We start from the raw sequence: 46,331 nt of genomic DNA, 5'->3' as shown, positions 1-46,331 counted from the left end.
CGATCACCAGCACCTGAAGCTGGCGTGTCTACCAATTTCACCACCTGGGCATTATCTGACAACGTTGCCGTCGTCGATGGCGCGCACTATACGCAGCGCTATTTTGGCTGTAAAGCCCTGCTATCAAAAAAACCTGGAAAATTTCGCCAGTGGTCGTGCAAGGTGCGTTCCGAGGGCTGCAAAGGCCTTTAAAACGCTTGTTGATGCCTGAAATTTCCCGTTTCAATACGCGTATGCCAAACTAACCCGCATATAGACAAGGTGAAAACTCTCTAATGGCCGATTGGCAGTCCCTCGATCCCGAGGCCGCTCGTGAAGCGGAAAAATATGAAAACCCTATTCCTAGCCGCGAACTGATCCTGGCGCATCTCGCCGATCGGGGTTCGCCTGCTAGCCGCGAGCAGTTGGTCGAAGAATTCGGTCTGACCACCGAAGACCAACTCGAAGCCCTGCGCCGCCGCCTGCGCGCCATGGAGCGCGACGCTCAACTGATCTACACCCGCCGTGGCACCTATGCGCCTGTGGACAAGCTCGACCTGATCCTTGGCCGCATTGCCGGTCACCGTGACGGCTTCGGCTTCCTGATCCCGGATGATGGCAGTGACGACCTGTTCATGAGCCCGGCGCAGATGCGCCTGGTGTTCGATGGCGACCGTGCGCTGGCACGCGTTTCCGGCCTCGACCGTCGCGGTCGCCGTGAGGGCGTGATCGTCGAAGTGGTGTCCCGTGGTCACGAGACCATCGTCGGCCGTTACTTCGAAGAAGGCGGCATCGGCTTTGTGGTGCCGGATAACCCCAAGGTGCAGCAGGAAGTGCTGATCACCCCGGGCCGCAACGCCAACGCCAAGATCGGCCAGTTCGTCGAGGTGAAGATCACCCACTGGCCAACCCCGCGCTTCCAGCCGCAGGGCGACGTGATCGAAGTGGTCGGCAACTACATGGCGCCGGGCATGGAAATCGATGTCGCGCTGCGCACCTACGACATCCCTCACGTATGGCCTGAAGCCGTCGTGAAAGAAGCCCGCAAGCTCAAGCCCGAAGTGGAAGAGAAGGACAAAGAGAAGCGTATCGACTTGCGCCATCTGCCGTTCGTCACCATCGACGGCGAAGACGCCCGCGACTTCGACGACGCGGTCTACTGCGAAGCCAAGCCTGGCAAGTTGCGCCTGTTCTCCGGCGGTTGGAAGTTGTACGTGGCGATCGCCGACGTTTCCAGCTACGTGAAAATCGGCTCGGCACTGGACAACGAAGCCCAGGTGCGCGGCAACTCGGTGTACTTCCCCGAGCGCGTGATCCCGATGCTGCCGGAAGAATTGTCCAACGGCCTGTGCTCGCTGAACCCGAAAGTCGACCGTTTGGCCATGGTGTGCGAGATGACTATCTCGAAAACCGGCGAAATGACCGATTACCAGTTCTACGAAGCGGTGATCCACTCCCAGGCGCGCCTGACCTACAACAAGGTCAGTACCATCCTGGAAACGCCGAAGACCAGCGAAGCCAAGGCCCTGCGTACTGAATACGCTGGCGTCGTGCCGCACCTCAAGCAGCTGTATGCGTTGTACAAGGTGTTGCTGGGCGCGCGTCACGTGCGTGGCGCGATCGATTTTGAAACCCAGGAAACCCGCATTGTCTTCGGTTCCGAGCGCAAGATCGCCGCGATCACCCCGACCACCCGCAACGACGCGCACAAGCTGATCGAGGAATGCATGCTGGCGGCCAACGTGGCCACTGCTGAATTCCTGAAAAAGCACGAAATCCCTGCGTTGTACCGTGTGCACGACGGCCCGCCGCCGGAGCGCCTGGAAAAACTGCGCGCGTTCCTCGGCGAACTCGGCCTGTCCCTGCACAAAGGCAAGGACGGCCCGACGCCGAAGGACTACCAGGCTCTGCTTGCGGGCATCAAGGACCGTCCGGATTACCACGTGATCCAGACCGTGATGCTGCGCTCCCTGAGCCAGGCGGTGTACAGCGCCGATAATCAGGGCCACTTCGGCCTGAATTACGAGGCGTACACCCACTTCACTTCGCCGATCCGCCGTTACCCGGACTTGCTCACGCACCGGGCGATCCGCAGCGTGATCCACTCCAAGCAGAACACCCCGCACGTCAAGCGCGCCGGTGCCATGACCATTCCGAAGGCGCGGATCTATCCGTACGACGAAGCGGCCCTGGAACAGTTGGGCGAGCAGTGCTCCATGAGCGAGCGCCGCGCCGACGAAGCCACCCGCGACGTGGTGAACTGGCTCAAGTGCGAGTTCATGAAAGACCGCGTGGGCGAGTCGTTCCCGGGTGTGATCACTGCCGTGACCGGCTTTGGCCTGTTCGTCGAGCTGACCGACATCTACGTCGAGGGCCTGGTGCACGTCACCGCGTTGCCGGGCGACTACTACCACTTCGATCCTGTGCATCACCGCCTGGCGGGCGAGCGCACCGGTCGCAGCTTCCGCTTGGGCGACACGGTGGAAGTGCAGGTCATGCGCGTCGATCTCGACGAGCGCAAGATCGACTTCGGCATGCCTGACAAACCGGCCGAACCGACTGGCCGGAAAAAACGTGGCAGCGACACCGCAGCCCCGGCCGCCAAGGGCAAGGGGGCTCCTGCGAAAGCGGCGGCGACCGAGCCTGCGCCGGCCAAGGCGGGTCGTCGTTCGTCTGCCAAGGACAAGGCCCCCGAAGCCTATCGCCCAAGTGACGCAGCGGCGAAAAACGCCGAACTGCGCAAGAGCCGTGAGTTGAAGCAGCAGTTGCTCAACGAAGCCAAAAGCGGTGGTAAAGCGGCGTCTGGGGGAAAGTCCCACGGGGCGGAAAAGCCGTCGAGCAAGCCGAGTAAACACCGTAAAGGCCCGCCAAAAGCGGGTTCGGCCCCCGCGAAAAGCGGCGGGTCGCGCAAACCTAAGGCCAAGTCATGAGTCTGGAAAAAATCTACGGCGTACACGCCGTAGAAGCATTGCTGCGTCACCACCCCAAGCGCGTCAAGCAAGTCTGGTTGGCCGAAGGTCGCAGCGAGCCGCGCGTGCAAGCACTGGTCGAGCTGGCCACTGCCAACAAAGTCGCGATCGGCCAGGCCGAGCGGCGTGAAATGGATGTGTGGGTGGAAGGTGTCCACCAGGGCGTGGTCGCGGACGTGAGCCCGAGCCAGGTCTGGGGCGAAGCCATGCTTGACGAGCTGCTCGACCGTACCGAAGGTGCGCCGCTGCTGCTGGTGCTGGACGGCGTGACCGACCCGCACAACCTCGGTGCCTGCCTGCGTTCGGCGGATGCCGCCGGCGCGCTGGCAGTGATCGTGCCCAAGGACAAGTCGGCGACCTTGACGCCGGTTGTACGTAAAGTCGCCTGTGGCGCGGCGGAAGTGATTCCGCTGGTAGCCGTGACCAACCTCGCGCGTACCCTGGAGAAACTCCAGCAGCGCGGCCTGTGGGTCGTGGGCACGGCGGGAGAGGCCGAGGTCAGCATCTATGACCAGGACCTCACCGGCCCGACCATCCTGATCATGGGCGCCGAAGGCAAAGGCATGCGTCGCCTGACCCGTGAGCATTGCGACTACTTGGTGCACCTGCCGATGGCCGGCAGCGTCAGCAGTCTCAACGTATCGGTCGCAACGGGCGTCTGCCTGTTCGAAGCTCAGCGCCAGCGCGGCGCCAAGGCTAAAGCCAAGAAATAAGCAAGTCTGGCGCAGGTCAAAATGTGGGAGGGGGCTTGCTCCCGAATACGGTGTATCAGCCAGTGCATTGGGTGACTGGCACACCGCTTTCGGGAGCAAGCCACCTCCCACATTTGTTTTGGTGGTGTATGGGCGCTGTTCAAATAATCACCAATCACCTTGCACCCTTTCTCCCCCTTCTCTACAATTGCGCCCCTTGCCTTCCTGGCAGGCACCGATGTGCCTCCCTGCGGCAAGATCCATAAGTGTCATTCACTCCTTGTCTGACCGTTTTTGAGCGGCAGGCTACAACCCGTAAGGAGCATTCATGCGTCATTACGAAATCATCTTTTTGGTCCACCCGGATCAAAGCGAGCAAGTCGGCGGCATGGTTGAGCGTTACACCAAGCTGATCGAAGAAGACGGCGGCAAAATCCACCGTCTGGAAGATTGGGGCCGTCGTCAACTGGCCTACGCAATCAACAATGTTCACAAGGCTCACTACGTGATGCTGAACGTTGAGTGCACTGGCAAGGCCCTGGCCGAGCTGGAAGACAACTTCCGCTACAACGATGCAGTGATCCGTAACCTGGTCATCCGTCGCGAAGAAGCCGTTACCGGCCAATCCGAGATGCTCAAGGCTGAAGAAAACCGCAGTGAGCGCCGTGAGCGTCGCGACCGTCCTGAGCACGAAGGCGCTGATAGCGCTGACAGTGATGACAGCGACAACAGCGATAACGCTGACGAGTAATCCACGGACCTTTTAAGGAGCCTATCAAATGGCACGTTTCTTCCGTCGTCGTAAATTCTGCCGCTTCACCGCTGAAGACGTGAAAGAGATCGATTACAAAGATCTCAACACTCTGAAAGCCTACGTATCCGAGACCGGCAAAATCGTTCCAAGCCGTATCACCGGTACCAAAGCACGTTATCAGCGTCAGCTGGCCACCGCTATCAAGCGCGCCCGCTTCCTGGCCCTGCTGGCCTACACCGACAGCCACGGCCGCTGAGACCGGGCAGTCGACAAGTAGTAAGGGATTGAATGCATGCGCGCCTTAGCTGAGTTCATCATGCGCGGTCGTGTGCAGGCCACTCTGGTAGTGGCTGGATGTGCGGCATTGCCGTTGCTTTATTGGTTGGGTGCTGCCGCAGGTTGCCTTGTGCTCCTGCGGCGCGGTTTGAAGGACGCCCTTGGCGTTCTTGCCCTGGGACTGCTGCCGGCCTTGGTCTGGTGGCTGCAATTCGACGATCCACGCGTGCTTCTGGTACTGCTGGGGTCATCGAGCCTTGCGTTGGTTTTACGCGCAAGCGAGTCCTGGGTCCGCACGCTGCTGGTCAGCGTGGCATTGGGGTTGGTGTACTCAGTAATGCTTGGCGCGGCTTTCCGCCCGCATATCGAGGCGCTGGCGCAGGAGATCGTCAAGATCCTGCCGCTGGCCCTCGGGGATCTCTACCAGCAGTTGACGGTAGATGAGCGAGCGCGCCTTGCGGCACTGATTGCACCGGTCCTGACCGGCCTGATAGCGGCACTGTTGCAGATCGTCAGCGTGCTGAGCCTGATTCTTGGGCGTTATTGGCAGGCGTTGTTGTACAACCCGGGTGGTTTTGGTCGCGAATTTCGCAGTATCAGAATCCCTGCGGGGCCGGCGATGTTGCTGCTGGCGTGCATGGTTGTCGGACCGAACTTCGGTCCACAGATGGCCTTGCTGGCGCCGATTTGCAGCGTACCGCTGGTGTTTGCCGGACTGGCCCTGATTCACGGGCTGGTTGCGCGAAAGCGCCTGGCCAAGTTCTGGCTGGTGGGGTTGTACGTCACGCTGTTGCTGTTCATGCAGCTGATCTATCCGTTACTCGTGGTCTTGGCCATTGTCGACGGCCTGATTGATTTTCGCGGTCGTCTCGCGTCGAAAGACGCCGATAACGCGAACGGTGAAGGTTAAAAGTTAGAGGATTTTCACATGCAACTGATCCTTCTGGAAAAAGTCGCCAACCTGGGCAACCTGGGCGACAAAGTGAACGTTAAGGCCGGCTACGGTCGTAACTACCTGCTGCCATACGGCAAAGCCACCGCTGCAACCGCTGCCAACCTGGCTGCGTTTGAAGAGCGTCGTGCTGAGCTGGAAAAAGCCGCAGCAGACAAAAAAGCATCGGCCGAAACTCGCGCTGCCCAACTGGCTGAGCTGGAAGTGACTATCACTGCCACCGCCGGTGACGAAGGCAAGCTGTTCGGTTCGATCGGCACCCACGACATCGCTGATGCACTGACCGCCTCCGGCGTTGAAGTGCAGAAGAGCGAAGTTCGTCTGCCGAACGGCACCATCCGCAACGTAGGCGAATTCGACGTAGCCGTGCACCTGCACGCTGAAGTTGAAGCCACCGTACGCGTTGTCGTGGTAGCAGCTTAAGCAGCACCTAACTGACTGGCACCTCGCGTGCCAGGCGGTTAACATCGGGCACGATCCTGTTTACAGGTCGTGCCTTTTGTTTTTCTACAAATCCCTAATTCCAAGTGGCCATGAACGATATTTCAGCTCCTGAGCAATACGATCTGCAAACCGCTGCCCTGAAGGTGCCGCCGCATTCCATCGAGGCCGAACAGGCCGTGCTCGGTGGCCTGATGCTGGATAACAACGCCTGGGAACGCGTGCTGGATCAAGTCTCGGACGGTGATTTCTATCGGCATGACCATCGCCTGATATTCCGTGCCATTGCCAAGCTGGCCGACCAGAACTCGCCGATCGACGTGGTGACACTGGCCGAACAGCTGGACAAGGAAGGCCAGACCTCTCAGGTCGGCGGCCTGGGTTATCTCGGCGAGCTGGCGAAAAACACACCGTCCGTCGCCAACATCAAGGCGTATGCGCAGATCGTCCGCGAGCGCGCCACGCTGCGCCAACTGATCGGCATCAGCACCGAGATCGCCGACAGTGCCTTCAACCCCGAAGGCCGTACCGCCGCCGAGATTCTCGACGAAGCCGAGCGCCAGATCTTCCAGATCGCCGAAGCGCGTCCCAAGACTGGCGGCCCGGTAGGCGTCAACGAGCTGTTGACCAAGGCCATCGACCGTATCGACACGTTGTTCAACACCGACAACGCGATCACCGGTATCTCCACCGGCTACACCGACCTCGACGAGAAAACCAGTGGCCTGCAGCCGGCTGACTTGATCATCGTCGCCGGCCGTCCATCCATGGGTAAAACCACCTTTGCGATGAACCTGGTGGAAAACGCGGTGTTGCGCAGCGACAAGACGGTACTGGTGTACTCCCTCGAGATGCCAGGCGAATCGCTGGTCATGCGTATGCTTTCCTCGCTCGGCCGTATCGACCAGACCAAGGTGCGTGCCGGTCGCCTGGAAGACGACGATTGGCCGCGCCTGACCTCGGCGGTCAACCTGCTCAACGACCGCAAGTTGTTCATCGATGACACTGCCGGTATCAGCCCGTCCGAGATGCGCGCACGTACCCGCCGCCTGGTGCGCGAGCACGGCGACATCGCCCTGATCATGATCGACTACCTGCAGTTGATGCAGATCCCGGGCTCCAGCGGCGACAACCGGACCAACGAGATTTCCGAAATCTCGCGGTCCCTGAAGGCCCTGGCCAAGGAATTCAACTGCCCGGTGGTGGCGCTGTCCCAGCTCAACCGTTCCCTGGAACAACGTCCCAACAAGCGCCCGGTGAACTCCGACTTGCGTGAATCCGGAGCGATCGAGCAGGACGCCGACGTCATCATGTTCGTGTACCGCGACGAGGTGTACCACCCCGAAACCGAGCACAAGGGCATTGCCGAGATCATCATCGGCAAGCAGCGGAACGGGCCGATCGGCTTTATCCGCCTGGCGTTCATCGGCAAGTACACGCGTTTCGAGAACCTGGCTCCGGGCAGTTACAACTTCGACGACGACGAGTAGGCCCCAGCGCCTTCAAGGGCCTGATCGCCGGCACGCCAGCGGCCACATCTGGATGTATTCACTAATCAGTGTGGGAGCGGGCTTGCCCGCGATGGCTTCAGCACAATTCCGACTATTGCCGTCGGAATTGGTCAAAATTTGTGCTATATTCCGCGCCCGCGATTTTTCATCTCAACACCGGTCACCGTCATGCAAACAGCCAAGCCGTTATTTGACTATCCCAAGTACTGGGCCGAATGTTTCGGTCCTGCGCCATTCCTGCCAATGAGCAGGGAGGAGATGGATCAGCTTGGCTGGGATTCCTGCGACATCATCATCGTCACCGGTGATGCGTACGTGGACCACCCATCGTTCGGCATGGCCATCATCGGCCGGCTGCTGGAGTCCCAGGGCTTTCGCGTCGGTATCATTGCCCAGCCGAACTGGCAGTCCAAAGACGACTTCATGAAGCTTGGCGAGCCGAACCTGTTCTTTGGCGTCGCGGCCGGCAACATGGACTCGATGATCAACCGCTACACCGCCGACAAGAAAATCCGTTCCGACGACGCCTACACCCCTGGCGGCATGGCCGGCAAACGCCCGGACCGCGCGAGCCTGGTGTACAGCCAGCGTTGCAAGGAAGCCTACAAGAACGTGCCGATCGTGCTCGGTGGCATCGAAGCCTCCCTGCGCCGCATCGCCCACTACGACTACTGGCAGGACCGTGTGCGCAACTCGATCCTGATCGACGCCACCGCCGATATCCTGCTGTACGGCAACGCCGAGCGCGCTATCGTCGAAGTGGCACAGCGCCTGTCGTGGGGTCACAAGATCGAAGACATTACCGACGTGCGCGGCACCGCGTTCATTCGTCGTGATACGCCGGCAGGCTGGTATGAAGTGGACTCCACGCGGATCGACCGTCCGGGCAAGATCGACAAGATCATCAACCCGTACGTGAACACCCAGGACACCCAGGCCTGCGCCATCGAGCAGGAAAAAGGCCCGCAGGACGATCCGGAAGAAGCCAAGGTCGTGCAGATCCTGGCCAGCCCGAAGATGACCCGCGACAAGACCGTGATCCGCCTGCCATCGGTGGAAAAGGTCCGTGGCGACGCGGTGCTGTATGCACACGCCAACCGCGTGCTGCACTTGGAAACCAACCCGGGCAACGCCCGCGCGCTGGTGCAGAAGCACGGTGAAGTGGACGTGTGGTTCAACCCGCCGCCGATTCCGATGACCACCGAAGAAATGGACTACGTGTTTGGCATGCCTTACGCCCGCGTTCCGCACCCGGTGTACGGCAAGGAAAAGATCCCGGCCTACGACATGATCCGTTTCTCGGTGAACATCATGCGTGGCTGCTTCGGCGGCTGCACCTTCTGCTCGATCACCGAGCACGAAGGTCGCATCATCCAGAACCGTTCCGAAGAGTCGATCATCCGCGAAATCGAAGAGATCCGCGACAAAGTGCCGGGCTTCACCGGCGTGATCTCCGACCTCGGCGGCCCGACCGCGAACATGTACCGCATCGCCTGCAAGAGCCCGGAAATCGAATCCGCGTGCCGCAAGCCGTCGTGTGTGTTCCCGGGTATCTGCCCGAACCTGAACACCGACCACTCCTCCTTGATCCAGCTGTACCGCAGCGCCCGTGCGTTGCCGGGGGTGAAGAAGATTTTGATCGCTTCCGGCCTGCGCTACGACCTCGCGGTCGAGTCGCCGGAGTACGTCAAGGAACTGGTCACCCACCACGTCGGTGGTTACCTCAAGATCGCCCCGGAACACACCGAGGAAGGTCCGCTCAACCAGATGATGAAGCCGGGCATTGGCAGCTATGACAAGTTCAAGCGCATGTTCGAGAAGTACACCAAGGAAGCGGGCAAGGAGCAGTACCTGATCCCGTACTTCATCGCCGCCCACCCGGGCACCACCGATGAAGACATGATGAACCTGGCCTTGTGGCTCAAGGGCAACGGCTTCCGCGCCGACCAGGTGCAGGCGTTCTACCCGTCGCCGATGGCCACCGCCACCGCGATGTACCACTCGGGCAAGAACCCGCTGCGCAAGGTCACCTACAAGAGCGACGCGGTAACCATCGTCAAGAGCGAAGAGCAGCGCCGCCTGCACAAGGCCTTCTTGCGCTACCACGACCCGAAAGGCTGGCCGATGTTGCGTGAAGCGCTGACCCGTATGGGCCGTGCCGATTTGATCGGCCCGGGCAAGGACCAACTGATCCCGCTGCATCAGCCGAGCACCGACAGCTACCAGAGCGCGCGTCGCAAGAACTCGACGCCGGCCGGCAGCCACAAGGTCGCCAAGGAAACCACCACCCGGATCCTCACCCAGCACACCGGCCTGCCACCGCGTGGCAGCGACGGCAGCAACCCGTGGGACAAGCGCGAGCAAGCCAAGGCCGCCGCCCAGGCGCGCAACAAGCAGGCAGCCAAGGAACGCGCGGATGCGGCCAAGGGCAAGGGCGGCAAGCCTGCGCGCAAGCCGGTCGTGCCGCGCTGATCGCAACCTGAATATGCCAAACGCCAGCCTCGTGCTGGCGTTTTGCTTTCTATTCGCTGGCGTACCTGTTTGTTAAGGTGGCGCCCATTGAATCGCCTTCGCGAGCAAGCCCGCTCCCACATTTGTCCGAGTTCCAGCATGAGAATGCGCGCGAATGTGGGAGCGGGCTTGCTCGCGAAGGCGTCAGTTCAGGCACCCTTCATTTCAAGGAAGAACACCCATGAGCAACCCGCTGCTCAACATTGGCATGGACTCCAACCGCTCCCAATTCATGGCGCGCCAGCGCATCGAAAGCCAGATCAACCTGCCGCGCCTGTTCGCTGCCATCGATGCCGACCCCGCCATTGTCGGTGCCGGTGTTGTGTATATCGATGCCGAGTTCAACGTCGTCACTCTGCGCGAATTCCAGCCTATCTGCAGCATCGCACCCAAGCGGTTGATCCTGCGTGAGGCACAGAAGTACATCGCGCCAACGCAATTCGCCCAACAGGTGCAAGACAACCCGCGTGAGTCCCGGCTGGTGGGCGAAGCGGTCAATACCACGCTGTCGTGTGCCGGCGCGGTCATCGGTTGGATTGTGGTGCTCAGTGGTTCCGTCGCGGTCCCGTTTTCGGCAGGCGCCAGTTCGGTGGTCGTGGCGCTCGGCTACACGGCTGCGGCAGCCAGTTCCGTGCAGTGTTTTGCCAGCGGCTATCGCACGGTCAATGAGATCCGTAACCCCGCGCGCAATGATCAGCTCGACAGTGAGGAGTGGTACCAATACACCATGATTGCCCTGGATGCGGCGTCGTTGGTCGGGGTCGGTTCATCGGCGCTGGCAACGGTCAAGCTGGTGCGGCTGAATAAGGCCGCCACCGGAAAAAGTGTGAGGGAGGTGCTCAGGGGCCTGAATCGACAGGAGCGCGCCAAGTTGACCAAAGAACTGTTGAGCATCAACGATCCACGCCTGACGTCCAAGATGATCAAGCTGAAGCAGTTGTCGGGCGAATTGCCTAAGCGGTTCACGCCCACCGAGGTCAAACATGCAACGGTCACGCAGATCAAGGATGCCTTGGGCGCAGTCATTGGTTTTACCGGCAGCGCAGTGTCGGGGAACGTGCGCACGATTGCCGTAGGGCTGTATGAGGAGGCGGAGCAATGAACGAACTGCCCAGCATTCGCAGTTTTCTGTCGACGTATTTCCCGGTTTTCATGGGGGCGATATTTGCCTCGATTTTCACCCTCGTGTTTACGGTTCCGGTGTTCTTCGACAGCTATTTGCCCAGCCTGTCCATGGCAGATAACGCCAAGTACGCCTTCCTGGTGGGTATCGCGCTCACGCTAATCATCGTGCACTGCAATTTCATGATCGCCCGCGGGCATCCCCAATGGACGTGGCCGGTCGTGGTGCTTTTGGGGGTGTGCTTTCTGAGTGTACTGCCAACCCTCAATGATCAACCGAATGCGCTGATGTATGCCTTGAGCCTGTTGTTCCCATTGCTTGGGCTATTGCTGTTCAACAGCAAGCGTCACCGTGAAATGCGCCAGAAACTGGTCGAAGTCCGCCACCTGCGCGAAGCCATCAGCGCCCGCCAAAAAGCTCGCTGACTGGGTAGATTCACCACCCCCGCTCACATGACCGCCACATAAATGTGCAACCCTCGCACCATTACCGCAGCCACGGCGCCGTTTTGGTGCTGTACTGCACCGGGTCCCACGATAAAGCGCAATGACCGCCGCTCTGGCATAAGTCTTGCGCGCGTTGTGTCCATGCCCTGGCTCGCAGGAGGCCGCCGTGTCGATTCATGTCGCGTTGCACCACGTTACGCATTACCGCTATGACCGCGCTGTCGAACTCGGCCCACAGATCGTGCGTTTGCGCCCGGCGGCTCATAGCCGCACGCGGATTTTGTCCTACGCGCTGAAAGTGCTGCCCGAGCAGCACTTCATCAATTGGCAGCAGGACCCCCAGGGCAATTACCTGGCGCGGCTGGTGTTTCCGGAAAAGACCGACGAGTTGCGCATCGAAGTCGACCTGGTCGCCGAGATGGCGGTGTTCAACCCATTCGACTTTTTTCTCGAGCCCTACGCCGAAAAAATCCCGTTCACCTACGCCGCCGATGAGCAGCGCGAGCTGGCGCCGTACCTGGAAACCTTGCCGCTGACGCCGAGATTTGCCGCCTACCTTGCCGGCATCGACCGTACGCCGCTGCCGGCCGTGGATTTCCTGGTCGGCCTCAACCAGCGCCTGGCTGCCGATATCGGTTACCTGATCCGCATGGAACCGGGCGTGCAGACCCCGGAATTTACCCTGGAAAACGCCTCCGGTTCCTGCCGCGATTCGGCCTGGCTGCTGGTGCAATTGTTGCGCAACCTGGGCTTGGCGGCGCGGTTTGTGTCCGGCTATCTGATCCAGCTCACCGCCGACGTCAAAGCCCTCGACGGCCCGTCCGGCACGGAGGTGGACTTCACCGACCTGCACGCCTGGTGCGAGGTGTATCTGCCCGGCGCCGGCTGGATTGGTCTGGATGCCACCTCCGGGCTGTTCGCCGGTGAAGGGCATATCCCGCTCGCTTGCAGTCCCGATCCATCATCTGCCGCGCCAATCAGTGGGTTGGTTGAGCCCTGCGAGTGCGAATTTACCCACGAGATGTCGGTTGAACGCATTTGGGAAGCGCCACGCGTCACCAAGCCCTACACCGAAGAGCAATGGCTGGCGATCCAGGCCCTGGGCCGGCAGATTGACGGCGACCTGCTCAAGGATGACGTGCGCCTGACCATGGGCGGCGAGCCGACCTTCGTGTCCATCGACGACCCCGACGGCGCCGAGTGGAACACCGCCGCCCTCGGGCCGGACAAGCGACGGCTGTCCGCCGAGCTGTTCCAGCGCATGCGCAAGCACTACGCGCCCAAAGGCCTGGTGCACTTCGGCCAGGGCAAGTGGTACCCCGGCGAGCAACTGCCGCGTTGGTCGCTCAATTGTTACTGGCGCCGCGACGGCGTGCCGATCTGGCACAACAGCGCGCTGATCGCCGATGAACAACAGGACTACGGTGCCGATGGCGCGCTGGCCGGGCGTTTTCTGGCCAGCGTCGCCGAGCGTCTGAAGCTGCCGGCGCGTTTCGTGTTCCCGGCCTTCGAAGACAATTTCTACTACCTGTGGCGCGAAGGCGCGCTGCCGCAAAACGTCACCGCCCAAGACCCGCGCCTGAGTGATGACCTTGAGCGCGAACGCCTGCGCAAAGTGTTCAGCCAGGGCCTGGATAAAGTCATCGGCCAGGTGCTGCCGCTGGCGCGCACCGCCGCCAATGATCGCTGGCAGAGCGGGCGCTGGTACTTGCGCGATAACCATTGCCGTCTGGTGCCGGGCGATTCGCCGCTGGGCTATCGCCTGCCCTTGGCCTCGCAACCGTGGGTGACGGCGGCGGAATATCCCTTTGTGCATCCCACCGACCCGAACCAGGATCAGCCGGGGCTGCCGACAACCGCGCAACTGCAGAGCCACGGTGAACCTGCGCCGAGCGACGAGCGCGTGCCGAAGGTAGACGAGTCAGCCGACTGGCTGACCCGTACCGCCCTGTGCGCCGAGGCCAGGGAAGGGCGCCTCTACCTGTTTATGCCGCCGCTGGAGCGCGTCGAGGATTACCTGGAGCTGGTGGCCGCCATCGAAGCCACCGCCGAAGAGCTGCTTTGCCCGGTGCTGCTCGAAGGCTACGAGCCGCCGGCGGATACGCGCCTGAGCAACTTCCGCGTTACGCCGGACCCTGGTGTGATCGAGGTCAACGTGCAGCCGTCCGCCACCTGGGACGAGTTGGTGGAGCGCACCGAATTCCTCTACGAAGAGGCTCGGCAAACCCGGCTGACCACCGAGAAATTCATGATCGACGGCCGTCACACCGGCACCGGCGGCGGTAACCACTTTGTACTCGGCGGCGCCACGCCCAAGGATTCACCGTTCCTGCGCAGGCCGGATTTGCTGCGCAGTCTGATCAGCTACTGGCATAACCATCCTTCGCTGTCGTACCTGTTTTCCGGGCTGTTCATCGGCCCGACTTCCCAGGCGCCACGGGTCGACGAAGCACGCAACGATGCGCTGTACGAGCTGGAAATCGCCTTCGCGCAAATGCCCGAACCGGGCGAGGAGTGCCCGCCGTGGTTGGTGGACCGCTTGCTGCGCAACCTGCTGATCGACGTGACTGGCAACACCCACCGCGCCGAGTTCTGCATCGACAAACTCTACTCACCGGATGGTGCCACCGGCCGCCTGGGCCTGCTGGAATTGCGCGCCTTTGAAATGCCGCCCCACGCGCGCATGAGCTTGACCCAGCAGCTGTTGCTGCGCGCGTTGGTCGCGCGCTTCTGGCGTGAGCCCTATGCACCGCCAAAACTGGCGCGCTGGGGCACCGAACTGCACGACCGTTTCCTGCTGCCGCACGTTATCGAGCAGGACTTTGCCGATGTGATCGTCGAACTCAATGCTGCCGGTTACCCACTGCGCGCCGAATGGTTTGCCGCGCACCTGGAATTCCGTTTTCCCAAGGTCGGCGACTACGCAGTCAGCGGCATCGAACTGGAACTGCGCCAGGCCCTGGAGCCCTGGCATGTACTCGGTGAAGAGGGCGCGGTGGGCGGCACGGTGCGCTATGTCGATTCATCGCTGGAGCGCTTGCAGGTGAAGTTGAGCGGCTTGCCGCCGCAGCGTTATCTGCTGACCTGCAATGGCATTCCCGTGCCGCTGCAACCCACCGGGCGCGTCGGCGAGTTCGTTGCCGGCGTGCGTTACCGCGCCTGGCAACCGGCCAACTGTCTGCAACCGACCATCGCGGTGCATGCGCCGTTGGTATTCGATCTGCTCGACACCTGGATGCAGCGCTCCCTGGGCGGCTGCCAGTACCACGTGGCCCATCCGGGCGGGCGCAACTACGACAGCTTGCCGGTGAATGCCAATGAAGCCGAGAGCCGGCGGATGGCGCGGTTTTTCAGGTTGGGGCATACGCCTGGGAAGCTGCAGGTACCGACGATGATCATCAACGATGAGCTACCGATGACCCTGGATTTACGGCGTTTCCCCAATAAAAATGACTGAACGCGGTTCAAAAAATGTGGGAGCTGGCTTGCCTGCGATAGCGGTGTATCAGCCAGCCAATAAGATGACTGGAAAACCGCTGTCGCAGGCAAGCCAGCTCCCACATTGGATCGCAGTAAATTTGAGTTAATCTGACTTCCCTTGCCTCTGCCGAGCGTTCCATGCCCGACTTGCTCGACCGTTACCCGCTGACTGCGGGCACTTATCACGAACTGCTCGACGACAGCGGCGCGGTGCGTGCCCATTGGCAGCGCCTGCTCGATCACCTGCAGCGCAGCACTCCCGCGCAACTGGCCCAGCGCCAGGCGCTGCTGACCCGGCAGATCCAGGAAAATGGCGTGACCTACAACGTCTACGCCGACCCCAAGGGCGCTGACCGTCCGTGGGAATTGGACCTGTTGCCGCACGTACTGGCTGCCGATGAGTGGCAGCAGCTGGCAGCGGGTATCGCCCAGCGGGCGCGCCTGCTCAATGCGGTGCTGGCTGACCTGTATGGGCCGCAACGCTTGATCACCGAGGGCTTGCTGCCCGCTGAGCTGGTGTTCGGGCACAACAACTTCCTGTGGCCGTGCCAGGGCATCCAGCCGCCGGACGGCGCGTTCCTGCACCTGTATGCGGTGGATCTGGCACGCACCCCGGATGGCCGTTGGTGGGTGACGGCCGACCGCACGCAAGCGCCGTCGGGGGCTGGCTATGCCCTGGAAAACCGTACCATCGTGTCGCGGGCGTTTCCGGACCTGTACCGCGACCTGCAGGTGCAGCACCTCACCGGTTTCTTCCGCACGCTGCAGGAAACCCTGGCCCGCCAGGCGCCCGGCGATGACCAGCCGCCGCTGATCGTGCTGCTCACACCCGGGCGTTTCAACGAGAGCTATTTCGAACACCTCTACCTCGCGCGCCAGCTCGGCTACCCGCTGGTGGAGGGCGGCGACCTCACCGTGCGCGACAGCACCGTCTTCCTCAAGACCCTCAGCGGCCTGCGCCGGGTGCACGCCATCATGCGGCGCCTGGATGACGACTTCTGCGACCCGCTGGAGCTGCGTACCGACTCGGCGCTCGGCGTGCCCGGCCTGCTCGACGCCGTGCGCCAGGGCAATGTGCTGGTGGCCAATGCCCTGGGCAGCGGCGTGCTGGAGTCGCCGGGGTTGCTCGGTTTCCTGCCGAAGATCAACCAGTTCCTGTTTGGCGAAGAGCTGATCCTGCCGTCCATCGCCACTTGGTGGTGCGGTGAAGCGCCGGTGCTGGCCGAAGCCCTGGAGAAATTGCCGGAGCTGCTGATCAAGCCGGCGTTTCCGTCGCAAAGCTTCACCCCGGTATTTGGCCGCGACTTGAATGACGAGCAGCGCCAGGCCCTCGCCGAACGCATGCGCGCGCGGCCTTACGCGTATGTCGCCCAGGAGTTGGCGCAGCTGTCCCAGGCGCCGGTGTGGCACACCGTGGATGATCACCTGCAGCACCGCGCCATCGGCATGCGTGTGTATGCAGTGGCCAGCGAGGATGGCTACCGCGTGCTGCCCGGCGGCCTGACCCGCGTGGCGGCCGAAGCCGATGCCGAGGTGGTATCGATGCAACGCGGTGGCGCCAGCAAGGACACCTGGGTCCTCGGTGAACGGGCTGCCGGTGGCGAGCACTGGCGCGCGCAACGGGCGATTGGCGCGCATGATCTGGTGCGCCGTGACCCGTATCTGCCGTCACGGGTGGTGGAAAACCTGTTCTGGTTCGGGCGTTATTGCGAGCGCTGCGATGACAGTGCGCGCTGGCTGCGCATTGTGCTGGCGCGCTACGTCGATGGCGACGATCCGCTGGCGCTGCAGGCCGCGGTCGAGCTGGGTGAGAACTTGCGTTTGTTGCCGGAGGAAGGCGAGTTGCCCGAGCGCCTGCTCGCGGCGTTGCTCGGCGATGACTGGCCGTCGAGCCTGCGTGCCAACCTGCAGCGCCTGCAGTGGGCAGCGTCGCAGGTGCGCGGCAAGTTGTCCCGCGAGAACTGGCAGGCCTTGGTCGAGCTGCAGCGCGAAGCCTTGGAGCTGGAAAGCGAAAGCCCGGATTTTGGCGAGTTGCTGGATTTTCTCAACCGCCTGGTGATGTCCCTGGCGGCACTGTCCGGCTTTGCGCTGGACGACATGACCCGCGATGAAGGCTGGCGCTTTTTGATGATGGGCCGGCGCATCGAGCGCCTGCAATTTCTCAGCAGCAGCCTGGCGGCATTCCTGCGCGGCGTAGCTGTGTTCGACCAGGCGGGGCTGGAGTGGTTGCTGGAGTTGGGCAACAGCAGCATCACCTATCGCTCGCGCTACCTGGCGGTGCCGCAACTGATCCCGGTGCTGGACTTGTTGCTGCTGGATGAGCAGAACCCCCACGCCGTGCTGTTCCAGCTGAAACTGGTGAGCCGCACCTTGCGTCGCCTCAACGACGACTTCGGCGTACCGCGCGAAACCGGCCTGGCGCCGTTGGTCGAGCGCCTCGCGCGTTTCGACCTGGGCTGCCTGGAAAACCCGCTGTTTGGCGAGTCCAGCGTGCGCGCCGCGCTGGAGGGGCTGGCCGACCTTTTGCAGGCGGTCGCCGATGAAAGCGGGCAAGTGTCGGACCGCCTGGCGTTGCGTCACTTTGCCCATGTGGATGATGTCAGTCAGCAAACGGTGTCGGTGTGATGAGTGCGCGCTACCAGATTTTCCACGATACCCACTACCACTACGACAGCCCGGTGTCCCTGGCCCAGCAGCTGGCGCACCTGTGGCCGCGCCCCTGTGCCTGGCAGCGCTGCAGTGCGCAGCAGCTGGAGATCAGCCCACCGCCGTCTTCGCGTCGCGATGAGCTGGACGTGTTCGGCAACCCGATCACACGGCTGGCGTTCGAGCGGCCCCATGATGAATTGCTGGTGAATGCCGGGCTCACCGTCGAAGTGCTGGCGCGGCCGACGCTGGATTTCCAGCAGTCACCGCCTTGGGACCAGACCCGTGACAGCCTGACCTACAGCAGCCAGCCGCTGTCGCCACAGCTGGTCGAAGCGTGCCGCTATCGCTTCGAATCGCCCTATGTGCACCTGAAGAAAACCTTCGTCGAGTTTTCCGAGAGCTGTTTCCCTCCCGGCAAACCGTTGCTGTTGGGCGTGCAGGCCTTGATGGAAAAGATCTTCAGCGAATTTACCTTCGATGCCGAAGCCACCCAGGTCGCCACGCCGCTGGTGGAAGTGCTGGAGCGCCGGCGCGGCGTGTGCCAGGACTTCGCCCACCTGATGCTCGCGTGCCTGCGCTCGCGAGGCCTGGCGGCGCGGTATATCAGCGGTTACCTGTTGACCCAGCCACCGCCCGGCCAGCCACGGCTGATCGGCGCCGATGCGTCACATGCGTGGGTTTCGGTGTATTGCCCGGTCGCAGGGTGGGTGGATTTTGATCCGACGAACAATGTACAGCCGGCACTGGAACACATCACCCTGGCCTGGGGCCGGGACTTTTCCGATGTATCGCCGTTGCGCGGGGTGATCCTGGGGGGAGGCAGCCATGACCCGGAAGTGCGGGTAACGGTGATGCCGCTGGAGTGAGGACCGGGCTTCTTAATTTGTGGCGAGCGGGCTTGCCCCGCGTTGGGCTGCGCAGCAGCCCTGAAGCCTGAAACTGCGGTCTATCTGAACTAGCGGGGGATAGATTGGGGCCGCTTCGCAGCCCAACGCGGGGCAAGCCCGCTCGCCACAACAAGCCCGCTTGTCACCGCAAGTCCGATAGCCACGACAAGCCCGCTTGCGACCTGGCGCAACAGATCAATTATTCAGCCGGGTCTTTCGGTGTCTCGGTGTCGTCAGTCGCTACTTCGCCTTCGGCATCCGGGTTCAGTGCGCTGGCTTCTTCATCTGCAGCGGCTTTCTTGCGTTGCAGCTTTTCCTCTTTCTTCTGCTCCTTGGCCAAGTCTCTCTGACGTTTGGCGAAGGAGTAATTAGGTTTGGCCATGGGCGATCCTCTAGGGTCGAAGGTGAGGGTGGGCGGCGCGCAGCTGCCTTGGGCCGTCATGGTAGCAGCTTCAAGGGGCGCTTGGCCTTCACTTACCGCAGGCGTACGCGGCCAGCAGGCCGTTGAACAGGTGATTGAGGCGCATGGTTCGGACTCCAAAGGGTGATGGGCCGATCATAGGCAGGTGTCGCTACTTTAGCTGGTAGATTGTGTTGATAAGTCTGATAGCCTAAAGTTGTATACAATCTGTTGATTCAGATCATAAGAATTTACGCCTGCATGAGGCACCCTTGTCGCAATACGCGTTTTTAACCCTGCCTTGGAGATTCACATGTTTGCCAAACTCGTTGCTGTTTCCCTGCTGACTCTGGCGAGCGGCCAGTTGCTTGCTGCAGAGTGCAAGGTCACCGTCGACTCCACTGATCAAATGTCCTTCAACACCAAGGCCATTGAAATCGACAAAAGCTGCAAGACATTCACCGTCGAGCTGACTCACTCCGGCAACCTGCCGAAAAACGTCATGGGCCACAACTGGGTGCTGAGCTCCGCCGCCGACATGCCTGGCGTCGCCAGCGACGGCATGGCTGCCGGCATCGACAAGAACTACCTGAAAGATGGCGACACCCGCATCATCGCCCACACCAAGATCATCGGTGCTGGCGAGAAAGATTCCGTGACCTTCGATGTGTCGAAACTGGCCGCCGGTACGGATTACGCGTTCTTCTGCTCGTTCCCAGGCCACATCTCGATGATGAAAGGCACTGTTGTCGTGAAGTAAGCCGACTCCGGTCGAAAAAAAAGCGCCTTTTCAGGCGCTTTTTTTGTGGGCGGCGAAAACCTGTGGCGAGCGGGCTTGCCCCGCGTTGGGCTGCGAAGCGGCCCCAAAAACTGCCACATGGCTTGTGTGAATGACCGCGTTCAACTCACTGGGGCCGCTGCGCGGCCCAACGCGGGGCAAGCCCGCTCGCCACAGCGGCCCACTCACCACAGTGTTCACGGCGCGAACGGCATGACCCGCTTGTGCTCGGTCTTGCGGTAGGTGTCGCAGATGATCTTGAACGCTTCCTCACGCACCGGCTCACCATGCAGGAACGCATCGATCTCGGCGTAGGTCACCCCATGGGAGGCTTCGTCAGGCTTGCCTGGTGACAGGTCTTCGAGGTCGGCAGTCGGGATTTTCTCGACCAGCGACTCCGGCGCACCAAAGTGCCGCGCAATCGCGCGGACCTGGTTTTTCACCAGGCCACTCAGGGGGGCGAGGTCGCAGGCGCCGTCACCAAACTTGGTGAAAAAGCCCATCACGGCTTCCGCTGCATGGTCGGTGCCGATCACCAGGCCACCGGCCGCGCCGGCGATGGTGTACTGCGCCACCATGCGCATGCGCGCCTTGGTATTGCCCAGTACGAAATCGCGGGACACCGCGGCCTTGCCTTCGAATGCCGCGACTTCATTGGCCAGCGACTTCACCGCCGGGCCGATGTTGACGGTGTGGCGCTCGTCCGGCTCGATAAAGTCCACCGATGCCTGAGCGTCGATTTCATCGAACTGGGTTTCGTAGGGCAGGCGCACCGCGATAAACCGGTAGGCTTCATCCCCGGTGCGGGTGCGCAGTTCCTGCATCGCGCGTTGGGCCAACAGGCCGGCGGTCAGGGAGTCGACGCCGCCGCTGATGCCCAGCACCAATGTCTTGAGCCCGGAATTGCGCAGGCAGTCCTGGATAAATGCCACACGCCTCGCAACTTCGGCTTCAAGGGCCGCCTGGTCTTTGAACGGTGCTTGGACCTTGAGCTGCTGCGCAATCTCACGCTGTACGGCTTGCATGATTCACTCCTTGCTGGAAAGGGCAGGTACTTTGAAAACGTGACGCAAATAGGCGACGAAATTCGGATCGGTGCAGTGGGTCTTGCCCGCTTCATCGGAGATTTTCGCGACGGGCTGGCCATTGCAGGCGGTCATTTTAAGCACGATGCTCATCGGTTCCACCCCTGGAATATCACAGGTCAGGTTAGTGCCGATGCCGAAGCTCACATTGATCCGACCGCGCAGCGCACGGAAAATCTCCAGCGCCTTGGGCAACGACAGGCTGTCGGAGAACACCAGGGTCTTGCTCATCGGCTCGATGCCGAGCTTGTGGTAGTGGGCGATGGCTTTTTCTGCCCACTGCACCGGGTCACCGGAGTCGTGGCGCAGGCCGTCGAAGAGCTTGGCGAAGTACAAGTCGAAGTCGCCTAGGAACGCGTCGGTGGTGATGCAATCGGTCAAGGCGATGCCCAGCAGGCCACGGTATTCGCGGACCCAGCAGTCGAGGGCGGCGATCTGGCTGTCGATCAGGCGCGGGCCCAGTTGCTGGTGGGCCATGATCCATTCATGGGCCATGGTGCCAAGCGGCTTCATGTCGAACTCGCGGGCCAGGTGCACGTTGCTGGTGCCGACAAAACGCCCGGGGAAGTCATGCTTGAGCACGCTGACCACTTCTTCCTGGACTCGGTAGGAAAAGCGCCTGCGCGTGCCGAAGTCGGCCACTTGCAACTCGGACAGCTCGTCGCTGCTGGCGTTGGAGGTCAGCCAGTCGAACTTGCGGTACAGCTGCTCGCGGGCCTGTTCGAGGATCACGGTCTGGTAGCGGTAGCGGTTGCGCACTTCGCTGACGATGGCCAGCATCGGCACTTCAAACAGGATCACATGCAGCCACGGGCCGCGCAGGCGGATAAACAGCTCGCCATTCTCGATACCGGTCTGCACGTAGCGCAGGTTGAAGCGGAACAGCCCGAGGAAGCGCAGGAAATCCGGCTTCATGAAGCTGATGCGCTCCAGGAAGCCCAGTTGGTCCGGGCTCAAGCTCAACTCGGCAAGGCGCTCGATCTGGTAGCGGATCTCCGCCAGGTACGGGCGCAAGTCTTCGCTGTTACGGCAACGAAATTCCCATTCAACTTCCACGTTCGGGTAGTTGTGCAGCACCGCCTGCATCATGGTCAGCTTGTAGAAGTCGGTGTCGAGCAGGTTCTGCACGATGCGATCGGCAAACACACTCTCGCTCATAACGGGAATCTCCAGACGGGTCGGCGATCGGCGCCGACCTTTACGCACAATTAAGGAAGGGGGCTAGTGGCGCATAGACCTGTGGGGTTTTGCCAGCGTTTTTTCATCTTGGGATCTTTGTTGTGGCCACTGGCGCCTTCGCGAGCAAGCCCGCTCCCACATTTGGAATGCATTTTAAATGTGGGAGCGGGCTTGCTCGCGAAGGCGGCATGTCAGGCGACGGGGCTCAAACAGGTTCAACTTGCTCCATCATCCACTTCACAAACTCGCGCACCTTGGGCACCTCCGCCGAGTGCTCGGGGTACGCGAGGTAATACGCATCCTGGCTCGGCATCGCATGCGGCCAGGGGATCACCAGCTTGCCCTCGGCCAGCTCCTCCTCCACCAGAAAGCGCGGCAGCAGGGCCACGCCACAGCCCACCTGCGCGGCGCGGATGCACATATAGAACGTGTCGAAACGCGGCCCGTGGTAGCTGTGCTCGGTGTGGAAACCCTGGCTGGCGAACCAGTCATGCCAGCCCTGGGGCCGCGAGGCGTTCTGCAGCAACACCAGCTCGCTGAGTTGGGTCGGGTCGGTGAAGGGCTGGACCGGCAGGCTCTCCGGCGCGCACACCGGTACCAGTTCTTCGCTGAACAGCTTCAGGCTCTCGGTGCCGGGGCGTGAGCCCTGGCCGAAGTAGAAGGCCATGTCGGCCTTGCCTTGCAGCAACTCGTCCGGCTCCTGCTCGTTGCACAGGTCCAGGTGGATCTGCGGGTGACGCAGGCGCCAGCCCTTGAGGCGCGGCACCAGCCAGCGGGCGCCGAACGTGTATGGCGTGGACACGCGCAGCACTTCGGTCTCGCCGCCGTAGGAGCGCAGGTAGTGCGTGGACATCTCCACCTGCGTGAGGATCTTGCGCACTTCCACCAGGTACAGGTCGCCTGCCGGGGTCATCTGCAAGCGGCGGCGCACCCGGCGAAACAGCAGGTGCTGCAGCAGTTCTTCGAGCTGCGCCACTTGTTTGCTCACCGCGCTTTGCGTGAGGTTCAGCTCCTCGGCGGCGCGGGTGAAGCTCAGGTGACGGGTGGCGGCTTCGAAACACTGCAGGGCGGTGATCGAGGGCAAATGTCTTTTGTTCAGCACGGCACGCCTCTTTTTATTCTTTGCATGAATAAACGGAATGATATCTCGCCTAATCGTCGTTTGTTGGCAAGTCTTGGGCCAGCTACAAATAAGCCCAGGATCGCCGTGTGGGCCGCGGCGCAATTTTTCTGTCTGCAGATTGAAGGAGTGACCCATGGTTGCTGCATTGCTTGATCGTCTCGGGGTAAACCCGGCGCTGTACCAGGCGGGTAAACAACCCGTGCATTCGCCGATTGATGGCAGCCGTATCGGCAGTGTGCACTGGGAGGGCGCCGCCGAGGTGGAGCAGCAGGTCAGTCGCGCCGAGCATGCATTCGAGGCCTGGCGCAAAGTGCCGGCACCGCGTCGTGGTGAGCTGGTGCGCCAGTTCGGTGATGTGCTGCGCGAATACAAGGCCGACCTTGGCGAACTCGTCTCGTGGGAAGCCGGCAAGATCACCCAGGAAGGCCTGGGCGAAGTGCAGGAAATGATCGACATCTGCGACTTCGCCGTCGGCCTGTCCCGCCAGCTGTATGGCTTGACCATCGCCTCCGAGCGCCCCGGCCATCACATGCGTGAAACCTGGCACCCGCTGGGCGTGGTCGGCGTGATCAGCGCCTTCAACTTCCCGGTGGCGGTGTGGGCGTGGAACACCACCCTGGCGCTGGTGTGCGGTAACGCGGTGATCTGGAAACCTTCGGAAAAGACCCCGCTCACCGCCCTGGCCTGCCAGGCGCTGTTCGAGCGCGTGCTGAAAAAATTCACTGACGCCCCGCAATACCTCAGCCAAGTCATCATCGGTGGCCGCGATGCGGGCGCCGCGCTGGTGGACGACCCGCGCGTGGCCCTGATCAGCGCCACCGGCAGCACGCGCATGGGCCGGGAAGTCGCCCCGAAAGTCGCCGCGCGTTTCGCGCGCAGCATCCTCGAACTGGGCGGCAACAACGCGATGATCCTCGGCCCGAGCGCCGACCTGGACATGGCCGTGCGCGCCATCCTGTTCAGTGCGGTGGGCACCGCCGGCCAGCGTTGCACCACACTGCGCCGCCTGATCGCCCACGAGTCGGTCAAGGCAGAAATCGTCACCCGTCTCAAGGCCGCCTATTCCAAGGTGCGCATCGGCCACCCGCTGGAAGGCAACCTGATCGGTCCGCTGATCGACAAGCACGGCTTCGACAACATGCAGGACGCCCTGGAGCAAGCCCTGAGCGAAGGCGGCAAGGTATTCGGCGGCAAGCGCCAGCTGGAAGACACCTTCCCCAACGCCTACTACGTGTCGCCGGCGATTGTGGAAATGCCCGAGCAAAGCGACGTGGTGTGCACCGAAACCTTCGCGCCGATTCTGTACGTGATCGGCTACACCGACTTCGCCGAAGCCCTGCGCCTGAACAACGCCGTGCCGCAAGGCTTGTCGTCGTGCATCTTCACTACCGACGTGCGTGAAGCCGAGCAGTTCATGTCGGCGGTGGGCAGCGACTGCGGGATCGCCAACGTCAACATCGGCCCGAGTGGTGCGGAAATCGGCGGTGCGTTTGGCGGTGAGAAAGAGACCGGCGGCGGCCGTGAGTCGGGTTCGGATGCGTGGCGCGGGTATATGCGTCGCCAGACCAATACCGTGAACTACTCGCTGGAATTGCCGCTGGCCCAAGGCATTACTTTCGACTAAATACCTGCTCGAAGTGAGGTCAATGTGGGAGCTGGCTTGCCTGCGATAGCATCACCCCGGCGTAACTGATGCACCGAGGTGCCTGCATCGCAGGCAAGCCAGCTCCCACATTTGATCGGGTTCGCACAGCAACAATAGTGGTTTGTTAGGTCTCATCGGAGTCTGGCAATGGCATTGCGCGAAACATGTTTGTGGGAACACCTCACCCCCGGCCGGCCGGAGCGTGCGGCGCTGACGGGCGAGGTCAAGGTGGATGTGTGCGTGATCGGCGCCGGGATCACCGGTTTGTCGGCCGCCATTCACTTGCTGGAACAAGGCAAAAGTGTCGCCGTGCTCGAGGCCCATCGCACCGGCCACGGCGGTTCGGGGCGCAACGTCGGGCTGGTGAATGCCGGCATGTGGATTCCACCGGACGAGATCGAAGCCGGTTTCGGCGAGGCGGTGGGCAGCCAGCTCAACCGCATGTTGGGCGCCGCGCCGTCGCTGGTGTTCAGCCTGATCGACAAATACAACATCGATTGCCAATTGCGCCGCGAGGGCACCTTGCACATGGCGCACAACGCCCGGGGCGAGGCGGATCTGCGCAGTCGCGAAGAGCAGTGGAAGCGCCGTGGGGCGCCGGTCGAATTACTCACCGGCCAGGCCTGCGAGCAAGCCACCGGCACCCAGAAGATCGCCGCCGCCCTGCTGGATAGACGCGCCGGCACCCTCAACCCGATGGCCTACACCAGTGGCCTGGCCACTGCGGCGGCGGGTTTGGGCGGACAACTGTTCGACCATTCCCCCGTCACTCAACTGGAGCGCCAAGGCGCGCACTGGTCGGTGCAGACCGCCAACGGTGCGGTGCAGGCTGCACAGGTGGTGATCGCATCCAACGCCTACACCGAAGGCGAATGGACCGAACTGCGCCGCAACTTTTTCCCCGGCTATTACTACCAAGTGGCCTCGGCGCCCCTCACCGACGACGCCGCCAAGCAAATCCTGCCCGGCGGCCAGGGTTCCTGGGACACGCGCCAGGTATTGAGCAGCATCCGCCGCGATGCCGATGGCCGCCTGTTGCTCGGCAGCCTGGGCAACGGGAACCAGAAACCGGCCTGGTTCCTCAAGGCGTGGGCCGATCGGGTGCAGCAGCATTACTTCCCGTACCTCAAATCGGTGCAGTGGGAGTACACCTGGACCGGCTGCATCGCCTTCACCCCGGATCACCTGATGCGCCTGTTCGAACCGGCCCCTGGCCTTGTGGCAGTAACGGGATATAACGGGCGCGGCGTGACCACCGGCAGTGTGGTCGGCAAGGCGTTTGCCGATTACCTGTGTCACCAGAATCCCCAGGCCTTGCCGATTCCGTTCGCGCCCATGCAACCGCTGGCCGGAGTGGGCCTGCGCAGTTGCCTGTATGAAGCCGGATTCTCGCTGTATCACGCCGGACAATGCCTGAGGATCGTGATCTGATCAGCGAAATACTGCTCAGAAGCCTGCATTTTCTTAGCAGGCTACTAATCTGTATTGGTGCAAGTCGTAGCAATCACGCACTGTAAATGTGCAGTTCCGTTACGCACGTTGTTACAGGTGCAGGAACTGTCGTTTATCCGTCTGGTTGCAGGTGCGACCTGCCAAGGTTGTACTTTTTCGATCCACCGGTTGCACCTCTTGACGCTAGAGGGTTGCACGTCCTGGCAAAAGGAGTCGAAACGCCAGCAATCCCAATGACACCGTGTCTTTTTGAAGAATAAAAACGTAATGGCACGCGCCTTGCTCTGGGCTTTCAGTGAAAGGTTTGAATGCAAGTTGTCGTGCCAAAAATCAAAAATATCGGAGCACCACTCATGTCCCAGACGTTTTACAAGAAAGGTTTTCTGGCCCTCGCCGTTGCAGCGGCGCTGGGTGTTTCTACGTTTGTTCAAGCTGATGTGAAGATTGGCGTGGCGGGGCCGATGACGGGCGCCAACGCCGCTTTCGGTGAGCAGTACATGAAGGGTGCCCAGGCGGCAGCCGATGTGGTCAACAAGGCCGGTGGCATCAACGGCGAGAAAATCGTGCTGGTCGCCGGCGACGACGCCTGCGAACCCAAGCAAGCCGTAGCCGTGGCCAACCGCCTGGCAGACCAGGACAAAGTCATCGGCGTGGTCGGGCACTTCTGCTCGTCCAACACCATCCCGGCGTCCGAGGTGTATGACGAGGCGGGCATCATCGCGATCACCCCAGGCTCCACCAACCCACAAGTGACCGAACGCGGCCTGGGCGCCATGTTCCGTATGTGCGGGCGTGACGACCAGCAAGGCATCGTTGCCGGCGACTACATCGTCGACGTGCTCAAGGGCAAGAAAGTCGCGGTCATCAACGACAAGGACACCTACGGCAAAGGCCTGGCCGACGCCACTGCGGCGCAGCTGACCAAGCGCGGCGTCAAGCCGGTGCTTGAAGAAGGCCTGACCCGTGGCGAGAAAGACTTCAGCGCCCTGGTCACCAAGATCCGTTCCACCGGTGCTGACGTCGTGTACTTCGGCGGCCTGCACCCGGAAGCCGGTCCTCTGGTTCGCCAGATCCGTGAAGCCGGCCTCAAGGACGTGAAGTTCATGTCCGATGACGGCGTGGTCACCGACGAACTGGTCGCGACCGCTGGTGGCAAGCAGTACGTGGATGGCGTCTACATGACCTTCGGCGCCGACCCGCGCCTGCTGCCGGACAGCAAGGCTGTGGTTGAAGAGTTCCGCAAAAACGGCACCGAGCCAGAAGGCTACACCCTGTACGCCTACGCCTCGATCCAGGCCCTGGCCGCTGGCTTCAATGGCGCCAAGTCCAACAAGGGCGAAGACGCCGCCAAGTGGCTCAAGGCGCACCCGGTGAAAACCGTGATGGGTGAAAAAGCCTGGGACGCGAAGGGTGACCTGAAAGTCTCCGACTACGTGGTTTACCAGTGGGACAAAGACGGTAAATACCATCAGCTGGAAAAACAGAAGTAAGGCTGGGCACCACAGATCCACTGTGGGAGCGGGCTTGCTCGCGAAAGCGATCTGTCAGCAGTCGATGTGTTGACTGACCCGCCGCCTTCGCGAGCAAGCCCGCTCCCACAGGGAATGGTGCTGTGATGGATATCTGTTTTTTCCTCCAAGAAGAGCCGCACACCGGCAACTGGCGGGTGTGCAGTCTCTCACCGCGTGAGATTGCGTTATGGATGGTATTTTCCTGCAGCAACTGGTCAACGGCCTGACCCTCGGGTCGGTCTATGGCCTGATCGCCATCGGCTACACAATGGTCTATGGCATCATTGGCATGATCAACTTCGCCCATGGCGAGGTTTATATGATTTCCGCTTACCTCGCGGCGATCAGTCTGGCACTGCTGGCTTACTTCGGCATCGAATCCTTCCCGCTGCTCATTCTCGGCACCTTGATCTTCACCGTGGTCGTCACCGGCGTGTACGGTTGGGTCATCGAGCGTGTCGCCTACAAACCGCTGCGCAACTCCACCCGACTGGCTCCGCTGATCAGCGCCATCGGGATCTCCCTGATCCTGCAGAACTACGCGCAGATCGCCCAGGGTGCCAAGCAACAAGGTATTCCAACGCTGCTGGCCGGGGCCTGGCGTGTCGACATCGGCAGCGGGTTCGTCCAGCTCACGTACACCAAGGTCTTCATCCTCGTGGCGGCGTTTGCCGGCATGGCGCTGCTCACCTACATCATCAAGTACACCAAGCTCGGCCGCATGTGCCGCGCCACCCAGCAAGACCGCAAGATGGCCTCGATCCTGGGCATCAACACCGACCGCGTTATCTCCTATGTGTTTGTCATCGGTGCCGCCATGGCGGCCCTGGCCGGTGTGCTGATCACCCTCAACTACGGCACGTTCGACTTCTATGCCGGCTTTATCATCGGCATCAAGGCGTTTACCGCAGCGGTACTCGGCGGCATCGGCTCCCTGCCTGGGGCGATGCTGGGCGGGATCATCCTGGGTATTTCCGAGTCGCTGTTCTCGGGGTTGATCAACTCTGACTACAAAGACGTGTTCAGTTTCTCCCTGCTGGTGGTGATTCTGATTTTCCGTCCCCAGGGCCTGCTTGGTCGCCCACTCGTGGCGAAGGTGTAAACATGTCTGCTGCCAAACCCATCGATATCAAGAAAAGTGTGGTCGATACGGTCCTTGCCGGGCTGATTTCGTTGATCGTGTTCGGTCCGATCGTCGGCGTGGTCCTCGACGGCTACAGCTTCAACCTGGAACCGGCCCGCGTGGCCCTGCTGGTCGCCATCGTGATGGTCGGCCGCTTTGCCATGAGCCTGTTCCTGCAGACCCCCAAGGGCCTGAAGATCCTGCAGGGCTTCGAAAGCAGTGGCTCCGGCGTGCACGTGCTGCCACCGGACTACAAGTCGCGGTTGCGCTGGATCATCCCGGTGCTGATCGTGATCGCCATCGTGTTCCCGATCTTCGCCAACAAGTACCTGCTGACCGTGGTGATCCTCGGCCTGATCTACGTGTTGCTCGGCCTGGGCCTGAACATCGTGGTCGGCCTGGCCGGCCTGCTCGACCTCGGTTACGTGGCGTTCTACGCCATCGGCGCCTACGGCCTGGCGCTGGGTTATCAATACCTCGGCCTGGGTTTCTGGACGGTGCTGCCGCTGGCGGCCATCTGCGCGGCGCTGGCGGGGTGCATACTCGGATTCCCGGTGTTGCGAATGCACGGCGATTATCTCGCCATCGTGACCCTGGGCTTCGGTGAAATCATCCGCCTGGTGCTCAACAACTGGCTGTCGTTCACCGGTGGCCCGAACGGTATGCCGGTGCCGTCGCCGACCTTCCTGGGCCTGGAGTTCGGGCGCAAGGCGAAGGACGGTGGGATTCCATTCCACGAATTCTTCGGCATCGACTACAACCCCAATATCAAATTCCTGTTCATCTACATCGTGCTGTTCCTGGTGGTGCTGGCCGTGCTGTACATCAAGCATCGCCTGACCCGCATGCCGGTCGGCCGCGCCTGGGAAGCCTTGCGCGAAGATGAGATCGCCTGCCGCTCCATGGGCCTGAACCACGTGCTGGTCAAGCTCTCGGCGTTCACCATCGGCGCATCCACCGCCGGTCTGGCCGGGGTGTTCTTTGCCAGTTACCAGGGCTTCGTCAACCCGTCATCGTTCACCTTCTTCGAGTCGGCGCTGATCCTCGCCATCGTGGTGTTGGGCGGCATGGGCTCGACGGTCGGCGTGGTGATTGCGGCGTTCGTCTTGACAGTCGCGCCTGAACTGCTGCGCAGCTTCAGCGAATACCGCGTGCTGCTGTTTGGCGTGCTGATGGTGGTGATGATGATCTGGCGACCGCGCGGCCTGATCCGGATCAGCCGCACCGGTGTGACGCCACGCAAGGGGGTAGCGCCATGAGCAAGGAAGTCGTCCTCTCCGTGGAACACCTGATGATGCACTTCGGTGGCATCAAGGCCTTGAGCGACGTGAGCCTCAAGGTCGAACGCAACTCGATCTTCGCCCTGATCGGCCCTAACGGCGCGGGCAAGACCACCGTGTTCAACTGCCTCACCGGCTTCTACAAAGCCAGCGGCGGCAAGATCGAACTGAACATTCGCGGCAAGCAGACCAACGTGATCCAGTTGCTGGGTGAGCGTTTCAAGGCGGTCGACTTCGTGTCGCCGAAAAGCTTCTTCAGCCGGGTGTTCTACAAGATGTTCGGCGGTACCCACTTGGTCAACCGTGCCGGCCTGGCCCGTACCTTCCAGAACATTCGCCTGTTCAAGGAAATGTCGGTGCTGGAAAACCTGCTGGTCGCCCAGCACATGTGGGTCAACCGCAACATGCTCGCGGGCATCCTCAACACCAAGGGCTATCGCAAGGCCGAGAGCGATGCGCTCGACCATGCCTTCTACTGGCTCGAGGTGGTCGACCTGGTGGATTGCGCCAACCGACTGGCTGGCGAGCTTTCCTACGGCCAGCAGCGCCGCCTGGAAATCGCCCGGGCCATGTGCACCCGGCCGCAGATCATCTGCCTGGACGAACCGGCAGCGGGCCTCAACCCGCAGGAAACCGAAGCCCTCAGCGCGATGATTCGCCTGCTGCGCGACGAACACGACCTCACGGTGGTGCTGATCGAACACGACATGGGCATGGTGATGAGTATTTCCGACCACATCGTGGTGCTGGACCACGGCAACGTGATTGCCGAGGGTGGGCCGGATGCGATCCGCAACGACCCGAAAGTGATTGCCGCCTACCTGGGCGCAGACGAAGAGGAGCTGGTATGAGTACACCTATCCTCGAAATGAAGGACCTGGACGTGTTCTACGGCCCGATCCAGGCCCTGAAAAAAGTCTCGCTGCACATCAATGAAGGCGAAACCGTCAGCCTGATCGGTTCCAACGGCGCGGGTAAATCCACGCTGCTGATGTCGATCTTCGGCCAGCCTCGGGCCGAGTCGGGGCAGATCATCTACAACGGCGTCGACATCACCCACAAGTCGTCCCACTACATCGCTTCCAACGGCATTGCGCAGTCGCCGGAAGGGCGGCGGGTGTTCCCCGACATGACCGTCGAGGAAAACCTGCTGATGGGCACCATCCCGATTGGCGACAAGTTTGCCACGGAGGACATGCAGCGCATGTTCGAGCTGTTCCCACGGCTCAAGGAGCGGCGCAACCAGCGCGCGATGACCATGTCCGGTGGTGAGCAGCAAATGCTCGCCATCGCCCGCGCGCTGATGAGCCGGCCCAAGCTGTTGCTGCTGGACGAACCGAGCCTGGGCCTGGCGCCGATCGTGGTGAAGCAGATCTTCGCCACGCTGCGCGAGCTGGCTTCCACCGGGATGACCATCTTCCTGGTGGAGCAGAACGCCAACCATGCGTTGCGCCTCTCGGACCGTGCGTATGTGATGGTCAACGGCGAGATTCGACTGACTGGCACCGGTAAGGAATTGCTGGTGAATGAAGAGGTGCGCAACGCCTACCTGGGTGGGCACTGATCTGAAAGCTTGATGCAATAACCCATGTGGGAACCGGCTTTATGTGGGAGCTGGCTTGCCTGCGATGCGAACACCTCGGTCTGTCAGGCAAACCGAGGTGAAGCTATCGCGGGCAAGCCCGGCTCCCACATAAAGCCGGTTCCCACATTTGTTTTTGGGGTGTCCACAGGCTCCCCGCCAAATTGTGGAAAACAAATCTGGCCTCCTCTGAAAGCGCGACATATAGCCGCCGCAAATCCCTGTTTTGTCACAGTTTTGACTTGTCCCCATCCGCTGTGGAACCGGCTGTGGGTAACGTGGGTGTAGCTCGCTGCAGGCCTTTATTTACGTGGCTTGCAGCATGGCGGTTGTTTTTTGACCAGCGGCTTTTTGCGGACTGGACGAGGCCTTTGTCAACCTGTTTAAAGACACAGGTATATGACCGAAATATGTCCCTCCGGCCTGTGGATAAGTCTGTGACTAAACTCTGGAAAGACTGCCGCAGAGGCCGGAATGACTGGCCTGGAGCCATCGTCTGGATTTTCTGCGGGGTCATGGGCCTACATACGCCCCGGCCAAGGTCAAGCAAAAAACTTTCTAAAACCGCCTGCAGGCCTTGTACACAGCGGCTTCGGGTGTTTTGTACTTGCCCCCAAAGACTGTGGGCGCAGTTGTGGATAACCTGCGCGCATATGGCTGCAGGCCACGGTTTATATGGCGTTGCTCGTAATGGTCAAAAAATGATCAGCTGTACATGAAGGTGAGTGCATAGCGGTTGCCGCCACCGCGGCGTACGGGCATTCTGCTGGCAACTTTTTCCCCGATCACCGCAAGGAGAACACCATGTCCAACACGCTGTTTATTACTGGCGCAACCTCAGGTTTTGGCGAGGCCTGTGCCCGTCGTTTTGCCGAAGCCGGCTGGAAACTGGTGCTCACCGGTCGTCGTGCCGACCGTTTGAATGCGTTGGTCGAAGAGCTTTCCAAGCAGACCGAAGTGCATGGCCTGGTGGTGGACGTCCGTGACCGCAAAGGCATGGAAGACGCGATCGCCAATCTGCCAGCGTCGTTCGCCACCCTGCGTGGACTGATCAACAACGCCGGCCTGGCCGTGGGCACCGATCCTGCACCCAAGTGCAGCCTCGACGATTGGGAAACCATGGTCGACACCAACATCAAGGGCCTGCTGACCACCACCAGCCTGCTGCTGCCGCGCCTGATCGCCCATGGCCGTGGCGCCGGGATCATCAACCTGGGCTCCATCGCCGGCAGCTACCCGTACCCGGGCAGCCACGTGTATGGCGGCTCCAAGGCGTTCGTGAAGCAGTTCTCGCTGAACCTGCGTTGCGACCTGCAAGGTACCGGCGTGCGTGTGACCAACATCGAGCCAGGCCTGTGCGAAAGCGAGTTCTCGCTGGTGCGCTTCGGCGGCGACCAGGCGCGCTATGACGCCACCTACGCCGGTGCCGAGCCGATCCAGCCGCAGGACATTGCCGACACCATCTTCTGGGTGCTGAACACGCCTGCGCACGTCAACATCAACCGCCTGGAGTTGATGCCGGTGAGCCAGACCTGGGCTGGGTTTGCTATCGAGCGAGGCGCCAAGTAAGGCATTGGTTCGAGTCGTCGGCATCGCCGGCAAACCGGTTCCTGCAGGTGGTCATCTGTAGGAGCCGGCTTGCCGACGATGACGGCAAATCGGCCAAAACACGACATAAGGTACACTCCACCCCTGAAAACCCCTCCGCAGTGTGCGGTTTATAGGTTTTGACAGGAGGAAATGTGAGTAACCGAGGTGAGCAGGCGCTGCTCAAACAATCGACCATCCTGATGTTCGCCGTGGCGATCGCCGGGATTGTCACGGGTGTGGTATCTGGCGCCCAATCCATTCTATTCGACGGCTTTTTCTCGCTGATCGCCACCGCCATCAAGGTGTTGATGCTGATCACGGCCAAGCTGATCGCCAAGAAAAGCAACGAACGCTTCCAGTTCGGCTATTGGCACCTGGAACCCATGGTGCTGCTGATCGAAGGCAGTTTCCTCTTGCTGATCGCCATCTACGCGTTTCTCAACGGTGTGTTCGGCATCATCAATGGCGGGCGCGAGATCGAGTTGGGCCTGGTGATCATTTACGCAGCGGTGTTTACCGTTGTCGAGTTCGCTTATTTCTTCTACGTGCGCTACCGCAACCGTACGCTTAAATCGTCACTGATCCAGTTCGACAACATCAGTTGGCTGGTGGACGCGATGCTGTCGGTGGGTTTGCTGATCAGTTTCCTGGCTGCGCTGCTGCTCAAGTCCCAGGGCTATGGCGAATGGGCGGTGTATGTCGACCCGTTGATCCTGATCCTGCTGGCCCTGAGCATGCTGGCGCCGGCGCTGAAGATTTTGCGCCCGGCATTGCGCGAGGTGCTGGGCATTGCGCCGGATCATCTGGATGACAAAGTGCGTGAAGTGATGGACGCGGCCCAGGCCCGGCATGGTTTCGACGACTACGTGTCCTACGTGCAAAAGCACGGACGCGCACGGTTTATCGAGATTCATGTGGTATTGCCGGCGGATTACCCGGTGGACAACGTCGCCACGCTGGATGCGCTGCGTGAAGAGATATCCACAGGGCTGGGCAAGCCGGATGCGGCGCGTTGGCTGACGATCAGTTTTACCGGGGATCGCAAGTGGATTGCGTGATAGTCAGGTAGACCGAGGTGAGGCTTTCGCGAGCAAGCCCGCTCCCACAATTAACCGCGTCCTGCCTTTGGAATGCGGTTAAATGTGGGAGCGGGCTTGCTCGCGAAAGGGCCCATGAGGTCAGCCCAAATGCTGGACCAACCCCTGATAGCAGGTCGCCAAATGATAAGGCGTGGTAGACGGCATATCCCGCCGGCTGACCTCGCCATGGGCATCCAGGCATTCGTTCCAGCCTTTGGCATGCAGGAATCTTTGCTGCAGCGCCTGCAATTGACGCTGCAGCACGGCTTCACTGTTCGGCCGCAAGGTCAGTGCCCGCAGGTATTCGGCCTGTGCCCAGATACGCTGGGTGCCATCACGCACGCTACCGTCCAGGGCCAGCATGCCGCTGACCGCGCCACTGCTGTTATCCACACCCTGCTGTTCGGCGTAGGCAAATGCGCGCGTCAACGACGCATGCAGCGGCGTGCCGCGCAGCACTGGCGATGACTCCAGCAAAAAGAACCATTCGAACTGGTGGCCGGGCTCAAACCAGTTATCCACAGCGCCCAGCGGTTTTTCCAGCATCACGCCGTGCTCGGGGGCAATAAAGCGCTTCTGCATCGCGTTGGCCAAGTCCAGCAGAGCGTCTTGCGTGATCGGGTCTTCACGCACGGCCAGCGTGGCGAGGAAACCTTCGGCAAGGTGCATCAGCGGGTTTTGCAGTGGGCCGGACTTGAGGGATGACCAGTTGCGCTCCAGCACGGCTTCGTAGAGGCCGTCGCCGCTGGCGAACCGACTGGCGACCACTTCCAGGGCTGCGTCGAGCACCGACTCCACCAGTGGCTCACGCACCTTGGCCCAGTAGTGCGCACAGGCAAAGATGATGAACGCGTGGGTGTAGAGGTCTTTGCGCTTGTCCAGCGGCTGGCCGGCGGGGTCGATGCTGTAGAACCAGCCGCCGTGCTCGGCGTCGTGGAAATGCCGTTGCAGGGAACGGAACAGCGCCGCTGCGCGCTCTTCGGCGAAGGCCGCGCCGGGCTCGCCGATCAGGCTGGCAAACAGGTACAACTGCCGGGCGCAGGCCATGGCGCGGTAGCGTTGCGGGGGCAAGGGGCGGTGATCGGCGTCCAGCGCCTCATAGGGCAATGCCAACTCGGCGTTCCAGCCAGGGCCTTGCCAGAGCGGCACGATCAGGCTGTGGAAGTGCGTGAGCACGGTGTTCAAGGAGGGGTGGGAAGCGCTGGGCATTGGCTGGCGTCGTCACGGCAGGGGTGTTTGCCGCGCATGGTAGCAGGCTTGGGATCTATGGTGTTTGCGCTGGCGCTATCGCGGGCAAGCCCGCTCCCACATTTGGGTGTGTGAAACCGGTCAAATGTGGGCGGCTGGCTTGCCTGCGATGTCGCCCTTATCGGCGCGACAACACTCAGCCCGCCAACAACCACACCCCAGTCGCCGCCGAAGCCGCGCCGGCAATCCGCACCAACGGCGCCGCCGCTGCCGGCAGGAAGCGCACTACCGCATACCCGGCCGCGTGCAACACCGCCGTTGCGCCGACAAAGCCTGCGGCATAGGCCCAAGGGCTTGACATGTCCGGCAACTCCAGGCCATGGGCCACGCCGTGGAACAGCGCAAACAACGCCGTGGCAGCCACGGCCACGAACAGCGGCGGACGCACCGCCAGCGCCACCGCCAGGCCCAGGGCCAATACCGAAGCGGCAATCCCGCTTTCCAGGGCCGGCAGTTCCAGCCCTTCAAAGCCCAGCACGCCGCCGATCAGCATGGTGCCGACAAAGGTGCACGGCAGGGCCCAGCGCGCGGCGCCTTTTTGTTGGGCCGCCCACAGGCCGACCGCAACCATCGCCAGCAAGTGGTCGATGCCGCTGAGGGGATGGCTGATACCGGCCACCAGGCCGTTGTCGCCGTGGCCCGGGTGAGCGAAGGCCAGGGCAGGGGCGAGCAGCAGGGCGGCAGCTGCGAGGAGTTTGTTGAGGCTCATGGACAGGTTCCTTGTGGGTTGATCAGGCGGCGGTCAGCAGGCCCTGGCGTTCGATGAAGGCGACGATGTCGGCCAGGCCGACGCCGGTTTTCTGGTTGCTGAACACAAAGGGTTTACCGTTGCGCATGCGCTGGGTGTCGCTGTTCATCAGCTCCAGCGAGGCGCCGACCATCGGCGCGAGGTCGATCTTGTTGATCACCAGCAGGTCGGATTTGCAAATGCCAGGCCCGCCTTTGCGCGGCAGCTTGTCGCCGGCGGACACATCGATCACGTAGATGGTCAGGTCCGACAGTTCCGGGCTGAAGGTGGCCGAGAGGTTGTCGCCACCGGACTCCACGAGGATCAGGTCCAGGCCGGGGAAGCGGCGGTTGAGCTGGTCCACCGCTTCCAGGTTGATCGAGGCGTCTTCACGGATCGCCGTGTGCGGGCAGCCACCGGTTTCCACGCCGATGATGCGCTCCGGCGCCAGCGCCTGGTTGCGCACCAGGAAATCGGCGTCTTCGCGGGTGTAGATGTCGTTGGTGACGACGGCCAGGTTGTAGCGGTCGCGCAGCGCGAGGCACAGGGCCAGGGTCAGGGCCGTTTTGCCGGAGCCCACCGGGCCGCCGATACCGACGCGCAGGGGTTGTGTGTTCATGTGCTTCTCCACAGTAAAAGGCCTCAGGAACGGAACAGTCGGCTGTACTGGCGCTCATGGGCCATGCACGCCAGGGACAGGCCGAAGGCGGCGCTGCCGAAATGGTTGGGGGCGATATGGCTGGCGTCCTGCTGGGCCTGTTGCAGCAGCGGCAGCAGTTCGCTGGTCAAGCGCTGCGCGGCCTGCTGGCCCAGCGGCAGGGTTTTCATCAATACGGCCAGTTGGTTTTCCAGCCAGCTCCAGAGCCAGGCGGCGAGGGCATCGTCAGGGCTGATAGTCCAGGCCCGCGCCGCCAGCGCCCAGCCCAGGGCCAGGTGCGGCTCTGGCTGGCGGGCGAGGAAATCCTCGGCGGCCTGGTCGAGTTCCGGCAGGCCATTGAGCAGTTGCTGCAAGGAGTAGCCCATCTGCCGGCTCTCCTGATACAGCTCGCGGGTTTCACGGCTGGCGCGGTGCTCTTCGCACAATTGGGTCAGGCGCGGCCAATCGAGTTCGGCAGCGGCGCGGCAATGGGCGAGCAAGAGGGGCGCTTCAAAGCGTGCCAGGTTGAGCAGCAGTTGGTCGCTGATCCAGCGCCGCGCACTGGCCGCGTCGTTGACGCGACCGTTCTCCACGGCCATTTCCAGGCCCTGGGAATAGCTGTAGCCACCAATCGGCAATTGCGGACTGGCCAGACGCAGCAGCGCCCAGGCTGGGTTCATGGACGCACGCCGAACTGGTGCAACTTGGGCGGGTAGTTGAAATCTTCATCGCCATGCCGCGAATGATGGTGGCCGCCGCCGTAGGCACCGTGTTCCGGTTGGAAGGGTGCCTCGATGGTCTCGGTGTGGGCGCCCAGTTGCTCCAGCATGGCCTTGAGCACGTAGTCATCGAGCAGGCGCAACCAACCGTCCCCCACTTGCAACGCCACATGCCGGTTGCCCAGGTGATAGGCGGCGCGGGTCAGTTCGAAGGCGCTGCTGCAGGTGACGTGAAGCAGTTGTTCAGGTCGTGCAACGACGCGTACGACGCGTCCGTCTTCGGCCTGCAGGCATTCGCCATCGTGCAGCGGCGGCTGGCCACGCTCCAGGAACAGGCCGACGTCTTCACCGTCGGCACTGAAACAGCGCAGGCGGCTTTTGCTGCGTGCTTCGAAATTCAGCAGCAACTCGGCGGCCCAGAGGGCTTGGGGGGCGATTCGGCGGTGGATCACCAGCATCAGGAAGCTTCCAGCAATGAGCGATGAGAGTGCTAGAGCAAGGGGCTTGCCAACCCCGGTGAAGGGTAGGAATTGCTTGTAGGCAGTGTAGTAGTGCTACTAAAGAGGGCGTAGGAAGTTTCCAGCGGTGAACCAAAGTGGTGCGCGTGGCAGTAGAGCGCACCTGTCATGGGCGTTTTAGGACTATTCCTACAAGTGATGCGGATTCGGCGTTCAAAACGTTACGCACTGTTTCTTTAGGCTGTGCGCCGTGTTTATCCCATTGCGACGTTCATCATGTTCAAGTCATTTTTTTGTTTAGTGATTGTCAGTCTGTCTTTCGCCATTTCGTCTGCGTCGGCCAATCTACAGCCGCGGCCTATGTTCACGGCGTCTTTTAAAGAAGCGTCCATTGAGGATGTGGTTGACCGTGCCCACCAATTGCTCGGCACACCTTACAAATGGGGCGGTGCCTCGGCGGAGCAGGGCTTCGATTGCAGCAGCTTCCTGGTGTACCTGTTCAAGACCGAAGCCAATATCCAGATTCCGCGCACCACGCTGGCAATGCATCGATCAACGGCGGCGACCATCAAGCGCCATGCACTCAAGCCTGGCGACGCGGTATTTTTCAAAGGTAATGGGCGCGGCCAGGTCAGCCATGTGGGGTTGTACATCGGTGACGGCAAGTTCATTCATTCGCCGCGCGCCGGCAAAAACGTGCGTATCGATTCGCTGAGCAATTCGTACTGGAACAAGCACTACACCACCGCGAAGCGTTTTCACCCGGCGGGGTAAGGCGCTTATTCGGTGCTGCCCAGGCCCTGCCAATGCTTCAGGCCGATAAAGATAAAGCGCAATTGCTGGGTGATTTTCGCCTGGGGCGTGAGGTGGGCAGGCAGCGCCTGGGCGGGCGGGTCGATGATGTCGGGGAGGGTGGCGAACACACTTTTGACGATCAGGTCGGCCATCACGTGCAGGCCTTCGGCATCTAGGTGTTGCAGCTTGGGCATCAGCGTCAGGTCGGCCGCCAGGTCGCGGGTGATGTCTTCGCGCAAGGCGCCGATGGCCTGGCGCACGGCGAGGCAGCCGCCGTATTGCTCGCGGGCCAGGAACAGGAATTGCGAACGGTTGGCCGAGACTACATCGAGAAAGATCCGCACGGAGGCATCAATAATGCCGCCCATCACGAATTCATTGTGGCGCACCAGGCGAATCGTGGCGCGAAAGGTCTGGCCCACTTCACTGACCAATACCAGTCCGAGCTGGTCCATGTCGGCAAAATGACGGTAGAAACCGGTCGGCACGATGCCGGCCGTCTTCGCCACTTCACGCAGGCTCAGGCTGCCAAACCCACGGCCACACTCCATCAGATGGCGGGCTGCATCCATCAGGGCGAGGCGGGTCTGTTGCTTCTGTTCGGCGCGGGGCAGCATTGGCGGGCGGGCTTTTGTCGACAAGTACAGCGCTGCACTCTAGCAAAACAGCTTCGCTGGCGTCGAACTTGACGGGGCAGGCGGGGTGACAGGTGCTATGAAAAGTCAAAAGCCCGATCGGCTGATCGGGCTTTTTTCAGGGCCACCACGGGGTTAGCTCTGTGCTTGATGCAGTTCTTGCAGACGGTCCGAGCCGCCTTCGGCAACGCCTTCAGTGTAAGCGCGTTTGTTGGCTTGTTCAGAACCACCTTCGACCAGGCCTTTCTGTTCCAGGCGATCACGGCCACCTTCAGCAACACCTTCGGTGTAGGCGCGTTTGTTGGCCTGTTCCGAACCGTTTTCAGCCACGCCGCCTTTGGCGTAGTCACGATTCTCTTCTTCTTGCGAACCGCTGCGAGCCAGGGTCTGGCTGGATTGAACGGCTTGGGCTTTGTTCTGTGGGGTTGCCTGTTCGGCTGCTGGCAGGGCAAAGGCACTGGAAGCAAGGACAGACAGCAGGACGGTAGCGAGTACTTGGCGTTTCATGATGGGTTGCTCCTTGGGAGGGCGATAAAGTGGGTACAGGGCTAATGCTACTCTTGATAAGTCGATATAAAAGTTCATAAACACAATGGTAATAATCAACAGAATTGATTGTTCGCCAGAGCCGCTCTAGAACGGGCCTCTCAAGCACGCGCTTTTGCACCGAGGTGGGTATTTTCGACACGAACATGGGTAACAATGGTGCGCCCGTTGATGATCGAATCTGTCTGATCGATCAGGAAAATGGCTTTTTGCGACTAAATCCGCGATCGAGTTAAACCCCCGCGCGGTTTGCCAGTCGTAGCCTTATGAGCTGTAGTTCAGCTATTCGTGTTGAGGAGTCCTGTGCAATGACGCGCACTCGTAAAATCGTCGCCTGGAGCTGCGCCAGCTTCGTTCTGTTAATCGCCATCTTGGTGCTGGTCCTGGTGTTTTTTGACTGGAACCGCATCAAGCCGCCCCTCAATGCCAAGGTTTCCGAAGAGTTGCATCGCCCGTTTGCCATCAATGGCAACCTGGCCGTGGTGTGGGCGCGTGAGCCCGACGAAGGCGGCTGGCGTGCCTGGGTGCCATGGCCCCACGTGATTGCCGAAGACCTGACCCTGGGCAATCCCGATTGGTCGAAACAGCCGCAAATGGTCACGTTGAAGAAGGTCGAGCTGCGCATTTCGCCCCTGGCGCTGCTGGTGCAGCGCGTGGTGATCCCGCGCATCGACCTCACCGAGCCGAGTGCCCAGTTGCAGCGCCTGGCCGACGGCCGCGCCAACTGGACATTCAAGTTCGACCCCAAGGACCCCAACGCCGAACCCTCCAGTTGGGTGGTGGACATTGGCGCCATCGGCTTCGACAAGGGCCACGTCACCCTCGACGACCAGACCCTCAAGACCCAGCTCGACGTGATCATCGACCCCTTGGGCAAGCCGATTCCGTTTGGCGAAATCGTCGGCGACGCCGATGCCAAGAAGGCCCTGGAAAAAGGCTCGGCACCGCAGGACTACGCGTTCGGGCTCAAGGTCAAAGGCCAGTACCATGGCCAGAAACTCGACGGCAGCGGCAAAATCGGTGGCCTGCTGGCCCTGCAGGACGCGGCCAAGCCATTCCCGCTGCAGGCCCAGGTCAAGATCGCCGACACCAGCATCGCGCTGGCCGGCACCCTGACCGACCCGCTGAACCTCGGCGCCCTCGACCTGCGCCTGAAACTCTCCGGCACCAGCCTGGGCAACCTGTACCCGCTGACGGGCGTGACCCTGCCGGACTCACCGGCCTACGCCACTGACGGGCACTTGATCGCCAAACTGCACGAGCCGACGGGTGCGTCTTTCCGGTACGAAAACTTCAACGGCAAGATCGGTGACAGTGACATCCACGGCAACCTCGGCTACGTCGCCAGCCAGCCACGGCCCAAGCTCAGCGGCGCGCTGGTGTCCAATCAATTGCTGATGACCGACCTCGCGCCCCTGATCGGCGCCGATTCCAACGCCAAGCAAAAGGCCCGGGGCGGCGAAAGCAAACAGCCGGCGACCAAAGTGCTGCCGGTGGAAGAGTTCCGCACCGAGCGCTGGCGCGACATGGATGCCGATGTGGAATTCACCGGCAAGCGCATCGTGCACAGTGCCGATCTGCCGTTCACCGACCTCTACACCCACCTGATCCTCAACGACGGCGAACTGAGCCTGGAACCCCTGCGTTTCGGCGTGGCCGGCGGCAAGCTGGACGCGCAGATCCGTTTGAATGGCCGCACCACGCCAATGGAAGGCCGTGCCCGGCTCACTGCGCGCAACTTCAAGCTCAAGCAGCTGTTCCCGACCTTCGAGCCGATGAAAACCAGCTTTGGTGAACTCAACGGCGACGCGGATATTTCCGGGCGCGGCAACTCCGTGGCGGCGCTGCTGGGCACCTCCAACGGTGACCTGAAAATGCTCATCAACGATGGCGCCATCAGCCGTAGCCTGATGGAAATCGCCGGGCTCAACGTCGGCAACTACGTGGTGGGCCGCCTGTTTGGCGACAAGGAAGTGAAGATCAACTGCGCGGCGGCGGACTTCGGCATCAAGACTGGCCTGGCGACTACGCGGCTGTTTGTGTTCGATACTGAGAACGCCATCATCTACATCGATGGCACGGCGAACATGGCCACCGAGCAGCTCGACCTCACCATCACGCCGGAATCCAAGGGCTTCCGCCTGTTCTCCCTGCGTTCCCCGCTGTACGTCAACGGCCCGTTCATCAAGCCGAATGCCGGGGTGAAAGCCATCCCATTGGCGCTGCGTGGTGCAGGCATGGTCGCCCTGGGCGTGATCGCCGGCCCGGCTGCCGGTTTGCTGGCGCTGGTCGCCCCCAGCGGCGATGAGCCGAACCAATGCGCACCGTTGCTCCAGCAGATGAAGGAAGGCAAGGCGCCGAAGACCGTGAAAGGCTGATCCGACACAAAAAAACAGGAGCCGGCTTGCCGGCGATGAGGCCTTGGTTCTCGGTGGAGAGCTTGAGGCCATCATCGCCGGCAAGCCGGCTCCTACAGGGTGTTGCGGGGGTTACAGGCTTTCTAGGATGTCAGCCATGTCGTCTGCGTGCTCTTCTTCCTGGGCGAGGATTTCTTCAAACAGGCGGCGCGTGGTTGGATCCTTGTCGCCGATGTACTGGATGATTTCACGGTAGCTGTCCACCGCGATCCGCTCGGCCACCAGGTCTTCGTAGACCATTTCCTTCAAGCTGTTACCCGCCACGTATTGAGCATGGGAGTTCTTCGACAGCAGGTCCGGGTTGAACTCCGGTTCGCCACCCAGTTGCACGATGCGCTCGGCGAGTTTGTCGGCGTGTTCGGCTTCCTGGGTCGCGTGCTCGAGGAATTCCTCGGCGGCGATCTGGGCCTTGACGCCGCTGGCCATGAAGTAGTGGCGCTTGTAGCGCAGCACGCACACCAGTTCTGTGGCCAACGAGGCATTGAGCAGGCGAATGATCTCTTCGCGGTCGGCGTCGTAACCCTCGGTCACGGCACCGTTTTCGACGTTCTGGCGGGCGCGGCTGCGCAGGGTCGCAACGTCAGTCAAGTTTGCTTCAGTCATCTCAATCTCCTGGTGCTAATCCGGTTTTACGCCACGCTCTACCGGCGTGATCGCTCCAAGTTGTGAGTCCTGCGTGACGCAAAAAGTTTTATCGGATTTCAATGGCGTCGAGCATTTGCAAACCATCGCCTGTTCATGGGGCGGTCATGTCATTTGGTCTAGGATGGTTCAATCGCCCTAACGACCAGGATGTCAGCGTCATGCCCCAACCGCTCGCCACGCGTTATCCCCTGGTGCTGGTACCCGGCATGCTCGGCTTCGTGCGCGTGGGGTTGTTTCCCTATTGGTACGGCATTGTCCCGGCGCTGCGGGCCGGTGGCGCGCAGGTGTTTGCCGTGCAGGTGGCGCCGCTGGATTCCAGCGAGGTGCGCGGTGAGCAACTGCTGACGCAAATCGAACAGATTCGCCGTGACACCGGTGCCGACAAGGTCAACCTGATCGGCCATAGCCAGGGCGCGCTCACCGCCCGCTATGCGGCGGCCAAGCGCCCTGACTGGGTGGCGTCGGTGACGTCGGTGGCCGGGCCCAATCAGGGTTCGGAGCTGGCGGACCATATCCACCTTCATTACCCGGCCGAGAGTGTCAAAGGCCGGATCATGAGCGCGCTGTTCCATCTGGTTGCCTGGGTGATGGGCGTGCTGGAAACCGGCTATCGCGGGCCGCGCTTCAAGGCTGATCTGCAGGCCTCGCACCATTCCCTGACCAGCGCCGGCGTGGCCCTGTTCAATCGCCAGTATCCCCAGGGGTTGCCCGACACCTGGGGTGGACACGGCGCCGAGGTGGTCAATGGCGTGCGCTATTACTCGTGGTCCGGCACTTTGCAGCCGGGCAAGACCGATCGCGGGCGCAACCTGCTGGACGGCACGAACCGCAGTTGCCGCTTGTTCGCGCGCAGTTTTGTGCGGGAAAAGGGCCAGTGTGACGGCATGGTCGGGCGCTACAGTTCGCATTTGGGGCGGGTGATCGGCGATGACTATGCGTTGGACCACTTCGACATCGTCAACCAGTCCATGGGGCTGGTGGGCAAGGGCGCGGAGCCGATCCGCTTGTTCGTCGAGCATGCGCAGCGATTGAAAGCCGACGGGGTTTAGCCGGCTCAATCGCGCAATCGTTTATCGCGCCAAGCCAGCACCCACCAAGCAACGCGGTCCACTGTGGGAGCGGGCTTGCCCGCGATAGCCAGGGCTCAGGCCGCGCTGGCCTCGCGGCGCACCGGCGTGGTCCAGCGCTCCGACAAGATCACCCCGCCCAACGTCAGCAAGCCACCCACCAGGTGATACAGCGCCAACTCCTCCTTCAACACCACGGCTGCAATCAGCGCGGTGATCAGCGGCAGCAGATTGAAAAACAATGTGGTGCGGCTTGGCCCCAGGGTCTTGACCGAATGCATCCACGCCAACGGCGCGAGCATCGACGCCAGCAAGCACGCGTACAGCACCAACGGGATGTTCGCCCAGCCCAGGCCCGCTTTCGCCGAAAACAGGAACAGCGGAAACAGCACCACCACCGCCACCAGCACCTGAAGATAGAGGAGCACCAACGGCGGCAGGCGCAGCTGCCATTTTTTCAGCAGGGTGCTGTAGACCGCATAGGCCAGGGTGGCCACCAGCATCATGCCGTCGCCGAGGTTCACGCCGTGCTGCAGCAGCGCGCCGAGGCTGCCGGCCGAGACCACCACGACCACGCCGGCAAATGACAGCACGGCACCGGTGAGGGCGCCGAAGGTCAGGCGCTGGCCGAGGCTGATGATGGCGGCGGTCAATGCCATCAACGGCATCAGCGAGAGGATGATGCCCATGTTGGTGGCGCTGGTCAGCGTGGCGGCGTAATAGGCCAGGCTCTGGTACACGGCCATGCCCAGCACGCCGAGGATGAAAACCTTGCCCAGGTTCGGGCGGATGATCGACCAGTTGGCAATCACCGGCTTGAGCATGAACGGGGTAAACAGCAGCGCTGCGAGCAACCAGCGATAAAAGCCGATTTCTGCGGGGAAGATCGAGCCCACGGCCAACTTGTTGACTACGGTGTTGCCGGCCCAGATAAAGATAGCCAGCAGCGGATACGCGTATTGCATCGAAAGAAACCAGGTGTGTTGATGAGGCAGGATTATCCCCTTGTCTGGATCGAAGCCTATACTGCGATCCAGACAACCTGCGCCTGTATCCAGACAATATGCCCAGACACATCGTCCGCCTCGCCGATTTCGCCCGGCTGCCCAGCCCGGTGTACTTTCGCTACTCTGATTTTGCCCCGGATACCGAGTGCACGCCGCACCAGCACTTGTGGGGTTCGCTGGATTATTCGGCGAGTGGGGTAATGCGCATGGAAGTGGCCGGCAGCCGCTTCATGTCGCCGCCGCAGTATGCGGTCTGGGTGCCGCCGCAGACCGAGCACAGCTCGTACAACGCCCACGCGATCATCTACCACTCGGTGGGCCTGGCCCCGGAGCTGTGCGAGCAACTGCCGAAGCACCCCTGCACCTTGGCGATCAGCGACATTCTCAAGGCGATCCTCAAGGATTTTGCCCAGCGTGATGTGAATAACCCTCAGAGCGACGCCGACCGCCGTCTGGCTGACGTGGTGGTGGATCAACTCAGGCAGGCGCCGATTCACGATTGCTTCCTGCCCTACGCGCGTCACCCCGGGCTGCTCGGCGTACTCGAAGGCATGCAGGCCGACCCTGGCGACAATCGTCCCCTGGCGCACTGGGCCGAGCAGGTGCATGTCAGCGAGCGCACCCTGGCGCGGCAATTTGTGCGTGAGTTGGGCATGAGTTTCGGCGAATGGCGCCAGCGCCTGCGTTACCTCGCCGCCATCGAAGCTCTCGACAGCGAGCGCAGCGTGCAACATGTGGCCTTCGACCTGGGCTACAGCACCGCCTCGGCCTTCATCGCCATGTTCCAGCGCCATGCCGGCTGCACGCCGGAGCAGTACCGGCGGACAAATATCCGCGGCCGGTGAAGATGTAACAGGCTTTGACTACACTCCTCGGTAGGCCGTGCCCCCCGGCACGGTAACAGGGAGAAAACTCCATGAAGATGCTGCGTAT

At 61.6% G+C, this 46,331-nt stretch carries 41 protein-coding genes and 1 tRNA gene (2 of these 42 running past the window's edge); 28 read left to right on the top strand and 14 right to left on the bottom strand.

All coding sequences use genetic code 11. The features are described from left to right. Positions 1 to 50: transfer RNA gene (locus AC07OJ_RS18790), tRNA-Leu, on the bottom strand (it extends 137 nt beyond the left edge of the window). A 225-nt stretch (positions 51 to 275) separates the two neighbouring features. On the opposite strand from AC07OJ_RS18790, the gene rnr reads away from it, so the two are divergent. From rnr to AC07OJ_RS18725, 13 genes are all read left to right on the top strand, one after another. Continuing rightward, complete coding sequence (gene rnr / locus AC07OJ_RS18785; protein WP_495094970.1) at positions 276 to 2,909, top strand: ribonuclease R; 2,634 nt, start codon at positions 276 to 278, stop codon at positions 2,907 to 2,909. Continuing rightward, complete coding sequence (gene rlmB, locus AC07OJ_RS18780) at positions 2,906 to 3,661, top strand: 23S rRNA (guanosine(2251)-2'-O)-methyltransferase RlmB (protein WP_065900136.1); 756 nt, start codon at positions 2,906 to 2,908, stop codon at positions 3,659 to 3,661. The genes rnr and rlmB overlap by 4 nt, the downstream gene beginning before the upstream one ends. A 307-nt stretch (positions 3,662 to 3,968) precedes the next feature. Then, positions 3,969 to 4,391: a 30S ribosomal protein S6 gene (rpsF, locus tag AC07OJ_RS18775; protein ID WP_003236224.1), complete on the top strand. Its 423-nt coding sequence runs from the start codon at positions 3,969 to 3,971 to the stop codon at positions 4,389 to 4,391. Positions 4,392 to 4,419: 28 nt separating this feature from the next. Then, the gene (rpsR, locus tag AC07OJ_RS18770) at positions 4,420 to 4,650 is read left to right on the top strand and encodes a 30S ribosomal protein S18 (protein ID WP_002551829.1); all 231 of its coding nucleotides are present in this window, start codon (positions 4,420 to 4,422) and stop codon (positions 4,648 to 4,650) included. Between the two features lie 36 nt (positions 4,651 to 4,686). Continuing rightward, positions 4,687 to 5,580 (top strand): YybS family protein, encoded by an 894-nt coding sequence (locus tag AC07OJ_RS18765; RefSeq protein WP_065900138.1) that lies wholly within the window; start codon positions 4,687 to 4,689, stop codon positions 5,578 to 5,580. 18 nt (positions 5,581 to 5,598) lie between these two features. Next, entirely contained in the window at positions 5,599 to 6,045 is a 447-nt protein-coding gene (rplI, locus tag AC07OJ_RS18760) for a 50S ribosomal protein L9 (protein WP_003171376.1), read from the top strand. A gap of 110 nt (positions 6,046 to 6,155) precedes the next feature. Then, entirely contained in the window at positions 6,156 to 7,553 is a 1,398-nt protein-coding gene (gene dnaB, locus AC07OJ_RS18755; RefSeq protein ID WP_065900140.1) for a replicative DNA helicase, read from the top strand. Positions 7,554 to 7,742: 189 nt separating this feature from the next. Continuing rightward, complete coding sequence (locus AC07OJ_RS18750) at positions 7,743 to 10,046, top strand: YgiQ family radical SAM protein (protein WP_065900141.1); 2,304 nt, start codon at positions 7,743 to 7,745, stop codon at positions 10,044 to 10,046. Positions 10,047 to 10,266: 220 nt separating this feature from the next. Continuing rightward, complete coding sequence (gene ssp4 / locus AC07OJ_RS18745; RefSeq protein ID WP_065900142.1) at positions 10,267 to 11,187, top strand: Ssp4 family T6SS effector; 921 nt, start codon at positions 10,267 to 10,269, stop codon at positions 11,185 to 11,187. Continuing rightward, positions 11,184 to 11,633 (top strand): hypothetical protein, encoded by a 450-nt coding sequence (locus tag AC07OJ_RS18740; protein ID WP_495094969.1) that lies wholly within the window; start codon positions 11,184 to 11,186, stop codon positions 11,631 to 11,633. The genes ssp4 and AC07OJ_RS18740 overlap by 4 nt, the downstream gene beginning before the upstream one ends. Positions 11,634 to 11,820: 187 nt before the next feature. Continuing rightward, positions 11,821 to 15,111, top strand: coding sequence for a transglutaminase family protein (locus tag AC07OJ_RS18735; protein WP_106805313.1), 3,291 nt, complete (start codon positions 11,821 to 11,823; stop codon positions 15,109 to 15,111). 161 nt (positions 15,112 to 15,272) lie between these two features. Next, entirely contained in the window at positions 15,273 to 17,759 is a 2,487-nt protein-coding gene (locus AC07OJ_RS18730; RefSeq protein WP_495094968.1) for a circularly permuted type 2 ATP-grasp protein, read from the top strand. After that, entirely contained in the window at positions 17,759 to 18,649 is an 891-nt protein-coding gene (locus tag AC07OJ_RS18725) for a transglutaminase family protein (RefSeq protein WP_065900151.1), read from the top strand. The genes AC07OJ_RS18730 and AC07OJ_RS18725 overlap by 1 nt, the downstream gene beginning before the upstream one ends. Positions 18,650 to 18,869: 220 nt before the next feature. Here AC07OJ_RS18725 and AC07OJ_RS18720 read toward each other — a convergent pair whose 3' ends face one another. Then, positions 18,870 to 19,052 carry a hypothetical protein gene (locus AC07OJ_RS18720; protein ID WP_495005485.1) on the bottom strand — a complete coding sequence of 61 codons (183 nt, stop codon included), beginning with the start codon at positions 19,050 to 19,052 and terminating at the stop codon, positions 18,870 to 18,872. Positions 19,053 to 19,383: 331 nt separating this feature from the next. Between AC07OJ_RS18720 and azu the strand changes: the two genes are divergently transcribed. Then, entirely contained in the window at positions 19,384 to 19,830 is a 447-nt protein-coding gene (gene azu / locus AC07OJ_RS18715) for an azurin (protein ID WP_120447501.1), read from the top strand. A 215-nt stretch (positions 19,831 to 20,045) separates the two neighbouring features. Here azu and nadE read toward each other — a convergent pair whose 3' ends face one another. The 3 genes from nadE to AC07OJ_RS18700 all read right to left on the bottom strand — a co-directional run bounded on the left by nadE (position 20,046) and on the right by AC07OJ_RS18700 (position 23,214). After that, positions 20,046 to 20,873, bottom strand: a complete 828-nt coding sequence (gene nadE, locus AC07OJ_RS18710) for an NAD(+) synthase (protein ID WP_065900157.1) — start codon at positions 20,871 to 20,873, stop codon at positions 20,046 to 20,048. 3 nt (positions 20,874 to 20,876) lie between these two features. Then, complete coding sequence (gene pncB, locus AC07OJ_RS18705; RefSeq protein WP_495094967.1) at positions 20,877 to 22,091, bottom strand: nicotinate phosphoribosyltransferase; 1,215 nt, start codon at positions 22,089 to 22,091, stop codon at positions 20,877 to 20,879. A gap of 226 nt (positions 22,092 to 22,317) precedes the next feature. Then, positions 22,318 to 23,214 carry a LysR family transcriptional regulator gene (locus AC07OJ_RS18700; RefSeq protein WP_120447502.1) on the bottom strand — a complete coding sequence of 299 codons (897 nt, stop codon included), beginning with the start codon at positions 23,212 to 23,214 and terminating at the stop codon, positions 22,318 to 22,320. A 154-nt stretch (positions 23,215 to 23,368) separates the two neighbouring features. Here AC07OJ_RS18700 and amaB point away from each other — a divergent pair, with 154 nt between their 5' ends. From amaB to AC07OJ_RS18655, 9 genes are all read left to right on the top strand, one after another. Continuing rightward, entirely contained in the window at positions 23,369 to 24,859 is a 1,491-nt protein-coding gene (gene amaB / locus AC07OJ_RS18695) for an L-piperidine-6-carboxylate dehydrogenase (protein ID WP_065900163.1), read from the top strand. A 168-nt stretch (positions 24,860 to 25,027) separates the two neighbouring features. After that, complete coding sequence (gene amaA, locus AC07OJ_RS18690; RefSeq protein WP_495094966.1) at positions 25,028 to 26,311, top strand: L-pipecolate oxidase; 1,284 nt, start codon at positions 25,028 to 25,030, stop codon at positions 26,309 to 26,311. Between the two features lie 374 nt (positions 26,312 to 26,685). Continuing rightward, a complete protein-coding gene (locus AC07OJ_RS18685; protein ID WP_065900167.1) occupies positions 26,686 to 27,822 on the top strand; it encodes a branched-chain amino acid ABC transporter substrate-binding protein in 1,137 nt (378 codons plus the stop codon). 208 nt (positions 27,823 to 28,030) lie between these two features. Then, entirely contained in the window at positions 28,031 to 28,945 is a 915-nt protein-coding gene (locus AC07OJ_RS18680; RefSeq protein WP_003236186.1) for an ABC transporter permease subunit, read from the top strand. Between the two features lie 2 nt (positions 28,946 to 28,947). Then, on the top strand, positions 28,948 to 30,225 hold the full coding sequence (gene livM, locus AC07OJ_RS18675; RefSeq protein WP_065900168.1) for a high-affinity branched-chain amino acid ABC transporter permease LivM: 1,278 nt from the start codon (positions 28,948 to 28,950) through the stop codon (positions 30,223 to 30,225). Next, complete coding sequence (locus AC07OJ_RS18670; RefSeq protein WP_065900169.1) at positions 30,222 to 31,097, top strand: ABC transporter ATP-binding protein; 876 nt, start codon at positions 30,222 to 30,224, stop codon at positions 31,095 to 31,097. The genes livM and AC07OJ_RS18670 overlap by 4 nt, the downstream gene beginning before the upstream one ends. Beyond that, on the top strand, positions 31,094 to 31,810 hold the full coding sequence (locus AC07OJ_RS18665; protein WP_065900171.1) for an ABC transporter ATP-binding protein: 717 nt from the start codon (positions 31,094 to 31,096) through the stop codon (positions 31,808 to 31,810). Before AC07OJ_RS18670 ends, AC07OJ_RS18665 begins: the two co-directional genes overlap by 4 nt. Before the next feature lie 822 nt (positions 31,811 to 32,632). Beyond that, the gene (locus tag AC07OJ_RS18660) at positions 32,633 to 33,397 is read left to right on the top strand and encodes an SDR family oxidoreductase (RefSeq protein ID WP_065900173.1); all 765 of its coding nucleotides are present in this window, start codon (positions 32,633 to 32,635) and stop codon (positions 33,395 to 33,397) included. 173 nt (positions 33,398 to 33,570) lie between these two features. Then, complete coding sequence (locus AC07OJ_RS18655; RefSeq protein ID WP_065900175.1) at positions 33,571 to 34,476, top strand: cation diffusion facilitator family transporter; 906 nt, start codon at positions 33,571 to 33,573, stop codon at positions 34,474 to 34,476. 120 nt (positions 34,477 to 34,596) lie between these two features. Here the strand turns inward: AC07OJ_RS18655 and AC07OJ_RS18650 are convergent, their stop codons facing one another. From AC07OJ_RS18650 to ureE, 5 genes are all read right to left on the bottom strand, one after another. Continuing rightward, the gene (locus tag AC07OJ_RS18650; RefSeq protein WP_495094965.1) at positions 34,597 to 35,706 is read right to left on the bottom strand and encodes an AGE family epimerase/isomerase; all 1,110 of its coding nucleotides are present in this window, start codon (positions 35,704 to 35,706) and stop codon (positions 34,597 to 34,599) included. Between the two features lie 175 nt (positions 35,707 to 35,881). After that, complete coding sequence (locus AC07OJ_RS18645) at positions 35,882 to 36,454, bottom strand: HupE/UreJ family protein (protein ID WP_106805307.1); 573 nt, start codon at positions 36,452 to 36,454, stop codon at positions 35,882 to 35,884. A gap of 22 nt (positions 36,455 to 36,476) precedes the next feature. Continuing rightward, positions 36,477 to 37,091, bottom strand: a complete 615-nt coding sequence (gene ureG / locus AC07OJ_RS18640) for an urease accessory protein UreG (protein WP_065900180.1) — start codon at positions 37,089 to 37,091, stop codon at positions 36,477 to 36,479. A 23-nt stretch (positions 37,092 to 37,114) separates the two neighbouring features. Then, on the bottom strand, positions 37,115 to 37,789 hold the full coding sequence (locus AC07OJ_RS18635; protein ID WP_282398002.1) for an urease accessory protein UreF: 675 nt from the start codon (positions 37,787 to 37,789) through the stop codon (positions 37,115 to 37,117). Continuing rightward, positions 37,786 to 38,286: an urease accessory protein UreE gene (gene ureE, locus AC07OJ_RS18630; protein ID WP_065900182.1), complete on the bottom strand. Its 501-nt coding sequence runs from the start codon at positions 38,284 to 38,286 to the stop codon at positions 37,786 to 37,788. The genes AC07OJ_RS18635 and ureE overlap by 4 nt, the downstream gene beginning before the upstream one ends. A gap of 276 nt (positions 38,287 to 38,562) precedes the next feature. Between ureE and AC07OJ_RS18625 the strand changes: the two genes are divergently transcribed. Next, positions 38,563 to 39,060, top strand: coding sequence for a C40 family peptidase (locus tag AC07OJ_RS18625; RefSeq protein WP_495095090.1), 498 nt, complete (start codon positions 38,563 to 38,565; stop codon positions 39,058 to 39,060). A gap of 5 nt (positions 39,061 to 39,065) precedes the next feature. On the opposite strand, the gene AC07OJ_RS18620 is transcribed toward AC07OJ_RS18625, so the two are convergent. Next, positions 39,066 to 39,698, bottom strand: a complete 633-nt coding sequence (locus AC07OJ_RS18620; protein WP_065900186.1) for a TetR family transcriptional regulator — start codon at positions 39,696 to 39,698, stop codon at positions 39,066 to 39,068. 153 nt (positions 39,699 to 39,851) lie between these two features. After that, a complete protein-coding gene (locus tag AC07OJ_RS18615) occupies positions 39,852 to 40,223 on the bottom strand; it encodes a hypothetical protein (protein WP_065900187.1) in 372 nt (123 codons plus the stop codon). A gap of 347 nt (positions 40,224 to 40,570) precedes the next feature. Between AC07OJ_RS18615 and AC07OJ_RS18610 the strand changes: the two genes are divergently transcribed. Further along, on the top strand, positions 40,571 to 42,640 hold the full coding sequence (locus AC07OJ_RS18610) for an AsmA family protein (protein ID WP_065900188.1): 2,070 nt from the start codon (positions 40,571 to 40,573) through the stop codon (positions 42,638 to 42,640). A gap of 111 nt (positions 42,641 to 42,751) precedes the next feature. On the opposite strand, the gene AC07OJ_RS18605 is transcribed toward AC07OJ_RS18610, so the two are convergent. Continuing rightward, positions 42,752 to 43,282, bottom strand: a complete 531-nt coding sequence (locus AC07OJ_RS18605; protein ID WP_034105637.1) for a ferritin-like domain-containing protein — start codon at positions 43,280 to 43,282, stop codon at positions 42,752 to 42,754. Between the two features lie 200 nt (positions 43,283 to 43,482). On the opposite strand from AC07OJ_RS18605, the gene AC07OJ_RS18600 reads away from it, so the two are divergent. Then, positions 43,483 to 44,373 carry an esterase/lipase family protein gene (locus tag AC07OJ_RS18600; protein ID WP_120447510.1) on the top strand — a complete coding sequence of 297 codons (891 nt, stop codon included), beginning with the start codon at positions 43,483 to 43,485 and terminating at the stop codon, positions 44,371 to 44,373. Positions 44,374 to 44,468: 95 nt separating this feature from the next. Here AC07OJ_RS18600 and AC07OJ_RS18595 read toward each other — a convergent pair whose 3' ends face one another. Continuing rightward, positions 44,469 to 45,356 carry a DMT family transporter gene (locus AC07OJ_RS18595; protein ID WP_120447511.1) on the bottom strand — a complete coding sequence of 296 codons (888 nt, stop codon included), beginning with the start codon at positions 45,354 to 45,356 and terminating at the stop codon, positions 44,469 to 44,471. Between the two features lie 98 nt (positions 45,357 to 45,454). Here AC07OJ_RS18595 and AC07OJ_RS18590 point away from each other — a divergent pair, with 98 nt between their 5' ends. Together AC07OJ_RS18590 and AC07OJ_RS18585 are read left to right on the top strand one after the other, a co-directional pair. Next, positions 45,455 to 46,243: an AraC family transcriptional regulator gene (locus AC07OJ_RS18590; RefSeq protein WP_106805302.1), complete on the top strand. Its 789-nt coding sequence runs from the start codon at positions 45,455 to 45,457 to the stop codon at positions 46,241 to 46,243. Positions 46,244 to 46,314: 71 nt separating this feature from the next. Next, positions 46,315 to 46,331 carry the 5' portion of a PsiF family protein gene (locus AC07OJ_RS18585; RefSeq protein ID WP_065900193.1) on the top strand. It continues 286 nt past the right edge of the window, so the window shows 17 of its 303 coding nt (coding positions 1-17); it begins with the start codon at positions 46,315 to 46,317; its stop codon lies off the right edge, out of view.

Source organism: Pseudomonas sp. GW821-FHT09C08 (genome assembly GCF_059418125.1).
The sequence above is the reverse complement of the archived record's forward strand: the minus strand, read 5'-3'. Positions and strand labels throughout refer to the sequence as shown.

Excerpts from the sequence above, each read along its gene's own strand:
- rnr (WP_495094970.1), top strand. The coding sequence starts at position 276 with ATGGCCGATTGGCAGTCCCTCGATCCCGAGGCCGCTCGTGAAGCGGAA.
- rlmB (WP_065900136.1), top strand. The coding sequence starts at position 2,906 with ATGAGTCTGGAAAAAATCTACGGCGTACACGCCGTAGAAGCATTGCTG.
- rpsF (WP_003236224.1), top strand. The coding sequence starts at position 3,969 with ATGCGTCATTACGAAATCATCTTTTTGGTCCACCCGGATCAAAGCGAG.
- rpsR (WP_002551829.1), top strand. The coding sequence starts at position 4,420 with ATGGCACGTTTCTTCCGTCGTCGTAAATTCTGCCGCTTCACCGCTGAA.
- AC07OJ_RS18765 (WP_065900138.1), top strand. The coding sequence starts at position 4,687 with ATGCGCGCCTTAGCTGAGTTCATCATGCGCGGTCGTGTGCAGGCCACT.
- rplI (WP_003171376.1), top strand. The coding sequence starts at position 5,599 with ATGCAACTGATCCTTCTGGAAAAAGTCGCCAACCTGGGCAACCTGGGC.
- dnaB (WP_065900140.1), top strand. The coding sequence starts at position 6,156 with ATGAACGATATTTCAGCTCCTGAGCAATACGATCTGCAAACCGCTGCC.
- AC07OJ_RS18750 (WP_065900141.1), top strand. The coding sequence starts at position 7,743 with ATGCAAACAGCCAAGCCGTTATTTGACTATCCCAAGTACTGGGCCGAA.
- ssp4 (WP_065900142.1), top strand. The coding sequence starts at position 10,267 with ATGAGCAACCCGCTGCTCAACATTGGCATGGACTCCAACCGCTCCCAA.
- AC07OJ_RS18740 (WP_495094969.1), top strand. The coding sequence starts at position 11,184 with ATGAACGAACTGCCCAGCATTCGCAGTTTTCTGTCGACGTATTTCCCG.
- AC07OJ_RS18730 (WP_495094968.1), top strand. The coding sequence starts at position 15,273 with ATGCCCGACTTGCTCGACCGTTACCCGCTGACTGCGGGCACTTATCAC.
- AC07OJ_RS18725 (WP_065900151.1), top strand. The coding sequence starts at position 17,759 with ATGAGTGCGCGCTACCAGATTTTCCACGATACCCACTACCACTACGAC.
- AC07OJ_RS18720 (WP_495005485.1), bottom strand. The coding sequence starts at position 19,052 with ATGGCCAAACCTAATTACTCCTTCGCCAAACGTCAGAGAGACTTGGCC.
- azu (WP_120447501.1), top strand. The coding sequence starts at position 19,384 with ATGTTTGCCAAACTCGTTGCTGTTTCCCTGCTGACTCTGGCGAGCGGC.
- nadE (WP_065900157.1), bottom strand. The coding sequence starts at position 20,873 with ATGCAAGCCGTACAGCGTGAGATTGCGCAGCAGCTCAAGGTCCAAGCA.
- pncB (WP_495094967.1), bottom strand. The coding sequence starts at position 22,091 with ATGAGCGAGAGTGTGTTTGCCGATCGCATCGTGCAGAACCTGCTCGAC.
- amaB (WP_065900163.1), top strand. The coding sequence starts at position 23,369 with ATGGTTGCTGCATTGCTTGATCGTCTCGGGGTAAACCCGGCGCTGTAC.
- amaA (WP_495094966.1), top strand. The coding sequence starts at position 25,028 with ATGGCATTGCGCGAAACATGTTTGTGGGAACACCTCACCCCCGGCCGG.
- AC07OJ_RS18685 (WP_065900167.1), top strand. The coding sequence starts at position 26,686 with ATGTCCCAGACGTTTTACAAGAAAGGTTTTCTGGCCCTCGCCGTTGCA.
- AC07OJ_RS18680 (WP_003236186.1), top strand. The coding sequence starts at position 28,031 with ATGGATGGTATTTTCCTGCAGCAACTGGTCAACGGCCTGACCCTCGGG.
- livM (WP_065900168.1), top strand. The coding sequence starts at position 28,948 with ATGTCTGCTGCCAAACCCATCGATATCAAGAAAAGTGTGGTCGATACG.
- AC07OJ_RS18670 (WP_065900169.1), top strand. The coding sequence starts at position 30,222 with ATGAGCAAGGAAGTCGTCCTCTCCGTGGAACACCTGATGATGCACTTC.
- AC07OJ_RS18665 (WP_065900171.1), top strand. The coding sequence starts at position 31,094 with ATGAGTACACCTATCCTCGAAATGAAGGACCTGGACGTGTTCTACGGC.
- AC07OJ_RS18660 (WP_065900173.1), top strand. The coding sequence starts at position 32,633 with ATGTCCAACACGCTGTTTATTACTGGCGCAACCTCAGGTTTTGGCGAG.
- AC07OJ_RS18650 (WP_495094965.1), bottom strand. The coding sequence starts at position 35,706 with ATGCCCAGCGCTTCCCACCCCTCCTTGAACACCGTGCTCACGCACTTC.
- AC07OJ_RS18645 (WP_106805307.1), bottom strand. The coding sequence starts at position 36,454 with ATGAGCCTCAACAAACTCCTCGCAGCTGCCGCCCTGCTGCTCGCCCCT.
- ureG (WP_065900180.1), bottom strand. The coding sequence starts at position 37,091 with ATGAACACACAACCCCTGCGCGTCGGTATCGGCGGCCCGGTGGGCTCC.
- AC07OJ_RS18635 (WP_282398002.1), bottom strand. The coding sequence starts at position 37,789 with ATGAACCCAGCCTGGGCGCTGCTGCGTCTGGCCAGTCCGCAATTGCCG.
- ureE (WP_065900182.1), bottom strand. The coding sequence starts at position 38,286 with ATGCTGGTGATCCACCGCCGAATCGCCCCCCAAGCCCTCTGGGCCGCC.
- AC07OJ_RS18625 (WP_495095090.1), top strand. The coding sequence starts at position 38,563 with ATGTTCAAGTCATTTTTTTGTTTAGTGATTGTCAGTCTGTCTTTCGCC.
- AC07OJ_RS18620 (WP_065900186.1), bottom strand. The coding sequence starts at position 39,698 with ATGCTGCCCCGCGCCGAACAGAAGCAACAGACCCGCCTCGCCCTGATG.
- AC07OJ_RS18615 (WP_065900187.1), bottom strand. The coding sequence starts at position 40,223 with ATGAAACGCCAAGTACTCGCTACCGTCCTGCTGTCTGTCCTTGCTTCC.
- AC07OJ_RS18610 (WP_065900188.1), top strand. The coding sequence starts at position 40,571 with ATGACGCGCACTCGTAAAATCGTCGCCTGGAGCTGCGCCAGCTTCGTT.
- AC07OJ_RS18605 (WP_034105637.1), bottom strand. The coding sequence starts at position 43,282 with ATGACTGAAGCAAACTTGACTGACGTTGCGACCCTGCGCAGCCGCGCC.
- AC07OJ_RS18600 (WP_120447510.1), top strand. The coding sequence starts at position 43,483 with ATGCCCCAACCGCTCGCCACGCGTTATCCCCTGGTGCTGGTACCCGGC.
- AC07OJ_RS18595 (WP_120447511.1), bottom strand. The coding sequence starts at position 45,356 with ATGCAATACGCGTATCCGCTGCTGGCTATCTTTATCTGGGCCGGCAAC.
- AC07OJ_RS18590 (WP_106805302.1), top strand. The coding sequence starts at position 45,455 with ATGCCCAGACACATCGTCCGCCTCGCCGATTTCGCCCGGCTGCCCAGC.